Below are 56913 nucleotides of genomic sequence, written 5' to 3' on the forward strand. Positions count from 1 at the left end.
GCGGGCCTGTAAAACAAGAACCGCTTGGTCGCAGGCGCGCAGCCACTGCACCCTGTCCAAAGCAAGACCAGAACGAGCAGCCGATGTCTGACCTGATCGACGATCCCGCCCCCGGCCAGAACGCGCCGGAATTCACCGTCTCCGAGATCTCGGGCGAGGTGAAGCGCACGCTGGAAAGCACATTCGGGCGCATCCGGGTGCGCGGCGAGGTGGGGCGGGTCTTCAAGGCGCGCTCGGGGCATCTTTACTACGACGTCAAGGATGACCGCAGCGTGCTGGCCTGCACCACCTGGAAGGGGCAGGTCGCGGGTCTGTCGGTGGTCCCGGAAGAGGGGCTGGAGGTGGTGGTCACCGGGCGCCTTACCGCCTTTGGTGCGCAGTCCAAATACAACATGAACGTGGAAGAGGTTGCGGTCGCGGGTCAGGGCGCGCTGATGGCCTTGCTCGAAAAGCGCAAGAAACAGCTTGAGGCCGAAGGCCTGTTCGCGCCCGAACGCAAGAAACCGCTGCCCTATCTGCCGCAGATCATCGGGGTTGTGACCTCGCCCTCGGGTGCGGTGATCCGCGATATTCTGCACCGGCTGCGGGATCGGTTTCCGCGCAAGGTTTTGGTCTGGCCGGTTGCGGTTCAGGGTAGCAACTGCGCCCCCGAGGTGGCCCGCGCCATCGAAGGGTTCAACCGGCTCACACCGGGCGGTGCCCTGCCGCGCCCGGACCTGATCATCGTGGCACGGGGCGGCGGCTCGATCGAGGATCTTTGGGGCTTCAACGAGGAAAGTGTCGCTCGCGCTGCGGCAGCCTCGGATATCCCGCTGATTTCCGCCGTGGGACATGAGACGGATACGACACTGATCGATTTTGTCTCCGATCGGCGCGCACCAACGCCGACTGCGGCGGCGGAACTTGCCGTGCCGGTGCGGCTTGATCTTCTGGCCTGGAGCGAAAACCAGGGCGCGCGGCTGGCGCGAGCCGCCGGGCAGGCGGTGCAGCAGCGCCGCCAGCGGCTGAATGATCTGTCCCGGGCCTTGCCGCGTCCCGAAACGCTGCTGGAAACGCCGCGCCAGCGGCTGGATCAGGCCAGCGATGGCCTGCCACGGGCGCTGACCTCGGTGGTGCAGCGCCGCCGGGTGCAGTTGAGCGAGGCTTCAGCCGCCCTGCGCCCATCGACCCTGCGGCAATTGGTCGAGGGGCGAAAGGACCGCCTGCGCAACCTGTCGTCGCGGCTGACCCTGCGCCCCATCCAGCAGGATATGCAGCGCCAGAAAGAGCGTATCGCGCAATTGGGCCAGCGGCTTGATGCGGTGCAACGCCAGCGGCTGGAGCGCCAGCGCCAGCAGCTTTCGGCCGCCGGTCGGCAGCTGGAGATCCTCAGCTACAAGGCCACACTGGCGCGCGGCTATGCGGTGGTGCGCGCGGGGGATATGGTCGTGACCACCCGCTCTGCGGCGCAACAGGCCGGGCCGCTGCAGATCGAGTTCAGCGATGGCAGGCTGGATCTGGGCGCCGCATTAGCACCCGCAGCCGCGATGGGGGCCGCAGATCCCAAGCCCAAATCCAAACCTAGAACCAAGCCAAAGACCGGACTGGATGAGGGCGGGCAGGGGTCGCTGTTCTAAAGGGAGCAACGGCAGGGGCGATCAGACGCCCACGTCCGGGCCGTGGCAGATCATCTCTTCGCCAATATCCTCGGCCTCATAGAGTTCGGTGGCTTCGGGATCGTTCTGGAACCGCGCGCTCAGCCCGTTCGGGGTCATGGAAAAACGCCAGCACTGCGGATCATTGCGGTCTTCGTAGAGAAAACAGATCTGATCGGCCTGCTGATACCAGTAGCCCTCCTGGCAACGGCCATCCATGAAGGACCAGATCACCCGGCGGCCCGGCAGGTAGCGTTCGACCCCATAGGCGGTGCCGTCAAAGCCGTAGAACAGCGTCTTGCCCTTTGTGTAGCGGTCGAAGGCCTCCGCATCCAAGGGCTCCGCCGCTTCTCCGGCCAGGGGAAGCACCAAGAGGGCGCAGAGGGGAATCATCGACAGGATCCGCATGATTTAGAGTGTGCCAGACATCAGGCGCTCAGGCCAAGCCTTCCGGGCGATTGCGGTCAAGGTCGCGCAACTCCCGTGCCATGACGTGCCGCCACAGGGGCGGGATCAGCGCAATCGCTCCCATCACCGGCAGTGAATGGGGGAGTGTGGGCATCTGCGGCGTCAACTGCAGTTCCGGGAAACGGCGCGCGGGCGTCAGGTGGTGATCCGAATGGCGCGGTGCGTTCAGCATCATGGCCGAGGAATACCAATGCGGCGCGTTCCAGGAATGCTCTGGACCCACTGGCACGGGGCGGTTGTTCTTTTGCCTGTCGCGCACCAGCCCGTAGTGCTGCACGTAGTCAGCCAGGAAGATCTGCATCTGCGCATGCCCGGCGGCAAAGAGGAACGCAGCCAGCCCTCCGGCGCCCGCGACATGGCCGACGGCGATGATCAGAAAGGCGGCGACGGCGCCATAGGTCATGTAGGGATGGCTGAGCGCGGCGGCGGGCTTGGCCTTGCGCCGGTGCGCGGCGTTCTCTGCAGCCAGCCCCGCACGGAACGAGCCGAACCAGGCTCGCAGCAGGAACTTGTAGAACCCTTCACCCCGCCGGGCGGTGTTGGGATCCTGCGACGTCGCCACATGCACGTGATGTACCTTCAAATGCGCCGAGGCGTGGTGGCCGATCAGCATGCTGGAATAGAGCAGCACGCCCAGCCGTCTCAGCATCCGGTTCGGGCGGTGGATCAGCTCATGCGCGTTGGGATGCGAGATCTGCCCCATGAACAGCCCCTGCGCCAGGATCAGCGGAATCGCATTCCCCCAGCCGATGCGGGCTGCGGCGGTGGCCACCGGCAGCAACAGGGCGAAATGGGCCAGGGCCAGGGTGATCTGCAGAAGGTCGGCAGAACGGTCGGCTTTTCTTGGCTGTAGTTGCCGTCCCAAAGGGTCAAGCAGCAGCACCAGGAACGCGACCGAGACCAACGCCCCCCAGCTCCATATCTCGCCCCAAATGCAAGCCAGTCCGATCAGAACCGGAGGGAGCAGACTGGCGGTTGCGAACCAGAACATGAGGCGGTCTCCAATCGCGGCCCTTCGAAGACAGCGAGGTCACGGGCGCTGTCCGGTCAAAGGCGACTTTCCTTTGGTCACCTTTGACCGATGACCAGGGATCGGGCAAGCATGGTCGCAGGAGCAGTGGCCTGGAGGAGACAGATGGACGCAATGATACTGCTTGTGGCGGCGGGATGTGCCTTTGCCTATCTGTTCTTCACGGCGCGGCCCGAGGGGCTGTTGCGCTCTGTGCTGAAAACCGCATCGGTTGCCTTGCTGGCGCTGCTGGCGGTCCTGTCTGATGCGCCGCTGCTGCTGGGAATTGGTCTGCTGCTGTGTGCCATTGGGGACTATTGCCTGTCGCGCGAGGGCGAAGGCGCCTTCATGGCCGGTGTCGGTGCCTTTGCCGCGGGTCACCTGGCCTATGTGGGTCTGTTCCTGACCACGCCGGGCCGGGAATTCGCCCGCCTCGGCCAGATGCCGGGGCTGGGGGTCGTCTTGGGGCTGGCTGTTCTTGGCCTTGTCATGGTGCGGGTCCTGGCCCCGCGTGCGGGCGCGCTGAAGGGCGCGGTTCTGGCCTATATCCCGATCATCCTGTCGATGGGGGCTGCGGCGGCGACCCTGCCGATGGAGGGCGCGCTGGCCTGGGCGCTGCCTGCGGCCCTGGCCTTTATCGTTTCGGATGTGGTTCTGGCCTTCGAGAATTTCGTGTTGCCAGACGGGCATCCCTTGCGCCGGATCGCCCCCTATGCGGTCTGGCCGCTCTATTGGGGCGCGCAGATCGGGTTTTTCTTCGCCTTTTGGTGATTTCCCTGGCCTCATCCGCTTTGCAACCGGCGCCAATCCGCATTAGGTGAGAGGCAGATCTACTGCGGAGACACCGATGGCGTTTTTCTCAAAGCTCAAGGACCGGCTGTTCAAGTCCTCTTCGAAACTGGAGGACGGCCTGGATGCGATTGTCGCGGAAGGGGAAAAGGATGTGGCACCTGCGGAAGAGATCCGTCAGCCCGATCCCGCGCCGGAGCCTGTGAAAGCTGCGCCCCCTGTCGCTGAGATCTCCGAAAAAGAGACACCGGTGCCCGCGCCCGAACCGGCTGCGGTAGAGAAACCCGCCAAGGGGCCGGGTCTTCTGGGGCGTCTCATGGGACGGTCCAGCAGCGAGGCACCGCGCAGGGCTTTGGACGACGACATGCTGGAGCAGCTGGAAGAGCTGCTTATTGCCTCTGACATGGGGGTGGATACGGCCCTTCGGGTGACGGCCAATATGGCCGAGGGGCGGTTCGGCAAGCGCCTGTCCACCCAGGAAATCAAGGAGTTGCTGTCTGCCGAGATCGCGCGCGTGATGGAACCCGTCGCCAAACCGCTGCCGATCTATGCCAAGCGTCCGCAGGTTGTGCTGGTGGTTGGCGTCAATGGTTCCGGCAAGACCACAACCATCGGCAAGCTTGCCAGCCAGTTCAAGGCAGCCGGCAAGAACGTCGTGATCGCGGCAGGGGATACCTTCCGTGCAGCAGCGGTAGAGCAGCTGCAGGTCTGGGGGGATCGCGCGGGCGTACCGGTGCTGACCGCGCCGGAAGGTTCCGATCCGGCCAGCCTTGCCTTTGACGCCATGACCAAGGCTGAGGCAGACGGTGCGGATCTGTTGCTGATCGACACTGCCGGGCGCTTGCAGAACCGCTCGGACCTGATGGAAGAGCTGGCCAAGATCGTCCGCGTCATCCGCAAGAAGGACGACAGCGCGCCGCACAACACGCTCTTGGTGCTGGATGCCACCACCGGCCAGAACGCGCTGAGCCAAGTGGAGACTTTCCAGAAGCTGGCGGATGTGTCGGGCCTGGTGATGACGAAACTGGATGGCACCGCCAAGGGCGGTGTTCTGGTGGCGCTGGCGGATAAGTTCGGCCTGCCAATCCACGCCATCGGCGTCGGCGAGCAGATCGATGACCTTGCGCCTTTTGATCCCGAGGAATTCGCGGCGGCGCTGACCGGGTTGGACCGGTCTTGATCCCTCATTTCGCGTCTGGGTGGCGGCGATGAGCGATTGGCTGATCTCGCTGGAAGGCACTGAGGCGGGCCATCAGGCGGCGCTGGTGCTGGCGCTGATGGCGGCCTTCCTGCATGCGGTCTTTGGCGCGCTGCAAAAGGGGCGTCACGATCCCTGGCTGTCGCGCGGGGCGATCGATGCCTCCTATGCGCTGATGGCGGCGCCCTTTGCATTGTTCGTGGTGCCCTGGCCCGAGCCGCATATGTGGGCGATCTTTGCCGTGGTCTGGGTCATTCACGTGGCCTACAAGATCTTGCAGGCGCTGGCCTATACCAAGGGCAGCTACACGGTGGTCTACCCGGTGGTGCGCGGCACGGGGCCGCTGTTCACGGTGATCGGCGCCTACTACCTGTTTTCCGAGAGTTTCACGGCGGTGCAATGGCTGGGTGTTGCGGTCCTTCTGATGGGGATCTTTGGCCTTGCCGCCTATAATTACCGCTACCTGGAAACCAATCGCGATACCTTGATGGTGGCGCTGGGCCTGGCGGTGCTGACCGGCTTGTTCGTGGCGCTTTACACCACATATGACGCCTATGGCATTCGCGCGACGGCGGATCCCTTCACCTTTCTGGCGTGGTTCTTCATGATCGACGGGATCGTCATGCCGCCGGTGGCCTACCTGCGCTGGCGCAACATGGCGCATCGGCCCGCGCCGGGGCCTTTGCTGGTCAAGGGCGTCTTTGGCGGGCTGGTCGCCTTTGCCTCTTTTGGGGCGGTGATGCTGGCAACGCGGCTGGACAAGGTGGGTGAAGCGGCGGTGCTGCGGGAGACCTCGACCGTCTTTGCCGCGCTCATTGGCTGGCTGGTGCTGAAGGAAACCGTAGGCCCGCGGCGCATCGCGCTGATGGCGCTGATCGCGCTGGGCGCGGTGATCGTGGAAATGGGCGGCTGATCCGCCTGGAGACTGAAATAGGAGCGCCCATGGCAGGCAAGAAGATCAACCCGATGCTGAAGATGGTGCTGGAGTTCGGCCCCATCGTGGTGTTTTTCATCGGCTACCTGAAGCTGAAGGACGAGGTGTTCCTGCTGGCCGGGCAGGAGTACAAGGGGTTCATCCTTGTGACGGCGGTCTTCGTGCCCTTGATGATGCTCTCGACCGCGGCGCTGTGGCGTCTGACCGGGCATCTGTCGAAGATGCAGCTGGCGACGCTGGTGCTGGTGGTGCTGTTCGGTGGCCTGTCGGTCTGGTTCAACGACGAACGCTTCTTCAAGATGAAGCCGACGATGATCTACCTTCTGTTCGGCGGACTGCTGGCGGTGGGGCTGATGCGTGGGCAGAGCTGGCTGAAAGTGGTGATGGAAGAGGTCATGCCGATGGAAGAGGAAGGCTGGATGATCCTGACGCGGCGGATCTGTGCCTTTTTCCTGGGCCTTGCGGTCGCCAACGAGGTGATCTGGCGGTTCCTGTCGACGGATACCTGGGTCTATTTCAAGACCTTCGGCCTGCCGGTGGCGATGTTCCTGTTCTTCATGACGCAAGGCGCGGTGCTGCAGAAATACGGGATCGAAGAGGATGAAAACCCCGAGTCCTGAGGCAAATAGGGGCAGGGGCTCCCGCGCCTGTGCGGCTCATCCAAGATGAGCCGCAAACAGCCTTGGGCCAGACAGCGCGCAAGGCGCGCTGCGGATGAGCCCCATGGCGGCGTCAGTCTTGCAGCCCGAAGATGATTTCCTGTGCCTTGCTGTCCGAGCGATCTCCGCGCAGGTCGGCATGAAGGGCGCGACCCGCGACCACGCCGGACCGTTGCCAGAGGGTGTCGAGCCAGCGCGCCAGGTGTGGTTTGTCGGTCAGCACCTGCTCCTGTCCCTCCCACAGGGACGCCCAGGGCCAGATCGCCATATCGGCAATGGTGAACTCTGATCCGGCCACATATTCGTTTTCGGCCAGCTGCCGGTCCAGCACGCCGTACAGGCGGGAGACCTCGGACCGGTAGCGATCCTTGGCATAGGGCAGATCTTCGGGGGCGTATTTCAGGAAATGATGTGCCTGGCCCGCCATGGGTCCGACCCCGCCCATTTGCCACATCAGCCATTGATCCACCGCGATTCGCTCACGCTCACTGCTTCCATAGAAACGCCCGGTCTTGCGGGCGAGGTATTGCAAGATCGCGCCGCTTTCAAAGAGCGAGACCGGCGCGCCATCCGGCCCTGCGGGATCGATGATCGCGGGCATGCGGTTGTTGGGGGCGATCTTCAGAAAATCGGGCGCGAACTGATCGCCCTTGGAGATGTTGATCAGCCTGGTGCGATAGGGCAGGCCCATCTCCTCTAGCGCGATGGAGACCTTCCAGCCGTTTGGCGTGGGCCAGTAGTAGAGTTCGATGGGGTCCTGCACGTTTGTCCTCCGGGTCTGACTGTGGGCGAGTTGATCACAGGGCATAGGCCAAGAACAAGACAGCCTCTTCGCGCCGATGTGCACAAGCCTGTGAGGGGGGCTGGCCTGCCGCAGTTCTGGGGGACCCCAAGGCCGCCCTCACCCGTTTTGCATAAAATGCCGCGCGCCGACCACGTCAAGAGTTGCAAAACGGGCGTTCTGGGCGCTATGTGGACGGACAAGATTCGGCAGGAGCTATTCTGCCGCGTGGGCGATTTGTTACCGGATTGCGGACCACGTAAAACTCACCGCTAAAGAGGTCAGGATGTGAAGGAACCCCTTTCGCTTGGCCGAACGGGGTTTTTTTGTGCGCGAAGGCGCAGGAGTGAATGACATGAGTGACAAGACCGAGAAGGCGTGGAGCAGCCGCACGCAGCTGGTGCATGGCGGTACCAAGCGCAGCCAGTGGGGCGAGGTGAGCGAGGCGATCTTCCTTACCCAAGGGTTTGTCTATGACACGGCCGAGCAGGCCGAGGCGCGGTTCGTGGAAACCGGTCCGGATGAATTCATCTATGCCCGCTACGGCAACCCGACCGTGGCGATGTTCGAAGAGCGGATCGCTGCGTTGGAAGGGGCCGAGGACGCCTTTGCCACCGCATCGGGCATGGCGGCGGTCAATGGCGCGCTGACCTCGCTTCTGAAGGCGGGGGATCACGTGGTTTCGGCGCGGGCGCTGTTTGGCTCCTGTCTTTATATCCTGGAGAACATCCTGGCGCGGTACGGGGTCGAGGTGACATTCGTCGATGGCACCGATCTGGACCAGTGGCGCGCCGCGATGCGCCCCGACACCAAGGCGGTGTTCTTTGAAAGCATGTCGAACCCGACGCTGGAGGTGATCGACGTGGCTGCGGTCTCTGAGATCGCCCATGCGGTGGGCGCGACGGTGATCGTGGATAATGTCTTTTCAACGCCGGTTTTCTCCAACGCCATCGAACAGGGCGCCGATGTTGTCGTCTATTCGGCAACGAAACACATTGACGGGCAAGGCCGGGTGCTGGGCGGAGTGATCCTTGGCACGAAGGAGTTCATCCGCGGCACGGTGGAGCCTTACATGAAACACACCGGCGGCTCGCTGAGCCCGTTCAACGCCTGGACGCTGCTGAAGGGGCTGGAGACGATTTCGCTCAGGGTCAATGCCCAGGTTGAAAGCGCATTGCGCATCGCCGAAGCACTGAGCGGCCATGCGGCCTTGGCCCGTTTGATCTATCCCGGCCTCGTGACCCATCCCCAGAACCCGCTGGTGCAGCGGCAGTTGGGTGGCAAGGGCGGCACGGTTCTGTCGCTGGACCTCAAGGGCGGCAAGGAGGCGGCCTTTGCCTTCCTCAATGCGCTGACGATCCCGGTGATTTCCAACAATCTGGGCGATGCGAAATCCATTGCCACCCATCCTGCAACCACGACACACCAGCGCCTGCCCGATGATCAGAAGGTGGCGCTGGGAATCACGCCGGGTCTGGTGCGATTCTCGGTGGGGTTGGAGGATCCGGACGATCTGATCGCGGATCTGACCCGTGCATTGGAGAGTGCACAGGGGTGATCCGACAGGGCTGATCCAACGGCGCGGCATGGGCTCTGTCTTGGGGTCCATGCCTGCGATGGTCCTTTCCGGGACAGAGGCTGCCGGATTTGTCTGATCCGTTTTGTAATTTCCTGCGTATGACATTAAATTGGATCGTGCTGCCCCAGATGGGGCGGCAGCAGCGGAGGAAATGGTTCCATGAATATCCATACGCGCGACATGGATGAGGCTCCCGACCGGACCGAGGCGGAGGCGGCGCTGGAAACCCTGCGCCAATGGGCCAAGACCGTGACCGAGACGGAGATTGCCCAGTTGGATCCCGCGGTTGCCCGGCTGTTGCCGGAGCGCGCCGTTCAGAATTATCCCGACCTGTCGCGCCAGTACCCGCAGGATTTCCTGTCGGACGAGACCTACCGCGCCACGCTGCCCGATCTGCAGAATGGCCCATCCAGCCTGATCCGCGGCGCCAATGAGCAGATTCAGCATGTGGGGATTTCCAATTTCCGTCTGCCGATTCGCTTTCACACCCGCGACAATGGCGATCTGACGTTGGAGACCAGCGTCACCGGGACCGTCAGTCTGGAGGCCGACAAGAAGGGCATCAACATGTCCCGGATCATGCGGTCCTTCTACAAGCATGCGGAACGGACCTTCAGTTTCGAGGTGATCGAGGCCGCGCTGGAGGATTACCTGAGCGATCTTGAAAGCATGGATGCGCGCATCCAGATGCGGTTTTCCTTCCCGGTGAAGGTGGATAGCCTGCGCTCGGGCCTGTCGGGCTATCAGTATTACGATATCGCGCTGGAGCTGGTGGACCGCGGCGGGCAGCGCAACAAGATCGTGCATCTCGACTATGTCTATTCCTCCACCTGCCCCTGTTCGCTCGAGCTGTCCGAACATGCGCGCCAGGCACGCGGGCAGTTGGCGACACCGCACTCGCAGCGCTCGGTTGCGCGGATTTCCGTGCAGTTGGAGCCGGATGCGCCCTGCCTGTGGTTCGAAGACCTGATCGATCACTGCCGTCGCGCGGTGCCGACGGAAACGCAGGTGATGGTGAAACGCGAGGACGAACAGGCCTTCGCCGAGTTGAATGCGGCCAATCCGATCTTTGTCGAAGATGCCGCGCGCCTGTTCTGTGAAGCCCTGCAAAGCGATCCCCGCATTGGCGATTTCCGCGTGGTGGCCAGCCATCAGGAGAGCCTGCACAGCCATGATGCGGTCAGCGTGCTGACGCAGGGCTCCCTGTTTTCGCAAACCAGCCTTGATCCGCTGCTGTTTTCCACCCTGATCCACAAGGGGTAAGATCGGCCATCTACCCGGTTTCCGGGTTTTATGCTGCATTGCCGCATTATTTTGCTGCAATGCAGCTTTTTCATGTTAGGCTTCTTTCAAGTCCGGATCCCATGTGGCTGCGGAATTTCTGTGCCTGAGTGGTGTATCCGGATCTCTTTGACGGAAGGAGATCCTGATGTTTTTTTCGCCGATCCCGCAAACCCCGCCTGAAACACTTGCGCAATGGGTGGGCCAGGCGACTGGCGCTCAGATGAAATACCTACGGGCATGGGCTGCCCTGGCTGTACAGGCGCCGCTTGAACAGTTGCGGCTGACACAGGCCATGATCGAAAGCGGTCAGGTGGTTCTTGCCGGTCTGGCGCCGCAGGTCGCGGCAGCCCCCGAAGGGGCAGCGCCTACGCCGGAGGCACCCAAGGCAAAGCCAAGCCCGCGCAAGACATCGCCAAGACCGAAATCCGCAACAACTGCCAAAAAGGCCAGTCCCCGCAAACCGGCCCCTCGCAAGGCGACCCAGCGCAAAGCGGAAACCGTGAAGGCGGACAGTGCAGAGCCGGTGACGAAGCCACGCCGGACAACAGTGCGCAAGACAACAGCGCGAAAAGCTGCCGTGACACCCAAGGCTGCTGCTGTGGCAGCGGCTGACACGTAACCAGCCGAGGCACCAAAACCCGCCGCGCGCAGTTCCACTCCGCCTGCAAAAAACAGCGCTGCCAGCAAGACAACCGACGCAGCCGCGACACCGGCCACCTCTGCCGCATCCTCTCCAAAGGCGAAACGTGCCCCTTCCAAACCGCCAAGCCTGCCCGAAGCGCTGGCCGGGTCAGACAAACCCACAAAGGCCTAGGCGGAAGGCCCATTGATCCCAGGGCGCAGACAGGGGCGTTCCGCGCCGGTTTGACTTGACACTCCGGACGCGGGACGCCAACGCTGCCGCACATGTTGGATCTTCGCCCGGTTGCATATGTCATTGGCCTTCTGGTCGTCATTCTTGGCGCGATGATGGTCTTTCCGTTCCTGATCGATCTCTATGACGGTCAGGGGCAATGGCCGGTTTTTCTGGAAAGCGGCCTGTTCTGTATTCTGGTTGGTGGTCTGCTTGCGCTCAGCTGCGCGAATTCCGTGGCCGAGGGGCTGAGCATCCGCCAGACCTTCCTGCTGACCACCATGGTGTGGGCGGCGCTGCCGCTGTTCGGGGCGATCCCCTTGATGCTGGGGGCGACAGAGCTTGGCTTCACGGATGCGTTTTTCGAGGCCATGTCGGGGCTGACCACGACCGGATCCACGGTGATTTCCGGCCTGGACGATCTGCCCCGGGGCATTCTGCTCTGGCGTGGCATCCTGCAATGGCTGGGCGGCATCGGGATCATCGTGGTCGCCATGGTGTTCCTGCCCGAACTGCGGGTCGGTGGCATGCAGATCTTCCGATCCGAAGCCTTTGATACCATGGGAAAGATCCTGCCCCAGGCCCAGGCGATCGCAAAGCAGATCTCGCTGATCTACCTTGGTCTGACCGTGACGTGTATTGCTGTCTACATGGTTTTGGGCATGGGGTGGTTCGACGCGCTTGTCCACGCATTGACCACCATGTCCACGGGCGGCTTCTCCAACTATGATGCCTCCTTTGGGACCTTCTCTGGCCCGGCGGAATATGCGGCCTCCTTTTTCATGATCCTGGCGGCGCTGCCCTTCGTGCGCTACGTGCAGTTGATCAACGGGCACAGCGGGCCCCTGTTGCAGGACAGTCAGATCCGCGCCTTTCTCGGCACAATCTTGGTGCTGATCATCGTGACGGCCAATGTGCTGGTCTATGTGTTTCCGCATCACCCCGAACAGGCCTTTCGCGAAGCCCTGTTCAATATCACCTCGATCATCTCGGGCACCGGCTATGCCAGCGTGGACTACATGCAGTGGGGCAGCTTCCTGATCATGGTGTTCTTCTTCATCGGGTTGATCGGCGGCTGTGCTGGATCAACCGCCTGTTCGGTCAAGATCTTCCGGTACCAGATCCTGTTTGCCTCGATCCGGGTGCAGATCCAGCGCATCCGTTCCCCCAACGGCATCTTCATTCCCCGTTTCGAGGGGCGACCCGTCGGCCCGGATGTGCTGAGCTCGGTGATCTCCTTCTTCATGTTCTTCGTGGTGACGCTGGGGATCGTTGCCTGGGCCTTGGCGCTGACCGGGCTGGACTTCATCACCGCTCTGTCGGGGGCTGCCACTGCGGTGGCGAATGTTGGGCCTGGCCTGGGCGATATAATCGGCCCTGCGGGGAATTTCTCCACGCTCAACGATGCCGCCAAGTGGATCCTGAGCGGCGCCATGTTGATCGGCCGCCTGGAGCTGTTGGCGGTCTATGCCATCGTGACCATCAAGTTCTGGCGCAACTGAACAGGGGGGGCTGGCTGTTGACGGGTTCAGCGGCGCCTGCGACGGTTTGGCCCTTGTATCGTTACAATCCGCACACTTGCCCTGACCGGGCAGCTCCCCTATGAGGCAGTGATCGAAATCTGCGAGCGCACGGAGACGACTGCCCCATGCCCGTACTAGTAATGAAATTCGGCGGCACCTCGGTCGCCAACCTGGACCGGATCCGCCGCGCGGCCAAACGCGTTGGCGTCGAAGTGGCCAAGGGCTATGACGTGATTGTCATCGTCTCGGCCATGTCCGGCAAGACCAACGAGCTGGTGGGCTGGGTGAATGAGACCTCGCCGCTGTTTGACGCGCGCGAATATGATGCGGTGGTCTCCTCAGGGGAAAACGTGACCGCGGGCCTGATGGCGCTGACGCTGCAGGAAATGGATATCCCGGCGCGCAGCTGGCAGGGCTGGCAGGTGCCGCTGAAGACCACCAGCGCCCATAGTCAGGCGCGGATCGAGGAAATCCCGACCGACAATATCAACGCCAAGTTCGGCGAGGGCATGCGGGTCGCGGTTGTGGCCGGTTTCCAGGGCATCAGCCCCGAGGGACGCATCACCACCCTGGGCCGCGGCGGATCCGACACCACTGCCGTTGCCTTTGCCGCCGCATTCGACGCCGAGCGCTGCGATATCTACACCGATGTGGATGGGGTCTATACCACCGACCCGCGCATCTGCAGCAAGGCGCGCAAACTGGACAAGATCGCCTTTGAAGAGATGCTGGAGCTGGCCTCGCTGGGGGCGAAGGTCCTGCAGACCCGCTCGGTCGAGCTGGCGATGCGCTATCGGGTGCGCCTGAGGGTGCTATCAAGTTTTGAAGAGCAAAATGACAATGCCGGCACGCTGGTCTGTGCTGAGGAGGACATCATGGAATCCAATGTTGTGGCCGGTGTGGCCTATTCCCGCGACGAAGCGAAGCTGACCGTGCAATCGGTGGCCGACCGCCCCGGTATCGCCGCGACCATCTTCACCGCCCTGTCGGATGCAGGCGTGAACGTCGACATGATCGTGCAGGACATCTCGGACGAGGGCCGCACCGATATGACCTTCTCCTGCCCCACCGATCAGGTGGCGCGCGCCGAACAGGCCATGCAGGAGGCCAAGGGAAAGGGCGAGCTGAACTTCGCCGAACTGGTGGCCGACAAGGATGTGGCCAAGGTCTCCGTGGTGGGCATCGGCATGCGCTCGCAGTCGGGCGTGGCGGCCAAGATGTTCAAGGTGCTCTCGGATGAGGGGATCAACATCAAGGTCATTACAACCTCAGAGATCAAGATTTCCGTGTTGATCGATCGGAAATACATGGAACTTGCCGTGCAAGCACTGCATGATGCCTTTGAATTGGATAAAGCAGCCTGATCGCACCCGGGCTGTCTGACACAAGAAACGCGTGAACAGGGCCCATGGTCGACAGTACTGAATCAGAAAGCCGCAGGCTGCTTGGCCGCCTGCGCGAGGCGATGGCCGGGGATGCCCCCGGTCAGGCCCGTCTGGACAAGATCACCCATCTGATCGCAGACAGCATGGGGACCGAGGTCTGTTCGGTCTACCTGTTCCGCGATGATGAGACGCTGGAGCTCTGCGCCACCGAAGGGCTGAACGTCGAATCGGTGCACCAGACCCGCATGCGCATCGGCGAAGGTCTGGTTGGGCGCGTTGCCAAATACGGCAAGGTGGTGAATACCCCCGATGCTCCCAATGCCAAGGGGTTCCGCTATATGCCGGAAACCGGAGAGGAGCGCTATTCCTCCTTCCTGGGTATTCCGATCCAGCGCCTGGGCGAGATGATGGGGGTTCTGGTCGTCCAGTCCAAGGAGGCCCGGGAATTCTCCTCTGATGCGGTCTACGCGCTGGAGGTGGTGGCCATGGTCATCGCCGAGATGACCGAGCTTGGCGCCTTTGTCGGGGAGGGGGCCGCGCTGTCGCCACTGCACCAGCAACCGGTCTTGCTGCATGCCACAGCCGCCCAGGAAGGCGCCGCAGAGGGCCATGTCTGGCTGCATGAACCCCGTGTCGTGGTCACCAACCCGATCGCCGAAGATCCGCACCGCGAGCTGCAGCGCCTGACCGAGGCGGTGGAAGAGCTGCGCGTCGGCGTCGACAAAATGCTGAAGATCTCGGAAAACGGCGACAAGGACCAGCTGCAGGTTCTGGAAACCTACCGCATGTTTGCCAATTCCAAGGGCTGGATGCGGCGCATGGAGGAAGACATCTCGCGCGGGCTGAGCGCCGAGGCCGCCGTGGAGAAAGAGCAATCCCAGGCGCGTGCGCGCATGTCGCAGGTGCAGGACGCCTACCTGCGCGAGCGCCTGAGCGATCTGGACGATCTCTCCAACCGGCTGCTTCGGATCCTGACCGGGCAGGGGGCGGAGACCGGCGCTGAGCTGCCGGAGAACCCGATCCTGATTGCCCGCAATATCGGCCCGGCAGAGCTGCTGGAATATGGCCGCTCGCTGCGCGGGATCGTGCTGGAAGAAGGCTCTGTCGGCTCTCATGCGGCGATCGTTGCGCGGGCGCTGGCGATCCCCCTGGTGGTCAACGCAAAACGCATCACCACCGAGGCGCTGAACGGAGACCATATCATGGTCGATGGCGACCAGGGTATCGTGCACCTGCGTCCCGATGAAACCGTTGTCAGCGCCTTCCGCGACAAGATCGCGATGCAGGCCGATGCGCAGGAGCGCTATGCCTCGATCCGCGAGAAACCCGCGATCACCCGTGACAACGCCCGGATCAACCTGTTGATGAATGCCGGGCTGATGGCGGACCTGCCATCGCTGGAGGGATCCGGCGCCGAAGGGGTTGGGCTGTTCCGAACCGAGCTTCAGTTTCTCGTCCGCAATCAGATGCCGAAACGCTCTGAACTGGTGACGCTGTATCAGCGGGTTCTGGATGCCTCTCATGGCAAGCGGGTTGTGTTCCGGACGCTTGATATCGGCTCGGACAAGGTTCTGCCCTATATGAAGCCGACGGATGAACCGAACCCGGCCTTGGGCTGGCGGGCCATTCGCGTCGGCTTGGACAAGCCCGGTATCATGCGCATGCAGTTGCAGGCGCTGATGCGTGCAGCCAATGGGCGGCCTTTGTCGATCATGTTCCCGTTCGTCGCTCAGTTCGAAGAGTATCGGGCCGCACGCCTGGAGGTCGACAAGACGCTGGAGCGTGAGCGTATCCTGGGCCATCCCCTGCCGGAACGGCTTGAGGTCGGTGCCATGCTGGAAACACCCTCTTTGGCATTTGCGCCCCATAAGTTCTTTGACGAGGTGGATTTTCTGTCGATTGGCGGCAACGATCTGAAGCAGTTCTTCTTTGCCGCCGACCGTGAGAATGAGCGCGTTCGTAAGCGTTATGATACGCTCAACGTGAGCTTCCTGACCTTCATCGAACAGATCGTGGAGCGCTGCGTGCGCTCTGGAACGCCGCTGAGCTTCTGTGGCGAAGATGCAGGGCGCCCCATCGAGGCGGTCTGCCTGGCGGCCACGGGAATTCGCACGCTCTCCATGCGACCTGCTTCAATTGGGCCCGTTAAGTCTTTGTTAATGCGGGTTGATCTGTCTGAGGTGCGAAAGCTGATATTGGATTGCCGCCATCGCGGCGACCAGTCGGTCAGACCTGCGATCATGCGATATCTAAGAGAGATCTGAGCCGCCGCAGAGCTTGCACGGGCGCATTTGGCTGCGACAGGCCTGGTGTAAACGCAGGCTTGGTTCCACCACTACGGACCGGGTTTCACTCACATGGGTGTGACGGTTGTCCATCACCGCCAGAGATGCTCTCGGCGGAGTTCATTTTGCCATCAGATCCTTGGAAACCATCGGCAGTCCGCGTTTTTGGGTGAGATTCGCCAATACACCAGGTCCATACACAAGCTAGGGGTGCTTGCTAACCTCGCTGGGGGCGTTTTTGTTATTCTCCATATTCGATGCAATTAGCATCATTTAGTAAAAATATTTAGGAGTAATTTACAAAATCGAACACTGGCGTCATGTAGCCCCCATAATTCACAAGTTATCCCTTACGTTATCCACAGGATTGACCCCGCATTTTGCCAACGTCTTCTCGGCCGTGGCGTGGTCAGTACCGAGGCATGTAACTCTTGCCGCGATTTCTGGATCAGGCTTCGGCGGCAGGGCAAGATGCGCCGGGGTTTGTTCGATCTTTATCCACACCTTATCCACATCATGAATGCGGCTTTACCATTTGATAATGCAGGAAATACCCTCTTCCGCACTGCAATAGTACGGTCCGGTGTGTGGACTGTTGAAGCCTCTATTTTAGGGGAAATTGGTTGCCAAATGGTTACCGTGAGGATGCTGATTAAATTTCAAGCATGAAATTTTAAGCTTGAAGTGTTTTCAGTCTCCCTTATCCTGATCTCCAATAGCAAACTGTTGCGGAGGGTCGGATCATGAAGGTTGCCTGCTTGGGAGGTGGTCCTGCGGGACTGTATTTTGCAATCTCGATGAAGCTGCGTCAGCCGGATGCGGAAGTCACGGTCTTTGAACGCAACAAGGCCGATGACACCTTCGGCTGGGGGGTGGTCCTGTCCGATGATGCCCTTGAAAACCTGACAGAGAACGATCCCGAGAGCGCGGCTGAGATCCGCCGGAACTTTGCCTACTGGGACGATATTGCAGTTGTTCACAAGGGCACCCGCACGGTGTCGGGCGGACATGGGTTTGCCGGTATCGGGCGCAAGAGAATGCTCCTGATCCTGCAGGAGCGGGCGCGGGCGCTGGGGGTGGATCTGCGGTTCGAAACCGAAGTTGGCCCCGCCGCCGACTATCAGAAGGACTACGATCTGGTGGTGGGCTGCGATGGGCTGAACTCCAGTGTTCGCAATGAGTTCGCCGAACACTTTAAGCCAAATATCGATGTGCGGCCCTGCAAGTTCATCTGGCTGGGCACCCATCAGAAGTTCGATGATGCCTTCACCTTTGTCTTTGAGAAGACACAACACGGATGGGTCTGGATCCATGCCTATCAGTTCGATGACGATACCGCGACGGTGATCGTGGAGTGTTCTGCCGAGACCTGGGAAAACTGGGGCTTCGAGGGGATGAGCAAGGAAGAGATCATCCGCACCTGCGAGGAGATATTTGCCGATCACCTGGGCGGTCACAGCCTGATGTCCAATGCGGATCACCTGCGCGGTTCGGCGGTCTGGATCAACTTCCCACGGGTGCTATGCGAGAAATGGCACCATGAAAACGTGGTGCTCTTGGGGGATGCCTCGGCAACGGCGCATTTCTCGATCGGCTCGGGCTCTCGGCTGGCCTTTGACAGCGCCATCGCCCTGGCGGAACTGCTGACCACCGAAACCTCGATGGAGCGCGCCTTTGAACGTTACCAGGAGGAGCGGCGCCTTGATGTGCTGCGCCTGCAATCGGCGGCGCGCAACTCGCTGGAGTGGTTCGAAGAGGTCGAGCGTTATCTGGATATGGATCCGGTCCAGTTCAACTATTCCCTGCTGACCCGCTCGCAGCGGATTTCCCATGAAAACCTGCGCCTGCGGGATCCGGATTGGCTGCAATCGGCGGAAAAATGGTTCCAGGGTCACGCTGGCCTCTCCGCAGATGCCCCGGTGCGGGCGCCGATGTTCGCCCCCTACCGTTTGCGCGAAATGACGCTCAGCAATCGCATCGTTGTCTCTCCGATGGCGCAGTACAAGGCCCAGGATGGCTGCCCCAATGATTGGCACCTGATCCACTATGGCGAACGTGCCAAGGGCGGTGCGGGGCTGGTATACACCGAAATGACCTGCGTCAGCGCCGAAGGGCGGATCACGCCGGGCTGTCCGGGCTTGTACGCGCCCGAGCATGAGGCCGCCTGGAAGCGGCTCACCGACTTCGTGCATGGCGAAACAGAGGCCAAGATCTGCTGCCAGATCGGGCATTCGGGGCGCAAGGGCTCTACCCAGGTCGGCTGGGAGGAGATGGATGCCCCGCTGCCCGACGGAAACTGGGATCTGGTGTCAGCCTCTGCCTTGCCATGGTCGCCGAACAACGCGACACCGCGTGAAATCACCCGAGCCGAGATGGAAGCGATCAAGGCCGAATTCGTGGTCGCTGCCGAGATGGCGGATCGGGCCGGGTTCGACATGATCGAACTTCACGCAGCCCATGGCTATCTGATCTCCTCTTTCATCTCACCCAAATCGAATGTGCGTCAGGATGAATTTGGCGGCACGCTGGAAAACCGCTTGCGCTATCCGATAGAGGTTTTTGCTGCCATGCGGGCAGTTTGGCCTGCTCAAAAACCGATGTCCGTGCGCATCTCGGCCAATGACTGGGTTGGCGACGAAGGCGTGACCCCCGAAGAGGCGGTTCAGATTGCCAAGGCGTTCTCAGACGCGGGCGCCGATATCATCGATGTTTCGGCGGGGCAAACCTCGATCGAGGCAAAACCGGTCTATGGTCGCATGTTCCAGACGCCGTTTTCGGATCGCATCCGCAACGAGGCGGGCATTGCCACCATGGCCGTCGGCAATATCTACGAGGCGGATCACGCCAATTCGATCCTGATGGCAGGGCGCGCTGATCTGATCTGCGTCGGGCGTCCGCATCTGGCCGATCCCTATTGGACCCTGCATGAGGCGACCAAGATCGGCGACCGTCAGGGTCTCTGGCCGCTGCCCTATGAGGCCGGTCGCGATCAGGCCTGGCGCCTTGCGGACCGCGATGCAGAGGTGATCCGGGCATGAGTGTTGCGGGCAAACATGTGGTGATCAGCGGTGGTGGATCTGGCGTCGGAGCCGAACTGGCGGCGCGATTTGCCCGTGAGGGCGCCCGCGTCACCATTCTGGGTCGCCGTATGGCGCCGCTGGAGCAGGTGGCGTCCGACGTTTCAGCCTTGCCGCTTGCCTGTGATGTGACTGATCATGCTGCGGTCGCGCTGGCCCTCGAGGAGGCCGTGTCAAAGAATGGCCCCGTTGCCATCGCCCTTGCCAATGCGGGGGCGGCCCCTTCAAAACCGTTCGACCGGATGACGGCCGCGGATTTCGGGGATGCGCTCTCGGTCAATCTGGCCGGGGTCTTCAACCTGTGGCAGGCGGCTCTGCCGGGGATGAAGCAGGTGGGATGGGGGCGGATGATTGCCATCGCCTCGACCGCGGGTCTGAAAGGATATCCATATGTGTCAGGCTATTGCGCGGCAAAACATGGGGTGCTGGGGCTGACGCGCGCACTGGCGGTAGAGCTGGCCCGCACCGGCATTACCGTGAATGCGATCTGTCCGGGTTTCATTGAAACCCCGCTTTTGCAAAGATCGGTGGATAATATCGTCGCCAAGACCGGCATGACGGCTGAACAGGCGGAGAAGTCCTTGCGCTCTGGCAATCCGCAGGGGCGGTTCATCCAGCCTGCCGAGGTTGCCGAGGCCGCGCTTTGGCTCTCTAGCGAAGGGGCTGCATCCGTCAACGGTTCGGCCCTGCCCATTACCGGAGGAGAGATCTGACCCGTGCCTGAGACTTCAAAAGACAGATTGCGGCTATGGTTACGGGTGCTGAAGGCAACCCGTGCCGTGGAAAGCGAAATCCGCGAGAACCTGCGTCGGGACTTTGCAACCACGCTGCCGCGCTTTGATGTGATGGCGGCATTGGTCCAGCACGAGGAGGGGCTGAAGATGAGCCAGCTCTCGGGCGTGCTGAAGGTCTCCAATGGCAATGTCACCGGCATCATCGAACGGCTGGTCGAGGATGGTCACGTCCAGCGCGCACCGGTGCCGGGGGATCGCCGGGCGAGCCTTGTGCGGATGACCGATCAGGGGCGCGCAGAGTTTGCGCGCCAGGCGACCGCCCATGAAGGCTGGATCGACCAGATGTTTGCGGATGTCTCCCCGGATGCCGCCCAAGCCATGGCAGAGGCGCTGGATGCGGTGGCTCGCCGACTGGAAAACAAGGAAAAGAACGGATGATTTCAACGGATACCAAACATTTCCTGTGCAGCGTCGAGGATGGCATCGCGACGGTGTCGCTCGACCGCCCCGAACGCAAGAACCCGCTGACCTTTGACAGCTATGCCGAGCTGCGCGACTGGTTCCGCGCCCTGCACTATGACGATGATATCAAGGCGGTGGTCTTCGCCTCCAATGGTGGCAACTTCAGCTCCGGCGGCGATGTTCATGATATTATTGGTCCTTTAACCAAGATGAACATGAAAGAGCTGCTGGCCTTTACCCGCATGACCGGGGATCTGGTGAAGGCGATTGTGAACTGCGGCAAACCGGTGATTGCCGCCATCGATGGGATCTGCGTGGGCGCGGGGGCGATCATCGCCATGGCCTCGGATCTGAGGATCGCAACGCCTGAAGCGAAGACCGCCTTCCTGTTCACCCGCGTCGGCCTTGCTGGCTGCGATATGGGCGCCTGCGCCATCCTGCCCCGGATCATCGGGCAGGGGCGTGCGGCGGAACTTCTCTACACCGGTCGCTCCATGAGCGCCGAAGAGGGCGCCGCCTGGGGGTTCCACAACAAGCTGGTTGCGGCGGATGAACTGGCGGCAGAGGCGCGCGCCTGGGCCACGCGCATCGCGGCGGGGCCGAATTTCGGGCACATGATGACCAAGACCATGCTGGCGCAGGAATGGTCGATGTCGATTGAGCAGGCGATCGAGGCCGAAGCCCAGGCGCAGGCGATCTGCATGCAGACAGCCGACTTTGAGCGCGCCTACCATGCCTTTGTAAACAAGGAAAAACCTGTCTTCGAAGGTGACTGAGACGACCCGCCCGCCAAGCCATCTTGGCGGGCGTTTTATCAAGAATGGGCTGCATAAGACAGCCAACAGGGAGTGCAACCATGGCGGATCAGACATTTCTGAACTGGCCCTTTTTCGAGGATCGCCACAGGCAGCTGGCCGCGGATCTTGAGGCCTGGGCCAAAGGAAACCTGGGCGGGATAGACCATTCCGACACCGACGCGGCCTGCCGGGCGCTGGTTTCGGCGCTGGGCCAGGGCGGCTGGGCGCGGTATTCCGGCGCTCAAGAGGGCGAGATCCTGGATGTTCGCAGCCTGTGCCTGATCCGAGAGACGCTGGCGCGTCACGATGGGCTTGCCGACTTTGCCTTTGCCATGCAAGGCCTTGGAACCGGGGCGATTTCTCTGTTTGGGAGTGCGGAACAGCAGGCGGAGTGGCTGCCATTGACGCGATCCGGGCAGGCGATTTCGGCTTTTGCCCTCACGGAACCGCAATCTGGTTCGGATGTGGCAAATTCCACCATGACAGCGACCCTGGATGGTGATGATTATGTATTAAATGGAGAAAAGACCTGGATCTCTAACGGTGGGATTGCGGACGTTTATACGCTGTTTGCCCGCACTGGAGAGGGGACAGGTGCCAAGGGGCTGTCGGCCTTTATCGTGCCTGCGGGTCTGCCGGGGTTTGAGGTGGTCGAACGCCAGCAGGTGATCGCCCCGCATCCGCTTGCGACGCTGCGCTTCACCGATTGCCGCATTCCAAAAAGCGCGATGATCGGCGCGCCGGGGCAGGGGTTCCGCATCGCCATGTCGGTGTTGGATGTGTTCCGCTCTACCGTGGCCGCCGCCGCGCTTGGCTTTGCCCGCCGCGCCCTGGACGAGGCCTTGGCGCGGGTGACCTCCCGTCAGGTGCAGGGGGCACCGTTGTTCGATCTGCAGATGGTGCAGGGGCATATCGCCGACATGGCGCTGGATGTGGATGCCGCCGCGCTGCTGGTCTACCGCGCCGCCTGGACCAAGGATTCCGGTGCCGCCCGCGTGACCCGCGAGGCTGCGATGGCGAAACTGTTCTCCACCGATCAGGCTCAGCAGGTCATCGACAGGGCGGTGCAGCTGCATGGCGGTGATGGTGTGCGACACGGTCAGAAGGTGGAGGAACTCTACCGTGATATCCGCGCCCTGCGCATCTACGAGGGCGCATCGGACGTGCAGCGGGTGGTGATTGCACGCCAGACCCTTGGCGCCTTTCAGGAGGGGAAGTGATCATGCTGGGACCGACGGCACATATCGATACTTTCACCCGGGACAACCTGCCGCCAGATGATCAGTGGCCCGAGTTCCTGCTGGATGGGTTCGACTACCCGGATCATCTGAACGCGGCGGTAGAGCTGACCGATGCCATGGTCGACAAGGGCTTTGGCGATCACACCGCCCTGATCGGCAACGGGCGGCGGCGCACGTACAAGGAGCTGTCGGACTGGACCAACCGTCTGGCCAATGTGCTGACCGAGGATCTGGGCGTCAAACCGGGCAACCGGGTGCTGATCCGCTCGGCCAACAACCCGGCCATGGTGGCCTGCTGGCTGGCGGCGACCAAGGCGGGTGCTGTGGTGGTCAACACCATGCCGATGCTGCGCGCGGGGGAATTGTCGGCCATCGTCGACAAGGCCGAGATCACCCATGCGCTCTGTGATACCCGACTGATGGATGAACTGGTCTCCTGCGCCAAGACCTCTGAGTTCCTGACCTCGGTGGTGGGCTTTGACGGCACTTCCAACCACGATGCGGAACTGGACCGGCTGGCGCTGGAAAAACCCGTCACCTATGAGGCGGTGAAGACGGGCCGCGATGATGTGGCTCTATTGGGCTTCACCTCCGGCACCACCGGATCGCCCAAGGCCACCATGCATTTCCACCGGGATCTTCTGATCATCGCCGACGGCTATGCCCGCGAAGTGCTGGACGTGCAGCCCGAGGATATCTTTGTCGGCTCGCCGCCCCTGGCTTTCACCTTTGGACTTGGGGGGCTTGCGATCTTCCCCTTGCGGTTTGGCGCTGCAGCAACCCTGCTGGAAAATGCATCGCCCCCGAACCTTATCGAGATCATCGAGAAGTATAAGGCCACCGTCTGCTTTACTGCGCCGACCGCCTATCGCGTGATGCTGCGCGCGATGGAGGAGGGGGCGGACCTCTCCTCTCTGCGTGCTGCCGTGTCCGCCGGGGAGACCCTGCCTGCGCCGGTCTACGAGGAATGGATGGCAAAGACCGGAAAGCCGATGCTGGATGGGATCGGTGCCACCGAGATGCTGCATATCTTCATCTCCAACCGCTTTGATGATCACAAACCGGCCTGCACCGGAAAACCCGTGTCGGGCTACCAGGTGCGGGTGCTGGACGTGGCGGGCATTGAGGCGCCGCGTGGGGAAATCGGCCGCCTTGCGGTCAAGGGGCCAACCGGGTGCCGCTACATGGCGGATGACCGCCAGGCGACCTATGTACAGGACGGCTGGAACGTCACCGGCGACAGTTTCATGATGGACGCGGAGGGCTACCTGCATTTTGCCGCCCGCAACGACGATATGATCATCTCCTCGGGCTACAATATCGCGGGCCCCGAGGTGGAGGCCGCGCTGCTGTCCCACGAGGCGGTGGCCGAATGCGCCGTCATCGGTGCTGCGGATGAGGCCCGCGGTCAGATCGTCGAGGCGCATGTGGTGCTGACGCCGGCGCATGTGCCGTCAGACGCGCTGGTCAAGCTGTTGCAAGACCATGTGAAATCCACCATCGCACCGTACAAGTACCCGCGCTCCGTGGTTTTCACCAAGGCCCTGCCCAAGACGGAAACCGGCAAGATCCAGCGGTTCCGCCTGAAGGCGTAGACCATTGGTGGTGCCTGTCTTTCACGGGCGGGCACCGAAGAAATCCTTGGCATGTTTGGACTTGTACTTGGTCATGAATCACGCTACGTCCTGCGCCACACCACAAAGACCTTGGTTCAAGGCAGAAGGCGAGTTGGCGGAGTGGTGACGCAGCGGATTGCAAATCCGTGTACACCGGTTCGATTCCGGTACTCGCCTCCACACCTCAATCAGAGATTCAGCCGATATGGCAGCCAATGGAGCGCCTGCGCGCGATCTCGGGCTGTTGTTGCACCGTACAGGTTACGCCGCGTGGAGGTGTTTCAGGTCGCGCTGTTTCAGCGGCAGGCGGGCCAGTTCGCCGTAGGTCCGCAGGACCTTGCGGCGCCCGGCCTTGGCCGTCATGCCTTGTGTTTTTGCCAATGCGGGAAACAGCTCGAACAGCTCGCGCATGTTGTCCGGAGATAGGCCGCGGATGGCCTCGGGGCCGGGCCAGAAGGTCTCGGTCGCGATGCCCTCGGCAAAGACGACCTCGTGGCGTTCGGTCATCAGGTGCACATAGGTGACCCCGCGGTGCGGCGAGACCAGTTGACGACAGTTGGGATCAAGGCCCGACAGCATCTTGGCCGAAACAAAGCTTTCCCCGAAGGCCACGTCGCGTTCAAAGGTGCTGCTGTTGACCAGCAGCCGGTGCTGAGGAGACAGCAACATGGGCCGCTTGGGCGCAAGCAGGCTGTGGGGGCGCAGGCGGTAGGGGCGCAAATGCGAGCGCCGGGCGAGTTCCTCCGGGCTGAGCGTGCGCTTGCCGACCCAGATCACCGGTTGCAACCCGTTGTCCGCCGTTTGCAGCATGTCGCCCACCTGGATCTGCCCGGCGGGTACAGTGCCGCGATCGGTCGTCAGCCGAACGTCGGGTGTGAAACAGGGAATGCCGGCCGAAAACAGCTGCGCGTGGGTGGTGATCTGCCCAGGTGCCACACCGGTGAGCACCAACTGTTCACCGCCGGGGAAGGACAGCAGCGCATTACCAAAGCCATCGTCGGAAACAGACACATCGCTGGTGCGGACGGCACCGCCGGGGCCGGAGCCTCCGGTCAGCTCGGACACATCAAGCTGGTCATTGTAGAATGTGTCGGCGTCATCGTCGCCAAGATCGAAGTCCTTGATGGTATCGACGCCGCCCGAGGCGGTCAGCACAACCTGGTCGTAGTCGGCGCCGGTATAGATCACATCATCTCCGGCGCCCATCCGGATGGTGTCATCCCCTGCGCCTGCGTTGATCTCGACACCGGCGCTATCGGCAGAGGCATCGACGACATCCGCCTGATCGGTCAGGTCGAGCGCTTCGATTTCCGAGAAGGTGATGGTATCCGCGCCATCGGTGATGGTGCCGGCCTCATCGCCCGTATAGGTGACAGAAACGCCGGTGGTTACGGCGGTCAGATCGACCTTGTCGAAGTCGATCCCGGCCTCGCCACCGGTCAGCGTGTCATTGCCGAAGCCATCCGACATCTGGAAGAGGTCCGCATCCGCCTCGCCGAACATCAGATCGTCGCCCGCGCCGCCGATCAGCAGGTCGTTGTGGTTGCCGCCGTAAAGCGTGTCATTGCCATCGCCGCCATCCAGCGTGTCGTTACCGTCGGTGGCCACGATGCTGTCGTTGCCGACGCCACCAACAAGGCTGTCGTCGCCAGCCGAGTTTCGCAGCGTATCGTCACCCTCGCCACCTAGTAGGGTGTCGTTGCCAATACCCGTGGTCAGATAGTCGTCGCCCGCGCCGCCTTCGATATAATCGTCGCCTTCGCCGCCCGCGATGGTATCGCCGCCGTCTCCCCCCATCATGGTGTCATTGCCGACGCCGCCATCCATGACGTCATCGCCGTCGCCGCCATCCAGACTATCGTTACCCTCTTCGCCGAACAGGGAGTCATTGCCGCCCTGGCCATAAACGACGTCATCGCCATCGCCGCCCAGGATCGTATCCGCGCCCTGTTCGATGACAGTCACGACAGCGTCGTCGATCAGATCGCCAGACAGTGTGAAACCGGACAGGCCGACGCGGGTCTGCAGGGTGAACTCGATAGAGGAGCGGTCTTCGAATTGGGCAGAGAACCAGGCATCCTGGTCCGTATACATGTTCGCTTCGGTGCCGGTGGCGGTGACCATGTTGCCATCGGTCGCGGTGTTCAGCGAAGAATCGGACGAGACCCCGAAGGAGGTGAAACTGTTGCCATCGACGATGACGGCTTCCGGGTCGCTGTGACCGCCGCTGCGGTTGTCATCGACGTCGTTGAAGGTGGCGGTGGAGTTCAGGTAGACGGGATCGCCGGTGGTAGGATCAAAGAACTCAAGCCGGAAGGTGGCGCGGTCCCCGGACTGGTCGCCATCCAGAAGGATCTCTGCCCCTTCAGCGTATCCGAATTCGACCAGAAGGTTGGGGTTGTCCTTTTCGACCAGGATCAGCCGCCCCCAGACGGTGCTGCCATCGGGTAGTGTGGCGACGTCGCGAAAGACAGCACTGTCCCCGGCAGAGCCGAGGAAACCATCGTGGGACACGCTTTCGATGTTGTTGATATCCAGGACCAGCGGGCTGGCATCGACGCCTTGATCAAAGCCGTCGCCCATGTCGCCATAGATGACATCATTCCCGGCACCGCCGTCGATGACATCATCACCTTCTTCACCAGCAACCGTGTCGTCACCGCGTGCGGCGTCGATCGTATCGTTGCCGGTGCTGCCGCCCAGAATGTCTGCTCGGTTGGTGCCGGTGAGGCTGGCAACAAGGTCATCTACCCACTCTGGTCGGGTCATGGCGTCATCTCGATCCTGATACTCGTTCGACGGCAGCCGGACGCGAAAGGGGAGAGCTTTGTGACCCGGAGTGCCGAACGTCAGGGGTATACCAATGGCTATAATGAAGAGTGAATCTTCGGTTGCCGTGGCAAATCGAGAAAAGAGAAATGTGATAAAAATTTAGGAATATTGATGGTTTACATGTGCCGCTCTGCGCTGGCGTGGCTTTGCCGGGCAGGATGTGCAGGATGAAGGGGGGCGAGCCTAGAGAGCCTGGTCGGTTCTGGAAATCGCTGCGGCGATCAGCTGTGCCGTTCCCGGCAATTGGCCAAGGACAGGCAGCACCTGCCCGGCAAAACCGGCGGCTGTCAGGGCGTCGGGGATGTCCTGGCGGACGTGATCGCCGCTTTGGGCAAAGAAGGGCAGGCACAGCGTATGGGCGGGCAGGCTGCGCGCGATCTCCTCGATCCCTGGAGCTTGTTCCACATAGGCCGGTTCGATCCTTGCGCCCGGCAATAGCGCGGCCAGACGCGCCGCGAATGTCTGGGCGGATTCGGCGGCCTTGGGGCCACGGGCAGAGCCATGCGCGGCCAGCAGTACCGTGGCATTGGCCTCGCTCCACCCGGTTTCCTGCTGCGCCTGCTGAATGGCCTGGGCGGCCAGGCGCGGCAGGTCGGGGTCAAGGCCAAAGGGGCAGGCCAGATGGTAGCTGCGTCCCTTCAGGCGTTCGGGCAGCACCTTGGCGGTGAACCATCCGCGGGCCATGAAGAAGGGATAGATCACGGCATCCTCTTCCATCACGCTCTCCAGCTTTCCGGAACTGGACAGCGTGGCCGATCGCACCTCCCAACCGAGCAGATGGCCGCTGACCTCCTGTGCCAGGGCGGCAAGCGCCCGTTCGGGCGGCTCGGGGGCGGAGGGTTGTCCGTGGGCGGTCAGGATCGCCGTTTTTCTGGCGGGCATGTGCTGTGGCTTTCAGGTCGGTACGGCAATTCGGGCGGCAAAGCGCGGGCGGGTCTCTGCGCCAGTCAAAGACGAAACAACAAGGATACGCAAGCCGGGCCGGATCGGATCAATGCCGACATGATATTCTCCGGAATTTCCTTTTTGCAGAACAGTTTTTGCCAAAGGTCCGGTTCAAGGCAGGGGCGTAAAAGAAGGTGGTTGACCTCGTCACCGGCTTCACCTAAATCACGCATCACCCCGGGCGGGTATGGTGAAATGGTATCATAAGAGCCTTCCAAGCTTAAGGTGCGGGTTCGATTCCCGCTACCCGCTCCAAAACCTCTTCCGCGATCAAGATGAGATGCTTTGCCATGGCTGTTTGCCGTGCTGACAGCCAGTCTTGTGGCCCGTTTTGGGCCTCTCTGGCGGGTGGTCCAGAACCGCCGCGGCATCGCTTCTAAATAACTGCGGCCAGATGCCCTCGGCCTCAATGCTTGACCTATGGGGCTGGCAAGGCCATGAACCACAATGGATCGTACGGCGGCGGGCCGCGCGAGGGGACATGCAATAAGGATCAGGAATGGCGCGCAGGACGGCAGCACCGAACGCAAACGAAGAGCGGCAGGGATCGCGCAAGATCGGCGTGCTGGCAGCGCTTTGGCCCTTCATGCGCCCCTATAGCGCCCTGATGTTCCTGGCCACCTGCGCCCTGGTTCTGACGGCGGGCGTGTCCCTCAGCCTGCCGCTGGCGGTGCGCCGGGTGGTGGACAACTTCCGCATCTCGGACAATGCGCTGCTGAACCAGTATTTCCTGGCTGCCTTGGGCATGGCCGCCCTGTTGGCCGTGGGCACCGGCCTGCGCTATGCGCTGGTCACGCGTCTGGGCGAGCGGGTCGTCTCGGACATCCGCAAGGCGGTCTTTGATCGCGTGATCGGGATGAGCCCCGAGTTCTACGAAAAGATCATGACCGGCGAGGTGCTGAGCCGGATCACCACCGACACCACGCTCATTCAATCGGTTCTGGGCTCCTCTGTTTCCATCGCCCTGCGCAACATGCTTCTGTTCGGGGGCGGGTTGATCCTGATGCTGTTGACCTCGGCCAAGCTGACGGGGCTGGTCCTGCTGATCGTGCCTGCCGTGATCGTGCCGATCCTGGTTCTGGGGCGGCGCCTGAGGGCAATCAGCCGCGAAAACCAGGACTGGATCGCGGCCTCCTCCGGCAATGCCGGTGAGGCGCTGGGCGCGGTGCAGACGGTGCAGGCCTTCACCCATGAGGACGCCAGCCGCCAGCAGTTCGCCCAGATGACCGAGACCGCCTATGACGTGTCGCAGAAACGGATCCGCACGCGGGCCTATCTGACGGTGATCGTCATCCTTCTGGTGTTTTCCGGCATTGTCGGGGTCTTGTGGATGGGTGCTGTCGATGTGCGGGCCGGCATCATGAGCGAGGGCACCCTGGTTCAATTCGTGATCTATTCGGTTCTGGTGGCGGGATCGGTTGCGGCCCTGTCCGAGATCTGGAGCGAGTTGCAGCGCGCCGCCGGTGCCACCGAACGTCTGGTCGAACTGTTGAACGCCAAGGATCCGGTGGTCGATCCCGCGGCTCCAAAGGCGCTGGCACAGCCCGTGCGCGGTGAGATCCGGTTCGAGAACGTGATGTTCCGCTATCCCGCGCGCCCCGATGTGCTGGCGCTGGATGATGTTTCCCTTGAGATCCAGCCGGGGGAAACCGTTGCCTTCGTCGGCCCCTCGGGCGCGGGCAAGACGACGATCATTCAGATGATCCAGCGCTTCTATGACCCGAACGCAGGCGCGGTGCGGCTGGACGGTATTGCGCTCAGCGATCTGCAGCGCGATGCCTTCCGCAAGCATATCGCCATGGTGCCGCAGGATGCGGTGATATTTGCAGCCTCGGCGCGTGAAAACATCCGCTTTGGCCGCCCCGATGCCACTGATGCCGAAGTTGAGGCCGCCGCCCAGGCCGCCGCCGCGCATGAGTTCATCTCGGCGCTGCCTGAGGGATACGACAGTTTTGTCGGGGAACGTGGTGTGATGCTGTCAGGTGGCCAGAAACAGCGCATTGCCATTGCCCGTGCAATCCTGCGCGATGCGCCGGTTCTGCTTCTGGACGAGGCGACATCGGCGCTGGATGCGGAAAGCGAACGCCTGGTGCAGGCCGCCGTCGATGAGCTGAGCCAGGGGCGCACAACGCTGATCGTGGCCCACCGCCTGGCGACGGTGAAAAAGGCCGACCGGATCGTGGTGATGGACCAGGGGCGCATCGTCGCCACCGGCACCCATGACGCGCTGGTGGCCGAGGGCGGGCTATATGCGCGTCTGGCTCGACTGCAGTTCACCGACGGGCTTGCCGCCGAGTAAACCTGCGGTCTGCACCCCGCTGGCACCCTCTGGCATGGCCGTCCTGCTGTCCAGCACCGCTTGGCCGCCAAATAAAGCTGTAAAAAAAGGCTGCTTGCCTTGACGTGACCCTTGCGACGCGCTTGCACCGCGCGGGTTTTCCAATCATTTTATGCGAAGGAGACAATCCCCCGAAAACGGGGGCAGGGGAGGTTATCAATGGCGTTTGCCACGTTGGAAGACACCAAGGCGATTGAAAATGAAATGCCGTGGGGTGAGCGGGATCTGCCCACCACCCTTTACGGGCTGTTGTCACGTACCGCGGGCAATTTCCCGAACAACAACGCGACAAGCTACCAGATCTTCTCAGGTCCCAATGACAAGGCCGAGACCCTGACCTGGAGCCAGCTCAAGGATCAGGTGACCCAGGCGGCCAATATGTTCCGCGAGTTGGGCGTCGGTGAGAAGGACGTGGTGGCCTATGTGCTGCCCAACTGTACCGAAACCCTGGTGACCATGCTGGCAGGTGCCGTGGCAGGGATCGTCAATCCGATCAACCCGCTGCTGGAGCCGGAACAGATCGCATCGATCCTGCGCGAAACCAATGCCAAGGTGGTGGTGACGCTGAAGCCCTTCCCGAAGACGGATGTGGCACAGAAGGTGGCCGAGGCGGTGCGCCACGCGCCCCATGTGAACACCATCCTGGAAGTGGATCTGAACCGCTATCTGACGCCGCCGAAATCCTGGATCGTGCCGCTGGTGCGCCCCAAGCTGGAAAACAAGGCGCAGCTGGCTCACGCCGATTACAAGAGCTTCACCAAGGAGCTGCGCAAACAGCCCACCACCCTGCAATTCGCCGACAGCACCGAAGACCGTGTGGCCTGCTATTTCCACACCGGTGGCACAACCGGCATGCCCAAGGTGGCCCAGCACACCTATTCCGGCATGATCTACAACGGCTGGATCGGGCACAGCCTGCTCTTCACCGAAGAGGACAACATCATGTGTCCTCTGCCGCTGTTTCACGTCTTTGCCTGCCATGTGATCGTCATGGCGGCTGTGGCCTCCGGGGCGCATGTGGTGTTCCCCACCCCGCAGGGCTATCGCGGCGACGGGGTGTTCGACAATTTCTGGAAGCTGGTGGAGCGCTGGAAGATTTCCTTCATCATCACCGTGCCCACGGCGATTTCCGCCAAGATGCAGCGCCCGGTGGATGCGGATATCTCGACCGTGAAGACAGCTTTCTCTGGCTCTGCCCCGCTGCCGGTGGAACTGTTCCGCCGCTTCGAGAAGGCGACCGGCATCAATATCGTTGAAGGCTACGGGTTGACCGAGGCGACCTGCCTTGTGTCCTGTAACCCGGTGGACGGGGAAAAGAAGATCGGCTCGATCGGTATTCCGTTTCCCTACACGGATGTGAAGATCATCAAGTCCACCCCCGACGGGCTGGTCGAATGTGCCACCGATGAGGTGGGCGAGATCTGCGTCTCCAACCCCGGCGTCTATGCGGGCAATACCTATACCGAAGCCGAGAAGAACGCCGATCTCTACTTCCACGACACCTATCTGCGCACCGGCGATCTGGGTCGTATCGATGCCGATGGCTATGTCTGGATCACGGGCCGGGCCAAGGATCTGATCATTCGCGGCGGTCACAATATCGACCCCGCCGAGATCGAAGAGGCGCTTCTGGGTCATGAGGCCGTGGCCTTTGCCGGGGCCATCGGCCAGCCGGATCTGCACGCGGGCGAGGTGCCTTGCGCCTTTGTCGAGCTGGTGGAGGGCGCCAGCGCCACCCCGGAGGAGTTGATGGACTATTGCAAGGTCCACATCCACGAACGGGCGGCGATCCCCAAACACATGACGGTGCTGGACGAGCTGCCCAAGACCGCCGTGGGCAAGGTCTTCAAGCCGGATCTGCGCAAGAACGCCATCACCCGCATCTACAACGAGGCGCTGCTGAAGGCCGGTCTTCCGACCCGTGTCGAGGCGGTGATCGACGACAAGAAACGCGGTCTTGTCGCCCAGGTCGAAGCCAACGGCGCCTCCGATGCCGAGATCGGACAGGTCCTGGGCGGTTTCACGCGTCCCTGGGAGCATCTGCCAAAGGCGCAGACTGCGGCCTGATTGACCGGCTGAGAGAGTTCGAAAAGCGTCCCCCAGGGCGCTTTTCTGCCGTTTTGGCATTCCCTTTGTGCCGACACGTGGCCTAGTCTCTGCGGATGCAGAACAGGAGGCGCCAACGTCATGGATTATGAACAGCTGATCGATGCGGAAACCTGGGCCTTCATCCGCAGAACCGCCGACCACTACCCGCCCGACACCGCCGAGCGGCCGGTGGCTGAACAGCGCGAGATCTACGATGCCATGGCCGAGAGCTTCCTGGCGCCGCGCCCCGATGTTGTGCAGGTCGAAGACTGCCAGGCAGGCAGCGTGCCGCTTCGCATCTATTGGGCCGGCGATCCGACCCGGACGGTCATGTATTGCCATGGGGGCGGTTTCGTCGTTGGCGGTCTGGAAAGTCACGATGACGTCTGCGCCGAACTCTGTGCGCTGACCGGGTACCGGGTGGTTGCGGTCGATTATCGCCTTGCGCCCGAACACCTGCATCCGGCGATGTTCGAGGATGCCTGGACAGCCTTTGAATGGATCCTGTCCGAATTCGAGGGGGGAATTGTCCTGGCGGGCGACAGCGCGGGGGCCAATCTCTGTGCCGCTGTTGCGCATCGCGCCCGTGGCACGACCGACCGTATCCTGGGGCAGGTGCTGATCTACGGTGCCTTTGGGGGCGACGTGAATTCAGGCTCTTACATCGAGCATGCCGAGGCTCCGATGCTGACGCGGGACGAGATCCTCTACTACCAGCGTATCCGCAGCGAGGGTGGGGACTTGCCTGTGGGCGACCCCACATTTGCGCCGCTGCATGACAGTGATTTCTCCGCTCTGCCACCGACGGTTCTGTTCACGGCCGATTGTGATCCGGTGCGGGATGACAGCCGGGCGTATCGCGATCGGATCCTGGCCGCCGGGGGCAAGGCGCATTGGGTCAACGAGGAAGGCCTGATCCATGGATACCTGCGCGCCCGCCATTCGGTAGAGCGCGCCCGCGCCAGTTTTGAGCGGATTTCGCTCGCGGTAGAGGCCCTGGGGCAAGAGATCTGGCCCTACGACTGAGAATGGCCAGAAGACCTGGTGTTGCGACTATGGCAGGCCGATGAGCTCAAGCCAGGAAGGATTTCGCCTTCATGGTCTCAGCGATGGGCGCTCCAAGACGAGACAGGATCGTCGGCGCGAGCTGTAGCTGGTCGATGAACGTGTCCTCGGACGGGCCTTCCGCCTCACCAAAGTAATAAAGCGCGGTTTCCTGCTGCAAGGGGCTGCGCCCGCCGTGGTGGCCGCGTTCGTCCTGGCCGTGGTCGGCGGTGACGATCACCTCATAGCCCATCTTGCGCCAGCGCGGGATGAAGGGGGCCAGCATCTCGTCCATCACGGCGCAGGCATGGTCCATCTCCTGGCAGTCATGGAAGAACCGGTGCCCCATGCTGTCGAGCGTGCAGGTGTGCAGCATCCCGTAGTTGAGATCGAACCGATGGGCGAGGTTGGTGAGCGTGCCAAAGAGATCCACATCCGAGGGTGTCATCTGGTTGATCAGCCCGTAGCCGGTCATGGTGTGAAACCGCCCGTGGTTGATGGTGTCGCTTTCGGGTTCGTCATATTCGATGTCGCGGACAAAATCGAACGGGTGGCGATTGAAGAACTCCGACCAGAAGCTGTGCGCCACCGCGCCGGTCACACCGCCGCCCGCGCGCACCTGGCTGAAGACATCCTTGTGCGTGAGACGAAAGACATTGCCATTGCCGGTGCAGCCATGTTCGGCCGGGGCAACGCCGGTGTGGATCGAGGCATAGCAACTGGCCGAGATCGACGGCAGCACCGCCCGGTGCTTCCAGACGCGGGCATCGCCGCTATCGACCCAGCCTTCCAGGTTGCCGAACAGACGGCGGAAATTGCGCCAGGGCACACCGTCCAGAATGATGAGAAGGAGTTTGCGGTCCATGTCTCGAATCCCTTTGCTTGGGCCTGCTGCATGCGGTCAGAGTTTCAGCAAAAAACTGGAATGACCATATGAAAACGGGCGGGAAGACCCCGCCCGCTTCCTCCGCGAGTGGTCAGGTTGATTATTCTGCGGGCATCGGGCTGGGCGCATCCTTTGCGGCGCCGAAATGTTGCCGGTTCAGGCGCAGGACCAGCAGGACCGTGATGGCCTGAACCGCCAGCGGCAGAAGGCAGACGATCCAGTAGGCAAGGTCGAACTTGGCGATGATACCGCTGCCCACCAGCCCCTTGTTGATGAAGAAATGCATCATCACGGTCAGGGCCACGCCGGGGCAGACCAGGGCATAGGAACCGGGAGAGGTTTTGCTGCCCAGCACAAAGTCGTCGAAATAGCGCTGCTTCAGGAGAACCAGGAAGCCCAGCATCAGGAACAGGACCTGAATGGTCAGCAGTTGCGCCAGGAAGGTCAGCGTCTCGGCCGGGTTGCCATGGACGTCAAAGCTGGTGTGCAGCCCGTGGTCCTGGCGCAGGAACAGGATGCCGAGCACTGTCAGCAGCGGCACGATGATCATCAGGGTGGGGCCGGATTCCCGGTGGGTGCCATGCATCAGCATCGAGGAGAACGCCGTCACCGAGGCATAGATCGCATAGACCAGGGCCGCGATGCCAAAGAAGGTCGACAGCACCAGCGCGGTGCCCACCACCGTGGTGGCCGCGCTCATCGCGGCAGGGGCGGCAAGGCCCACGCCGACCATCGACAGGGCAAAGGCGGGCAGGAGCTGGGCAAAGGAGTTATGCGCGGTCATGTCAAAGGCGCCGCCCTCGGTCAGCACGCGGCCCAGGAAGGCCCCGATCAGGCGGAAGGCCCAGATGCCGATCAGCACAAAGGCCACCATGGCGGCAGGAAAGAGAAACTCGACGATGCTCCAGAGGCCCGGCACGAAAACCAGCCCGAGGATGAAACCTACGTTGACGGTCATTGCTGTTGCCAGCGGGGCGGCCAGCAGGGTGCTTTCGGCATTGGTCTGGCGCAGTTGCGCATAGGCATCGGTCTTGCGGAAGGCCGCCAGCGCGGTGAAGTTCCAGATCAGCGATTTGATGTTGAGGTATGCGAAGACGGCAATGCCGATCCAGGCCACCAGGATCGCGGCCTTCATCGACACCGATCCGGTCAGAAAGGCCTTCAGGATGTCTTCAAACACCGGGACGGCCTGATCGGGGTGCGGCACCCAGAACATCAGGTACATGAAAAAGCTGACCGCAAGTCCACCCGCGCCAAGCGCGGCAAGGAAATAGGTCGGTGAGTAATTCTGTGAGGCGGTAGAGGAACGGGACATAACACCCTCCTTATATTCCAAATACAGAATATTTATTACATGCCAAAAATGGAATATAAAGGTGCAAAACGACGCAGGGCCCGCAAAATCTGCGGGCCCGGGTCAATCTATGGCGGGGATCGGTGACAGGCTCAGTTGCCGGCGCTTTCCATCTTGCGATTGGCGATGACCTCTTCCAGCCAGCCCAGACGCATTTCGGGAACCGACCCCAGCAGCAGATCGGTGTAATCGTCAAAGGGCGGCGACAGCACCTCTGACTTGCTGCCATAGCGCTGCACGCGGCCCTGGTACATCACCGCGATATTGTCAGAGATGGCCCGCACCGTGGCCAGATCGTGGGTGATGAACAGATAGGCGACGTTCTCGATCTTCTGGAGGTTCAGCAGCAGCTTCAGAATGCCATCGGCCACCAGCGGATCCAGCGCCGATGTCACCTCGTCGCAGATGATCATCTTCGGCTTTGCCGCCAGCGCGCGGGCAATGCAGACGCGTTGTTTCTGGCCACCCGACAGTTCTGCCGGATAACGATCGATGAACTCCTCGCCCAATTCGATCTCGTCCAGCAGCTCGATGATGCGCTTGCGTTTCTCGGCGCCCTTCATGTCGAAGTAGAACTCGAGCGGACGGCCGATGATGGTGCCAACTGTCTGGCGCGGGTTCATCGCCACATCGGCCATCTGGTAGATCATCTGCAATTCGCGCAAGTCGTCCCGCGTGCGGCTGGCCAGATCGGGCGAGAGCACGCGGCCCGCGAATTCGATCTCCCCCTCGCGTGGCGGCAGAAGGCCGGTGATCACGCGGGCGAGGGTGGACTTGCCGGAACCCGACTCCCCCACCACCGCCAGGGTCTGACCGGGGTAGAGATCGGCGTTCACATTGTGCAGCACGTCGAACTTGGTGCCCTTGTAGCGCGCGGTCACATTGCGGATGCTGAGGACGGGATCGCCTGCAGGGGCTTTCTCCTCATGTTCGATGGAGCGGACCGAGACCAGCGCCTTGGTGTAGTCTTCGCGCGGCGCATTGATGATCTGGTCCACATCGCCGTATTCCACCATGTCGCCGTGGCGCAGAACCATGATGTCATCGCTGACCTGGGCCACGACGGCCAGATCGTGGGTGATATAAAGCGCCGCCACACCGGTGTCGCGGATGGCTTCCTTGATCGCCTTCAGCACATCGATCTGCGTGGTTACATCCAGCGCCGTCGTGGGTTCGTCAAAGACCACCAGATCCGGCTCGGGGCACAGCGCAAGCGCGGTCATGCAGCGCTGCAACTGCCCGCCCGACACCTGATGCGGGTAGCGGTCGCCAATATTGTCCGGATCGGGCAGGCCGAGTTTGGCAAACAGCACCCGCGCCCGCGCCTCGGCGTCCTTCTTCGAGAACTTGCCATGCTCGACCGCGGCCTCGATCACCTGCTCCATGATCTTCTTGGCCGGGTTGAAGGAGGCCGCCGCGGATTGTGACACGTAAGTGACCTCACCGCCACGCAGGGCGCGCACATCCCGGACCGAGGTCTGCAGGATATCACGCCCGTTGATCCAGACCTCGCCGCCGGTGATCTTCACACCGCCCCGGCCATAGGCCATTGAGGCAAGACCAATAGTGGACTTGCCCGCACCGGATTCACCGATCAGGCCCAGCACCTTGCCCTTTTGCAGATCGAAACTGACCCCGTGCACGATTTCAATGTCGTGGGGGCGTTCGCCCGGCGGGTAGACCGTCGCGCCGATCTTGAGGTCGCGGACATTTACGAGGGGATCGCTCATCCGCGGCCTCCTTTCAGCGAAGTGGTTCGGTTCAACACCCAGTCGGCCACAAGGTTCACGGAAATCGCAAGTGTGGCGATGGCGAAGGCCGGTACCAGCGCGGCGGGAATGCCGTAGACGATACCGTCCTTGTTTTCCTTCACGATACCGCCCCAGTCGGCCTCGGGCGGTTGTACGCCAAGGCCAAGGAACGACAGGGTGGAGACAAAGAGAACCATGAAGATGAAGCGCAGGCCCATCTCGGCCACCAGCGGCGACAGGGCATTGGGCAGGATTTCCCGGAAGATGATCCAGGAGGTGCCTTCCCCGCGCAGACGGGCGGCTTCGACGTAGTCCATCACCTCGATATCCACGGCAACGGCGCGGGCCAGGCGATAGACGCGGGTGGAGTCGAGCAGCCCCATGACGATGATCAGCATCGGTACGGTCACCGGCGTGACCGACAGCACCACCAGGGCGAAGATCAGCGTCGGGATCGACATCACCAGATCGACAAAACGAGACAGGGACTGATCCACCCAGCCTCCGGTGACAGCGGCAAAAAAGCCCAGCACCGATCCAAGGGTGAAGGAGACCACCGTCGCCATGGTGGCGATGAAGATGGTGGTGCGCCCGCCGTAGATCATCCGGCTGAGCAGATCACGGCCGATGTTGTCGGTACCCAGCCAATATTGGGACTCGGTAAAGCCATCGGGGGCAATGCCCAGCATGATCTCGATGCGGGAGGGCTCCCAGACATCGCCGACCACCTCGGCCATGCCATAGGGGGCGATGAGCGGCGCAAAGATCGCCATCAGGAAATAGAGCGCCGTAAAGAACAGCCCGATGAGGGCGGAAATGGGGATATTCTTCATTTCGGATGCCTCAGACGCGGGTTGGACAGGATCGCGACGATATCGGCCACCATGTTGAGCCCGATATAGACAGCGGCGAAGATCAGACCGCAGGCCTGCACCACGGGCACATCCCGTTTGGAGACATGATCCACCAGATACTGCCCCATGCCGGGATAGACAAAGACCACCTCGATCACCACGACGCCGACCACCAGATAGGCAAGGTTCAGCATCACTACGTTGACGATGGGGGCGATGGCATTGGGGAAGGCATGGCGGAAGATCACCTGAAAGCCGTTCAGGCCTTTCAGCTCTGCCGTCTCGATATAGGCCGATTGCATCACGTTGAGGATCGCGGCGCGGGTCATGCGCATCATATGAGCCAGCACCACCAGGGTCAGCACCGCCACGGGCAGCGCGATGGCGCTCAGCTTGTCCCCCAGCGACATGCCGTCGTTGATCATCGCGACCGAGGGAAACCAGCGCAGCTTCACCGCGATCAGGTACATCAGCACATAGCCGATCAGGAATTCCGGGATCGAGATCGAGGCCAGGGTGACAGCCGAGATCATCTTGTCCGGCCAGCGGTCCTTGAAGCGTACCGCAAGAAGGCCAAGGAAGATCGCCAGCGGCACCGCGATAATGGCGGCCCAGAAGGCGAGGAAAAGCGTGTTGGACAGGCGTTTGCCGATGCTTTCGGCAATATCGGTGCCACTGGTCAGGGCGGTGCCCAGATCGCCGGTCAGAATGCCGCCGAGCCAGTTGAAATATCGCTGCATGGCCGGCTCGTTCAGGCCAAGTTCGGCGCGCAGGTTGGCCAGCGCCTCGGGCGTGGCCGACTGTCCCAGGATCGACTGCGCCACATCACCGGGCAGGATCATGGTGCCGGCAAAGATCAGCCCCGAGACCAGGAACAAGAGAAGAAGGCCCAGCGCGATGCGCTGGACCAACAGTTTTGCAATGAGGGGCATCTTATGCCTTCACCCACAGTCTGTGCGGGGCGTAGCCGTTCATCAGGGCAAAGCCGTTGACGTTCTCGAGCCAGCCCGTGATCCGGTCCGAGGTGGCATCGACGAAGTCGTTGAACATCGGGCAGATCAAGCCGCCTTCATCGCGCAGGATGGTCGACATATCCGCATACATCTGGGTCCGCTTGCCGGTGTCCAGCTCGGCCCGCGCCGCCAGCAGCATCTGGTCGAACTGCTCGTTGTTGAAGCGGGTGTCGTTCCAGTCGGCGGTCGAGAGGTACGCGGTGGTGAACATCTGGTCCTGGGTCGGACGGCCGCCCCAGTAGCTGGTGCAGAAGGGCTGCTTGTTCCAGACCTCGGACCAGTAACCGTCATTCGGCTCGCGCTTGACGTTGAGGTTGATGCCCGCGCCCGCGCAGGACTGCTGGAACAGGGCTGCCGCATCCGGTGCACCGGGGAAGGAGTTATCCGAGGTGCGCAGCAGGATCTCGCCGTCATGGCCCGATTTCTTCAGGTGGAACATGGCCTTGTCCGGGTCATATTCGCGCTGTTCGAATTCGGTATAGAGCGGGTAGGAGGCGTTGATCGGGGTGTCGTTGCCGACCGAGCCGAAGCCGTTCAGGATCTTGTCGACCATTTCCTGACGGTTGATGCCGTATTTCAGCGCCATCCGCACGTCGTTGTTGTCAAACGGTGCGGTGTTGCAGTGCATGATGAACACATAGTGGCCGGGGCCGCTGGTGGAATGCACGTTGATGCCCGGCGCGCGGCCGACCAGTTTCGCGGTGCGCGGCGGCACGCGGTCGATCATGTCCACCTGACCGGATTGCAGTGCGGCCACGCGGGCGGTGTTGTCGTTGATCACCACATATTCGATGGTGTCGGCATTGCCCAGGTCACCCCAGTAGTTGGGGTTCTTCTCGGCCACGAAGCGCACGCCCATGTCGGCTTCTTTCAGCACGTAAGGCCCGGTGCCGATTGCCGCCGAAGGATCGTCCTTGCCGCCACCGGGCTGGACGATCAGGTGGTAGTCGGCCATCAGGTAGGGCAGGTCGGCGTTGGGGGTGTCCAGCTCGATGATGACGCTGTCACCCTCGGTGGAGATGTTCTTGATGCCGCGCATGATCCCCAGCGCGCCGGACTTGGTGTCTTCGCCCGAATGGCGATCCAGCGACTGCGCCACGTCTTCGGCGGTGACGGATTTGCCGTTGGAGAAGGTGATGCCCTGGCGCACCTTGAAGGTCCAGACGCGCGCATCGGCCGAGGCGGAGTAGCTTTCGGCCACCTTGCCTTCGATGCCGCCATCGTCGGTCAGTTCGACCAGCGGTTCACCCCAGAGACGGATCACCGACAGGGCCACCTGGTTGGTCGCCAGCGCCGGATCCAGGCTGTCGGTGGTGCTGCCGCCCTGCAGGCCGACCCGGATGGTGCCGCCTTTTTGCGGACCCGCTGCCATCACCTTGGTGGACAGCAGCGAATTTGCGGCGGCGGCGGTGAGGCCCAATGCGGCGGCGCGGCCCATGAATTCACGGCGGCTCATCATGCCGGTGGCGGCCTGACGTGCCAGATAATGCAGTTGATCTTTCATAGATATCTCCCAGTTGAATGTGCCGCTTCGCGCAGCTTATTTCTTGATTGGTTATTCAAGATTTGCGCATTTGCAGCGACCTCGCAAGCATTATTCCCCGTGCCGTTACGGTGCGCCCTTTCATCAGCGCAGGCAGGGCCGGGGACAACGGGTCGCCTTTTGGCAGTGATATGCCGCATTTTTGTGAAAGAAAACCGTTGGCTGAGGGAAAGTGATCAAAAACGACATTTTGGTGCCGTTTTTGCGCGAGGCGACAAGCGATGTGGATAAGGGGGCGCAAGCTGCCTGAGCCAGAAAATTGCGCAGAATCGCTCGCCGAAACCGGCGGCAGCAGCCGCAGAATCTGCGCTCACCAGTCGGCGGTGTCCATCCAGATCGTGACCGGGCCATCGTTCAGCAGGCGCACTTTCATATCGGCTCCAAACCTGCCGGTTTCCACCGGCAGGCCAAGCTCGGTCAGGGCTCTGGAGAAATGCTGATAAAGCCGCGTGCCGGTCTCGGGATCGGCAGCGGTAGAGAAACCGGGACGGTTGCCGCGCCGCGTGTCGGCGGCCAGGGTGAATTGGCTGACCACCAGAACCGCGCCGCCGATGTCGCCAACCGCGCGGTTCATCTTGCCCGCCTCATCCTGGAAAATGCGCAGTTTCGAGACCTTGGCGGCCATCCGCTCGGCCTCGGCCACCCCGTCGCCCTGCATGGCGCAGACCAGGACCAGAAGGCCGCTGTCGATCGCTCCGATCACCGTGTCGTCGACGGTGACCGAGGCTTCGGAAACGCGTTGAATGAGGGCTCGCATCGGGGGCCTTTCGTCGCTTTTGCGTGGGGGGATATCAGCCGCGCCAGGTTGCAAAGTCATCCAGCGGCGCGCGGCTGGTGCGAAAGCCGTTGGCGGGGTGCGACGTGTCGGCATAGCCAAAGCTGATGGCGCAGAGGATCAGCCGGTCTTCGGGGATCTCCAGCATCTCGTGCAGCATCGGCGCATAGGAGGCAACAGCAGCCTGTGCCACGGTGGCGACTCCGGCCGCCTGTGCCGCTAGCGTGAAGGCCGAGACAAAACCGCCGCAATCCATCGCGCCATAGGGTCCCAGCTCCGCCGGGGAGGAGAGGATCGCGCAATGAGGCGCCCCGAACAGGTTGAAATTCTCCATCATCTGCCGCGCAGATCCGGCCCGGTCACCCTTGGCGACGCCGACCGCCTCATATAGTGTCCAGCCACATTCGCGCCGCCGGGCCTGGTATTCATTCGAATAGCCAGCGGGAAAGGCCAGGTCGGGGGCGTGTCCCCCAGCCATCGCGGCTTCAGTCAGGGCCTGGCGCAAGCGGTCGGTCTCTTCGCCGCGGGTCACGGTCACCTTCCAGGGCTGGGCATTGCACCAGGAGGGGACCTTCTGTGCCGCGCGCAGGATCCCTTCGATCACCCCACGCTCTACCTCTGTTTGGAGGAAGGCCCGGCAGCTGTGCCGTTCTTTCAAAAGGGCGTCCAGGGCCTCAAGGTCGGGCAGTGTCGTCATTCTGGGGTCTCCTCCGCATTGCGCGGCGCCACAATGGCCACGGGGGGCAGGGGCCGCAAGTCCCGATTTGAGTTGGATCAAACTGCTCGGCGCAGGGTTGCGTTACCATCCGCTCATCTCAATCAGGAGGAAGATCAATGGTGGAAAAGACCGAACAGTCGGGGTTTTGGCCCTCGCTCTATGATCCCTTTCGCGCTCTTGGTTCGCGGGTTGCGGATTGGCTGAATCCGGCAACCGAAGCCTCGGCTGGCGACACGGCCTATGACATCACGATGGAATTGCCCGGCGTCACCGATGACGATGTGGAACTGACCGTGGACAACGGCGTCCTGACCATCAGCGGCGAGAAGAAGACCGCAACCGAGAAGAAGGGCGATACCTGGTATTTCAGCGAACGCCAGTACGGCGCCTTCCGCCGCGCTTTCCGTCTGCCCGAGGATGCCGATGGCGCTGCGGCCAGCGCCCGGATGGAGGACGGCGTGCTGCATATCAGCGTGCCCAAGAAGGCCCTGGAAAAGCCCGAGACCGCAAAGAAGATTGAAATCTCCAAGGGCTGATCAGCCTTGGCGGGGTGTGCCCCAAGCCTCTATCGGCGGGGCTTGGGGGGCGACCTATTGATTACCGAAGTATATCGCCACGCCGACCAGGATCAGGGCGACGGCAACAGCGGCCGCGATTTTCCACGCGGAATAGGGTCGTTCGCCCTGCACGCGGCCCGATTGCCCGTTGACCACGAACCGATAGGTCTTGCCCCGGTATTTATAGGCCGCCAGCCAGACCGGCAGCAGGATGTGCTTGAAGGTGACGTCCGAGACCTCGGTATCGATATGGGAAATGCGCTGGCGGTCGCCGCCGATGTCAAAGCGCACATCCCGTTCGATCACCCGGTCCATATGGGCGCGCGCCTCGTCGAATCCCTCTTGAAGGGAGACCGCATAGGCTTCGGCCCTGAAGCCCGCCAGATATTGTGGCTGATAGGGTTCCAGGGCTGACAGGTCCCAGGGCTCCAGAGCGTCGGTATAGCGTTTGGGCAGGCTGCGGGAGGCCAGCACCAGCACATCGTCGAAAAACCGCTTGACCCGGCCCGAGACCGGTCTCCAGCGCACCTTGGCCACCTGTTTCGCCTGGGGTTTGCCGTCGACCATGACGGTTTCCGTCACATAGTAGACCGTGCCCCGTTCCCCCCGATAGGCGCTCTGGGTATCGGCGTCATAGGTCCAGAAGGGGACATAGATCCCCTCCATCTTGCGGCCCTTGCGCGCGTAGTCCTGCAGCCCGTTCGGCGCGAACCACAGGCGGCCGAGCCAGTCGGTCATTGCCTTGTGAGCGCTGCGCTCCTCCAGGGCAAAGGGCAGCACGCCCTTTGGTTTGATGTGACGGCTCTCGCCGGTGTCCGTCACTACCGGGGTGGCACAGAAGGGGCATTCGCGGGCATGGGTGGTGGGGTCGAATTCCACCTCGGCGGCGCAGTTGGGGCATTTGGAGACGCGGGTGATCTCCATATCCGCTTCGGGCAGCTGACGATCCAGGGCGGCGCGAAAGTCCAGCTCGCGCAAGGCCCCGCCGCGCCAGGGACCGCCCGCGATTTTCTCCACATGTCCGCAATGGCTGCAGGTCAGCGTGGCGGTCTTGGGATCAAACCGGTAGTCGGCGCCGCACTGTTCGCAGGGAAATCGGTGGGTTTCATGCGGGGCGGCGGGCGGCGGGCTGTCACTGGTCGGCGGGGGAGGCGGGGAAGATGGCATGAGACTCTCTCGGACTGTCACTGAACACGATTGCGAATATGGCGTATCACTTTGATATTTATGCGCTATGTTGTCTTTTTGCCTGATTTTTCTGGCGCGGATTAGCAGCTGCTTAACCCGGAAAAGGTTAGAGCGGGAAAGGATTTATGAGGAGTATTACCATGTCATCAGAAACCACCCGCAAAGAGATCTCCGAAGCGATCAAGGCGCATGGCACCTGGAAGCTGCGATTGCGCACGGCCTCTGCCGGTGGTCCGCTTGAGGCGTCTTCGCGGGACATTTGCCGAGATGACAAGTGCAAGTTTGGCCAATGGCTCCATGCGCCTGGCACCAGATCGGGCCTGTCGGGCGATGCGAATTACGAGCGCACCAAGAAACTGCACGCCGAGTTCCACCAAGCTGCCGGTGCCATCGCGCAGAAGATCGAGCGTGGCGACCTGGACGCTGCCAAGCGGGACCTGCAGCCCGGCACGCCCTTTGAGCTCAAGACCAAGGAACTGACCACCCACATGATGGCCTGGCGCATGGGCTTGTAACCCAAGCGCCGCTCCGGTTGCGGGCAGGCCCGGTAGAGTGGTCCCTGCATCCATGTCAAGCGCCGGGCGGTGGCGGCGGGGGCGGGGGCAGAATGGTGAAGAGCTGCGCCAGTTCCGCCACATCCCCGGCCCGTTGCCAGCCGTCCTGACCAGGGGTCCAGACGTAGGTATCCCGTTTCAGCTGCCCCTCCTGGGCCATGCGTCCCAAACGTGCCTTGGAGAAGGGGCCGATTGTCGCGCCATTTTCGGCGATGTGCCAGACATGTTCCACCGGCGGGGGCGGCGGCGCCATCGGCGCGGGTTGGGGCTGTGGCTGTCCGGCAGCGGGCGCGGGGCGGGCGCCCCAGGGGCCAGATCCGCCACCCGAGCTGCCCTGTGTCATGGCGTTGCCCATCTGCTGGGCCATCGCCATGCCCATTCCCATCCCCAAACCTGCGCCCATGCCGCTGTTGGGGGTGCGGGCGGCGGCGTCCATCGCCTCGGCGGCGGCAAACTGCGTGTAGCGGCCCAGATCGCCGACGATCCCCATCTGGGTGCGCCGGTCCATCGCCTGTTCTACCGCAGGCGGCAGGGAGATGTTCTCGATATAGAGTTCCGGGATCGACAGACCGTATTCCGCCACCGTGGCCGAAATCTCGGCCGCGACCAGCTTGCCCAGATCGGCGGTATTGGCGGCCATGTCCAGCACCGGAATGCCCGAGCCCGCCACCACGCGGCTGAACTCCTGCACGATGATGTTGCGGATCTGGAAGCTGATCTCATCCATGGTGAATTCGCCATCGGTGCCGACGATCTCGGTCAGGAAGCGCGCGGGATCGACCACCCGCACCGAATAGCTGCCAAAGGCGCGCAGGCGCACCGGGCCGAATTCAGGATCGCGGCAGATGATCGGGTTCTTGGTGCCCCACTTCAGATCATTGAAACGCGTGGTGCTGACAAAATAGATCTCGGACTTGAAGGGCGATTGGAACCCGTGGTCCCAGTGCTGCAGCGTTGTCATCACCGGCATGTTGTTGGTCTCAAGCATGTAAAGACCGGGGGTGAAGACATCCGCCAGCTGTCCTTCGTGGACAAAGACCGCCGCCTGTCCTTCACGCACCGTCAGCTTGGCGCCGTATTTGATCTCGTGGCCTTCGCGTTCGAAACGCCAGACCATGGTGTCGCGGGTATCATCCACCCAGTGGATGACGTCGATGAATTCTCCGGTCAGAAAGTCGAAAATACCCATCTGTCAGGTCCTCTTCTTGGGGATATGCGGGGCAGGGCAATATGCGGGGCGGGTGGGCACAGGCGTCATAGCTCCTGCCCCATCCGTTCTCGGGCGATGATGCGGGTGATCGGGCGGGCCTCTTCGGCGCTCATCCCGGTTTCCAGCCGTGGATCATAAAGCATCTGCAGCAGCTTTTCATCGTGGCTGGTGAGAAAGGCGAATTCGTCGTCGTCGTTGAAGATCGAGGGGCGCGCCTTGGGGCTGTCATTCAAAAGGCCCAGGCCCTGGGCGATTTCCTCGTGGATGCAGCTGTCGCGCACCAGATCCGGGTGTTCGGCGCGAATGAGCGCGACGCCGCGAATATAGTCAAAGGGGCTGCTTTGAGCGCCCCCCGCAAGAACGAAACAATAATGGGTGCGCGGCGGATCCACGAAGAGCTGGAAATCGCTTTGGCTGATATTGGGCAAGATTGCACGCAGCCGTTTTGCCACGAAGGCGCTGTCGTCCTTACCTGCAAAGATGACGTGGAAATTGCCGCGCCGGGGCACGGCCATGATCGGATGCGCGGTGATGCGTCCCAGCCGCGCGGCATAGCCTGCGACCTTCTCGCTGTCGCGGCGGCGCTGGCTTTCGGGCACCGATGGGCCGAACTCGGCCTGGATGCGCACCGGTCCCGACCAGCGCGACAGCCCGCCGGTGGCGCCGCCACCGCGTCCGGCGTATTCGTTAAAAAACGAGATCGCTTCGAAATTCGCCGCCAGGTCTTCGGCATCATAGGGGGTGTCGGGGCCGCCCCCGTCGGTGCGCAGCAAGCCGCGGGTCAGAAGATCGCGCTGGAGCACGCGGTAGTATTGCCGCAGCTCAGCACTGGCCGCCGAGGGGGCGGCTGGAATGGACAGGGCCGCCGGACGGGGTTGCGGCATCCGGGACTCCCCCCGTCCCGCAGGCATGCACCCGCTTAGGACGCCCAGCCCCAGGCCAAGTCCCAGGGCCATCGGGATCACGGGTTTCAGAACCGCTGCAAGGCGCCTGCCACGGGGCCAGGCACGACCTATGCGGGGCGCGCCCCGGGTATGCGTCTTCGTCCAGATCATCCGATCAGGACGGAACCGCAGTGCCCGCGTTGTCGCCGATTCCATCGCGCCGCGCCTTGGCGGCGGCCAGGGTGTCGCGCAGTTCGGCTTCCATCTTCTTCAACTCGCCTTCGGCGGCGGCACGCTTGGCCTTGCCTTCATCGGCGATCTGCAGGCTTTCCTGAATGGTGCCGATCAGATCCGCATTGGCCTGTTTCACCGCCTCGATGTCAAAGACGCCGCGCTCCATCTCCTGGCGGATCATCTTGTTGCTTTCGCGCAGGTTGGCGGCATTCGAGGTGAGCAGCTCATTGGTCAGGTCATTGGCATCGCGCACGGCGGCGGCGGCCTCGGCCGAGCGCTGGATGGTCACGGCCTGGGCCAGCTGCGTTTCCCAAAGCGGCACGGTGTTGACCAGGGTCGAGTTGATCTTGGTGACCAGCGATTTGTCGTTCTCCTGCACCAGCCGGATCGAGGGCAGCGACTGCATGGTGACCTGGCGCGTCAGTTTCAGATCGTGCACCCGGCGTTCCAGATCGTCGCGGGCGGCACGCAGATCGCGCAGCTCCTGTGCGCGGATCACCTGATCCGCCTCGGCGGCGGCCTGTACATTGGCCTCCAGGGCGGGGATGTCATTGCTGTCGAGATCCGCCAGCTTGGCCTCTCCGGCGGCGATGTAAAGCGCCAGCTCGTCATAGAAATCGAGCGTCTTCTCATAGAGCATATCGAGCGATTTGATGTCCTTCAAAAGCGTATGCTCATGCCCCAGAAGATCATCGGTGATCTTGTCGATCTGGGCCTGGATCGTCTCGTAGCGGGCGGTGAACTTGGCAAAGGGCGCGGCGCGCCCCAGAAGCCGTTCCCAGAAGGTGGGCTTTCGGCGCACATCCAGTTCCGAGACGGAAAAGCCGCGAATGGTGGTGACGATATTGCGCAAAGAGTCGCCCGCAGGCCCCACATCCTTGTTGCGCACATCCGCCAGCATGGCCTGGCTGATGGTCTGCAATTCCGCCTGCGCGCCCGAGCCGAAGCCGATGATCGAATTGCTGTCGCTCATGTCGATCTCGCCCATGCGGCTGCGGATCGCCTCGCTGGTGGGGGCGTCGGCCTGATCCAGGGCCAGAACCTCGGCCTGGGGCGCGGCCAGCTCGACCGCGGTGACTTCCGAGACCAGGGCTTCGGCCTCAATTGCTTTTTTCTGAATGGTCTCGGACATGAATGTCGTTCCTCAAGTCAAGGTCTCAATTGCGGTCCAGACGGACCCCTTCGCGCTGCAAGCGGTCGCGCAGCACGTCGATTTCGATGGTCAGGTCGCTGCGGTCTTCGAGCAGCATCTTCTGGGTGCGCGCCGCGAAATTCTGTTCCAGATCGTCCAGCAGGGCAAGATAATCATCGCGGGCATGGGCATCCTGGCTGCGGGCGTAGATATCGGCGAATTTGATGGTCGCATCGCGGGCGCCCTGCAGGTAGACGGTCAGATACTTGCGTGCGCCACTCAGGTCGCGGGGATCTTCCTCGATGGTGCGAAACATGTCGCGGGCGACGCTCTGGAACCGCTCTACGCGGGTCTCAAGCTTTCGGTCCTGCGCGCGCAGGATCGCATCGCGCATGGCGCCAAGGTAGCTTTCGGCCTCGTCCACGGCGCGGGCAACGCGGCTTTGCTGGAAATCGTCGACGCCTTCAACACCCTTGTCCTGCAAGGGGTCGATCCCGAAGGCGGCCAGATGCAACCCGGTGGCAGCCAATCCATATGTGGCGGCGATCACCAGGCCCGGCTCGGCCTTCCAGGCCGCAAGCGCGGCCCCGGCGCCGGTCAGGATGGAGGCCAGGATTTTCCGCGGCAGGGCGGGTTTGCGGGCGACCTTGCGCGCGGCATAGGCGGCCTCGGCACGCAGGCCTTCGCGCAACAGGAAAGCCCCCCCGGTCCAGAGCGCGGCGGCAATGCCACCCAGGGCCAGCCCGGTGGCGCCATCATCGACCGACATGATCAGCAGGATGGCGCCGGGCACGAACATGGTATTGGCGCGTGCGCCCACCGGATCGACCCGTGCCCCGCGAAAGGAGTTCGTCTCTTGCGTCGCCTGCGCGCCTGAGCTGCCGTTTGCCTGCTGCCCGTCTGCGCCGTCAGGGCTGTATTTGCCGCCATACCGTTGTGCCATGGGTCAGCCTCCCACAATCCATCCGGTGGTCAGCCCGAACATCAGGATCATCAGGGCTGCAAAGGCGACTTTCTGCACGCGGGCTCTCCCTGGGCAAGTGTTACATCCCTGAAATCTAAGAGATCACGGGGCCGCTTACTAGGGGGAAGTCTGGTCCATTGTCCTCAGCGACGGGGATTCTTGCCGATTGGGTGTTTGCCGGGCTTTTGGGGGGCGGCGCGCTTGCCGCGCGGCTTGTCCGCGCTGCCAGGGGCGGTGGCTGCCTTTGCGGCAGGCTTGCCGCCGGGGCGCGGGCCACGGGTGGGCTTGCGCCGTTTGGGGGCCTCGGCGGTGTCGTCCTGCTCCAACCCCAGCTGGTCGCGGATCACGCGCGGGCGCAGCTCCTCCACCTCGCCAGGCTTGAGACTGCCAAGCTGGAAGGGACCGTAGGACAGGCGAAGCAGGCGGTTCACCGAGAACCCGATATCCTCCATCGCGCGGCGGATCTCCCGGTTCTTGCCCTCGCGCAGACCCACGGTCAGCCAGGCGTTGGCACCCTGCTGGCGGTCCAGGTTGACGATCATCGGCTGGAACTTCTCGCCCTCGATCACCAGCCCTCTGCGCAGCGGTTCGAAATCGCTGTCCTGCGGGCGCCCGTTGATGCGGACCCGGTAGCGGCGCAGCCAGCCGGTGGCGGGCAGTTCCAGCTTGCGCTTGATGCCGCCATCATTGGTGAGCAGCAGCAGACCTTCGGAGTTGAGGTCAAGCCGCCCCACGGTCATCACCCGCGGCAGATCCTCGGGCAGTTCGTCAAAGATGGTCTTGCGGCCCCGTTCGTCGCTGGTGGTGGTCACCAGACCCGCCGGTTTGTAATAGAGCCACAGGCGCGGGGCCTCTGCCTCGGGCAGGGGCTGGCCGTCGACCAGGATCCGATCCTTGCCCGTGACGTTCAGCGCCGGGCTGTCGATCACCTTGCCATTCACCGCGATGCGCCCCTCGGCGATCATCCGCTCGGCCTCGCGACGCGAGGCAATGCCTGCGCGCGACAGCACCTTGGCAATGCGGTCGCCCTCGGGGCTGGCCGTGTGATCCGCCTTCGCGGCCTTTGCAGCAGGGCGCGGCTTGGGCGCGGATTTGGGGCGATTGGGGCGCTTGGGGGATGCGGGTGTTTTGCTCATGCCTTCGCCATAGAGCATTCCGATGGCTTGCGAAAGCACCCATTCTGCGGCAGGGAGGGGCATGGTGTTTCGCTCCCATATGTCCATCGCCCTGGAGGAGGCCCGCGCCGCTGCCCGGCGCGGCGAGGTGCCGGTGGGTGCGGTGCTGATCGCCCCGGACGGAACCGTGGCGGCACGCGCCGGCAACCGGACACGCGAGTTTTCCGACCCCACTGCCCATGCCGAGATCCTGGCCATCCGGGCTGCCTGTGCCGCGCGCGGATCGGAGCGGCTGGCGGGGTTTGATCTTTATGTGACGCTGGAGCCCTGCGCCATGTGTGCCGCTGCCACCGCCGCGGCCCGGATCGCGCGGGTGTACTACGGCGCCTCCGATCCCAAGTCGGGCGGGGTGGCTCATGGCGCTTGCGTCTTTTCGCATCCGCAGGCGCACCATGCGCCCGAGGTCTATGAGGGCATTGCCGAAGCGGAAAGCGCGGCGCTGCTCAAGGATTTCTTTGGCGCCCGGCGGAAAGCGGACTGAATGACCGGGGCAACGGAGCCTCCCGCGCAGCTCCTGGCGCAGTTTGAGGTGTCAGATCCGGTGCCCCTTGCGCAGACCGCAATCGCAAACCTCTGGACCGTGACGCGCGCCGATGGCCAACCCGCGGTCCTGAAGGTCTATGGGGCAGGCGGCATGGGTAGCGAGGCGCAGGGCTTCCGGTTCCTAGCGGCGGCTTGCCCGGATCACGCCGCCCAGGTCTATGCCACGCGACCGGATGCAGCCCTGATCGAATGGCTGGAAGGCCCGTCCTTGGGCGATATGGCGCGTGCAGGGCATGATTTGCAAGCGGCGCAAGAGTTGCTCCGCGTTGCCTCGGGCCTGCATCGGGGGGCGGCTCAGCCGACTGAGGGATACCCTTTGCTCACCGATCGGTTCGCAGCGCTGTTCGATCTGGGGCTGGCGGAGGATTGCGACCCGCAGCTGCGCGCGGCAATGGCCAGGGCGCGGTCGATGGCGCGGGAATTGCTGTCCTCTCAGGTGGACCTGCGCCCGCTGCATGGAGATCTGCATCACGACAATATCCGCAAGGCCAGGCGGGGCTATTGTGCCTTTGATGCCAAGGGGCTGGTCGGGGAGCGCAGCTATGAGCTGGCCAATGCCTTTCGCCATCCCAAGGGCTGCGAGGATCTGATCCGCGAACCAAGGCGCATCCTGGCGCTGGCGGATTTGTGGTCGGCGGGCTTTGGTGTCGATCGCCTGCGTCTGTTGCAATGGGTCGCCGCCAAATGCGCGCTGTCGATCGCCTGGCGCAGCCAGGGGCGGTTGTCCCGTGACCCCGAACTGCCGCTGCTGACCACGCTTCTGTCCTGTACGGAGATTATCGATGAATAAGACCGTGACCAGTGAAGATGGGCTGACCCGCTGCGCCTGGAGCGCCTCTGCGCCAGAATTTGATGCCTATCATGATGCCGAGTGGGGCTACCCCGTTGGTGACGACATCCGGCTGTTTGAAAAGATTTGCCTTGAAAGCTTCCAGTCGGGTCTCAGCTGGCGCACCATCCTGGCCAAGCGGGAGAATTTCCGCGCTGCCTTTTGCGGATTTGATTGGGACAAGGTTGCCGCCTTTACCGAACAGGACGTGGAGCGGCTGCTGCAGGATGCGGGCATCATCCGTCACCGCGGCAAGATCGAAGCGGTGATCAACAATGCCCGGCGCGCACAGGAACTGGTGGAGGAAGCCGGATCGCTGGCGGCGTTTTTCTGGAGCTATGAGCCGGATCCCGAAACCCTGCCCGAGCCGCAGACCCAATCGACCAGTCCTGCGTCCGTCGCTCTGTCCAAGGCGCTGAAGAAACGCGGCTGGAAATTTGTCGGCCCCACCACCGTCTTTGCCTTCATGCAGGCGATGGGGCTGATCAATGACCACGCACAGGGCTGCCATTGCAGGCAAAAGGCCGCCCGTGCGCGGGCGCAGTTTCAAAAGCCGGTCTAGACCTCGATCGCCGTCATCACCTCGGGTTCGATCACATCGACGCCCGGCAGCCCCGCGACCAGATCCTCGGCGGATTGCTCCAATAGCGGAAAGGTCTTGTAGTGGCAGGGGATCACCGTCTTGAAGTCGAAATAGCGCTTGGCCGCATAGGCTGCCTGCTTCATGTCCATGGTGAAATGACCGCCTGCGCACAGGATGCCGACATCGGGTTTGAAGTAATCCCCGATCCAGTCCATGTCGGCCATGATCGCGGTATCGCCCGAGATATAGACTGTCTTGCCCTCGGCCTGCAGCACATATCCCACTTCCGACCCACCGGTGCGCGGCCCTTCGGGCGTTGCAAAGGTGGAACTGTGGGACGCAGGCACCATCGAAAGCGTCACACCGCCCAGATCGACAGTACCGCCCTTGTTGAAGCCGATGGTCTCTACCCCTTCGGTTTCGCCCCAGAAGCCCATCAGATCGTATTGACCTGCGACCGGGATGTTCAGCTTCTTGGCGAGGGGCAGAACATCGACCACATGGTCGAAATGCACATGGGTCAGGATGATATGGGTGGCGCCCGCGATGGCGGCGTCGTGCTGGTCTTCGGGAAGGCTCGGGTTGCCGGTCAGCCAGGGATCCAGCAGCAGCACCTTGTCCCCGGTTTCAAAACGGAAGCTGCCGTGGCCCAGCCAGATGATTTTCATGTCAAATCTCCCTAAATGTCCGGGCAAAGACTAGCATCGGCCAGGCATTTGACCAGAGCAAATCACCGGCAAGGCAATTGGGGTGCTGTCCGGCTCGGATGATGTCGGGTGGTTCAGTATGTCGACCAGTCAAGATCCGCCCGATCAAGCTCTACATCCCGCAGAACGGCAAAGGTAAGCTCTCCAAAGCTCAGGATGCTGTCGCCATTTCTGTGCGCGATCTGAAGGCGCCCGGGAAACGTATGGGTGTCCAGGCTGATGCTGTCGATACCGGCTTCAAAATCCAGAATGATATCCGGACGGGATCCCGCGCCGATTTCAAATTCGAATGCATCGGCCCCGCTGCCTCCGGTCAGGCGATCCCGATCCAGCCCGCCGACCAGCGTGTCATCTCCGGCGCCACCATCAAGCCTGTCGCGAAACCCGTTGCGCAGCCCCAGGCCGTAGCGGTCCCCCACCAGGCGATCATCGCCCAGCCCGCCGCGCAGAACATCGCTGCCGTGCCCGCCATTCAGCGTATCATCGCCACCGCGCCCGAAAAGGCGGTCGGCCCCGGCGTTCCCGGCAAGGAGGTCATCGTTGTGGTGTCCGCGCAGGGTGTCGTTGCCTTGGCCGCCATAAAGCCAGGCGGCCAGGGGAGAGGCCGCCGTCAAACGATCTGCGCCGCCATTGCCGAAGACCTGGCTCAATCCGCTGTCAAACAATGTGTCATCCTGGGTGCGTAGCGTGATGACCTCGCCGTGCCTGCCCGCAACCAGTGCAACATGGTGGGTCAAGACACCGTCTGTGCTGAGGCCGGCGATCGCAGCCGGGTCACTGATGACCTCCTGGGTGGCGAAAACGTCAAGCTCGGAATAGCTGGCGGGCCCGATTTCAAACCGTTCAACCGACGGGACGCCAGCCGCCTCCTGGGGAATGAACAGGCGGGTCTGGCCGTATTCGCGCACTTCCAGCCCGCCGTCCACCTCGCGTATCTGAAGAGACACCGGAGCGATATACCAGCTGAAGACCAATGTATCGGTGCCGCCGCTGTCGTGCCATTCGGAAGGGTCATATGGCAGGTCTTGGAAGAGAAATCTGTCGTCCCCTGGCCCCGTGGTAAAGATCATAGGTCCAATCCTTTTTACAATGAAACGCTCAAAACAGGATGATTAAACCACCTGACCTGTGGATTCGCACCAGAAATCCGGCAGAAGGGCACCCTCAGTCTTGCGGTGGCGGCGGTGCGACGGTAAATGCCGAGGCAGACGAGATGAGGGTTTCCATGTCGATTGACCAAAGCACCGCCGCCAAGGTGGCCAAACTGGCCCGGATCAAGGTCGAAGAGGACGCGCTGCCTGCGCTGGCAGACGAGTTCAACACCATCCTGGGTTTCATCGAACAGCTGAACGAAGTGGATGTGGAAGGGGTCGAGCCGATGACCTCGGTCACGCCACAGCGTCTGAAGCGGCGCGAGGATGTGGTGAACGACGGCAATCAGCAGGACAAGGTTCTGTCCAATGCGCCCGACGCCCGCGAGGGTTTCTTTGCGGTCCCCAAGGTGGTGGAGTAAGACATGAGCGATCTGAACAAACTGGGCCTGGCCGAGGCCCGCGATGCCCTGCGCAAGGGTGACACCACCTCTGTCGAGCTGACCGAAGCCTGCCTCAAGGCCATCGACGCAGCCGATGCGCTGAACGCTTTTGTGCACAAGACCCCCGAGATCGCGCTGGAGCGCGCCAAGGCGGCGGATACCCGCATCAAGGCTGGCGATGCGCCGTCGATGTGCGGCCTGCCGGTGGGGATCAAGGATCTCTTCTGCACCAAGGGCGTCGATAGCCAGGCGGCATCGAACATCCTGAAAGGCTTCAAGCCGGAATATGAATCCACCGTCTCGCAGAAGCTGGTGGATGCGGGGTCCGTGATGCTGGGCAAGCTGAACATGGACGAATTCGCCATGGGCTCGTCCAACGAGACCTCCGCCTATGGCGATGTGGTCAGCCCGTGGCGGCGTGACGGCAGCGATGCAAAGCTGACCCCGGGTGGATCCTCGGGCGGCTCGGCTGCGGCTGTTGCGGCGGACCTCTGCCTTGCGGCAACCGGCACCGACACCGGCGGCTCGATCCGCCAGCCTGCGGCCTTTACCGGCACCGTGGGCATCAAGCCCACCTACGGGCGCTGCTCGCGCTGGGGCATCGTGGCCTTTGCCTCATCGCTGGATCAGGCCGGGCCGATGACCAAATCGGTGCGCGATGCGGCGATCATGCTCGAAGCCATGGCAGGGCATGACCCCAAGGACAGCACCAGCGCCGATCTGGCCGTGCCGGATTTCGAGGCCATGCTTACTGGTGACATCAAGGGCAAGAAGATCGGTATCCCGAAAGAATACCGCATGGAGGGCATGCCCGCCGAGATCGAAAATCTCTGGGCCGATGGCACCGCCATGCTGAAGGACGCAGGCGCCGAGATCGTCGATATCTCGCTGCCGCACACCAAATACGCGCTGCCCGCCTATTACGTGATTGCCCCGGCAGAGGCCTCCTCGAACCTCGCGCGCTATGACGGGGTGCGCTACGGCCACCGCGCCACGCTGGAGGCGGGGGATGGCATCACCGAGATGTACGAGAAGACCCGCGCCCAGGGCTTCGGCCACGAGGTGCAGCGCCGCGTGATGGTCGGCACCTATGTGCTGTCGGCAGGCTTCTATGACGCCTATTACAACCGCGCCCGTCGCGTCCGCACCCTGATCAAGAAGGACTTCGAGGATGTCTTTGCCGCAGGCGTGGACGCGATCCTGACCCCGGCGACGCCCTCGGCGGCCTTTGGCCTGGGCGAGATGACCGATGCGGATCCGGTGCAGATGTACCTCAACGACGTCTTTACCGTCACCGTGAACCTGGCGGGCCTGCCGGGGATCTCGGTTCCCGCCGGTCTGGACGCGCAAGGGCTGCCGCTCGGTCTGCAGTTGATCGGCCGTCCCTGGGAAGAGGGCGATCTGCTGAACACCGCCTATGCGCTGGAGCAGGCCGCCGGGTTTGTGGCAAAGCCGGGCAAATGGTGGTAAGCTGAGCGCAAACAAGAGCAGCTTACAGTTGACCATAAACAGGTGATCCCGATGCGTGTCTTCGTCTCTCTCGCCTTTGCGGGCAGTTTTCTGGCCCTTGCAGCCTGTACGCCGCCGGTGCCGGACAGCGCCGCCGGCGTTGGGATTGACAATGACCCCTTCGCGGCACCGCCCGATTTTGGCACCACGATCAACGGCGATGCGCTGATCCCGCCCGTCCGGGTGTCCGGCCAGCCGCTGGACGCAACCGGATCGTCGCTGCCGCCTGCGCCACGCAGTGCCGGGTCCGTCTCCGGAGCCGGGCTTCTTGCCGACAGGTCTTCCGGCGCCGATATCGCGCGGGAAACCGCTGCGGCCCTCAGCGCGGCGCAGAGCAACTCGGGGCAGGTGCCGCTGGAGGCCAGCCCTTCGAACCCGGCGCCGCAAATCGTCGGCAATCCGGGGCTGTCCGATGAGAACAGTTTTGATGCGGTCTCTTCCCGTCAGACCATCGAAAGCGATGCGGAGCGGCTGAAGCAGCAGCGGGCGCAGTATCAAGTGGTGCAGCCCACGGCCTTGCCCAGCGTGGCGCCGGGCCAGCGCGATCCCAATATCGTGCAATATGCGCTCAGCACCTCCAACCCGCCGGGCAACCGAATCTACAGCCGCTCGGGCATCAACCTGAAATCCCGCTCGGCGCGCAATTGCGCAGGCTATGCCTCGCCGGAACTGGCGCAGATCGCCTTTTTGGAAGCGGGTGGTCCGAAACGCGACCGCCAAGCGCTGGATCCCGATGGCGACGGCTATGCCTGTGGCTGGGATCCGTCCCCCTATCGCCTGGTCCTGCGCGACGGTTCCTGATGGCCGGGCGCACCCCAGATGCCATCTGGCAGCCCAGCCCCAATTTCACCGCCCGTCGGG

Annotated in this window: 50 protein-coding genes, 2 tRNA genes and 1 riboswitch (1 of these 53 only partly in view); of the genes, 31 read left to right on the forward strand and 21 right to left on the reverse strand. The window is 62.5% G+C overall.

What is annotated here, in order from left to right:
• Nucleotides 1–83: 83 nt before the first annotated feature.
• On the forward strand, nt 84–1616 hold the full coding sequence (gene xseA / locus PXK07_RS01950) for an exodeoxyribonuclease VII large subunit (RefSeq protein WP_274846506.1): 1533 nt from the start codon (nt 84–86) through the stop codon (nt 1614–1616).
• A gap of 21 nt (nt 1617–1637) precedes the next feature.
• On the opposite strand, the gene PXK07_RS01955 is transcribed toward xseA, so the two are convergent.
• Nucleotides 1638–2027: a hypothetical protein gene (locus PXK07_RS01955; protein WP_274846507.1), complete on the reverse strand. Its 390-nt coding sequence runs from the start codon at nt 2025–2027 to the stop codon at nt 1638–1640.
• Between the two features lie 43 nt (nt 2028–2070).
• Nucleotides 2071–3093 carry an alkane 1-monooxygenase gene (locus tag PXK07_RS01960; RefSeq protein ID WP_274846508.1) on the reverse strand — a complete coding sequence of 341 codons (1023 nt, stop codon included), beginning with the start codon at nt 3091–3093 and terminating at the stop codon, nt 2071–2073.
• A gap of 144 nt (nt 3094–3237) precedes the next feature.
• Here PXK07_RS01960 and PXK07_RS01965 point away from each other — a divergent pair, with 144 nt between their 5' ends.
• The 4 genes from PXK07_RS01965 (at nt 3238) to PXK07_RS01980 (ending at nt 6652) form a co-directional block, all read left to right on the forward strand.
• A complete protein-coding gene (locus tag PXK07_RS01965) occupies nt 3238–3882 on the forward strand; it encodes a lysoplasmalogenase (RefSeq protein ID WP_274846509.1) in 645 nt (214 codons plus the stop codon).
• A gap of 76 nt (nt 3883–3958) precedes the next feature.
• Nucleotides 3959–5080 (forward strand): signal recognition particle-docking protein FtsY, encoded by a 1122-nt coding sequence (ftsY, locus tag PXK07_RS01970; protein WP_274846510.1) that lies wholly within the window; start codon nt 3959–3961, stop codon nt 5078–5080.
• A 28-nt stretch (nt 5081–5108) separates the two neighbouring features.
• Nucleotides 5109–6011, forward strand: coding sequence for a DMT family transporter (locus PXK07_RS01975; protein ID WP_274846511.1), 903 nt, complete (start codon nt 5109–5111; stop codon nt 6009–6011).
• A gap of 29 nt (nt 6012–6040) precedes the next feature.
• Nucleotides 6041–6652 (forward strand): inner membrane-spanning protein YciB, encoded by a 612-nt coding sequence (locus tag PXK07_RS01980; RefSeq protein WP_274846512.1) that lies wholly within the window; start codon nt 6041–6043, stop codon nt 6650–6652.
• 112 nt (nt 6653–6764) lie between these two features.
• Here the strand turns inward: PXK07_RS01980 and PXK07_RS01985 are convergent, their stop codons facing one another.
• Complete coding sequence (locus PXK07_RS01985; protein ID WP_274846513.1) at nt 6765–7454, reverse strand: glutathione S-transferase N-terminal domain-containing protein; 690 nt, start codon at nt 7452–7454, stop codon at nt 6765–6767.
• Between the two features lie 236 nt (nt 7455–7690).
• A riboswitch (SAM riboswitch) is annotated at nt 7691–7769 on the forward strand.
• 58 nt (nt 7770–7827) lie between these two features.
• Here PXK07_RS01985 and metZ point away from each other — a divergent pair.
• The 13 genes from metZ (at nt 7828) to PXK07_RS02050 (ending at nt 24488) form a co-directional block, all read left to right on the forward strand.
• Nucleotides 7828–9030, forward strand: a complete 1203-nt coding sequence (gene metZ / locus PXK07_RS01990; RefSeq protein WP_274846514.1) for an O-succinylhomoserine sulfhydrylase — start codon at nt 7828–7830, stop codon at nt 9028–9030.
• A gap of 180 nt (nt 9031–9210) precedes the next feature.
• The gene (gene folE2, locus PXK07_RS01995) at nt 9211–10314 is read left to right on the forward strand and encodes a GTP cyclohydrolase FolE2 (protein ID WP_274846515.1); all 1104 of its coding nucleotides are present in this window, start codon (nt 9211–9213) and stop codon (nt 10312–10314) included.
• A 166-nt stretch (nt 10315–10480) separates the two neighbouring features.
• Nucleotides 10481–10954: a hypothetical protein gene (locus PXK07_RS02000; RefSeq protein WP_274846516.1), complete on the forward strand. Its 474-nt coding sequence runs from the start codon at nt 10481–10483 to the stop codon at nt 10952–10954.
• Between the two features lie 287 nt (nt 10955–11241).
• On the forward strand, nt 11242–12690 hold the full coding sequence (locus PXK07_RS02005; protein ID WP_274846517.1) for a TrkH family potassium uptake protein: 1449 nt from the start codon (nt 11242–11244) through the stop codon (nt 12688–12690).
• 146 nt (nt 12691–12836) lie between these two features.
• Entirely contained in the window at nt 12837–14075 is a 1239-nt protein-coding gene (locus tag PXK07_RS02010; protein WP_274846518.1) for an aspartate kinase, read from the forward strand.
• Between the two features lie 44 nt (nt 14076–14119).
• Nucleotides 14120–16360, forward strand: coding sequence for a phosphoenolpyruvate--protein phosphotransferase (gene ptsP, locus PXK07_RS02015; protein WP_274846519.1), 2241 nt, complete (start codon nt 14120–14122; stop codon nt 16358–16360).
• A 764-nt stretch (nt 16361–17124) separates the two neighbouring features.
• Complete coding sequence (locus PXK07_RS02020) at nt 17125–19419, forward strand: bifunctional salicylyl-CoA 5-hydroxylase/oxidoreductase (protein WP_274846520.1); 2295 nt, start codon at nt 17125–17127, stop codon at nt 19417–19419.
• Nucleotides 19416–20171, forward strand: a complete 756-nt coding sequence (locus PXK07_RS02025; RefSeq protein ID WP_274846521.1) for an SDR family NAD(P)-dependent oxidoreductase — start codon at nt 19416–19418, stop codon at nt 20169–20171. The genes PXK07_RS02020 and PXK07_RS02025 overlap by 4 nt, the downstream gene beginning before the upstream one ends.
• Nucleotides 20172–20174: 3 nt before the next feature.
• On the forward strand, nt 20175–20630 hold the full coding sequence (locus PXK07_RS02030) for a MarR family winged helix-turn-helix transcriptional regulator (protein ID WP_274846522.1): 456 nt from the start codon (nt 20175–20177) through the stop codon (nt 20628–20630).
• On the forward strand, nt 20627–21430 hold the full coding sequence (locus PXK07_RS02035) for an enoyl-CoA hydratase family protein (RefSeq protein ID WP_274846523.1): 804 nt from the start codon (nt 20627–20629) through the stop codon (nt 21428–21430). Before PXK07_RS02030 ends, PXK07_RS02035 begins: the two co-directional genes overlap by 4 nt.
• Nucleotides 21431–21510: 80 nt before the next feature.
• The gene (locus PXK07_RS02040) at nt 21511–22671 is read left to right on the forward strand and encodes an acyl-CoA dehydrogenase family protein (protein WP_274846524.1); all 1161 of its coding nucleotides are present in this window, start codon (nt 21511–21513) and stop codon (nt 22669–22671) included.
• 2 nt (nt 22672–22673) lie between these two features.
• Complete coding sequence (locus tag PXK07_RS02045; protein WP_274846525.1) at nt 22674–24287, forward strand: AMP-binding protein; 1614 nt, start codon at nt 22674–22676, stop codon at nt 24285–24287.
• Nucleotides 24288–24414: 127 nt separating this feature from the next.
• Nucleotides 24415–24488, forward strand: a tRNA-Cys gene (locus tag PXK07_RS02050).
• 81 nt (nt 24489–24569) lie between these two features.
• On the opposite strand, the gene PXK07_RS02055 is transcribed toward PXK07_RS02050, so the two are convergent.
• Together PXK07_RS02055 and PXK07_RS02060 are read right to left on the reverse strand one after the other, a co-directional pair.
• Nucleotides 24570–27077 carry a Hint domain-containing protein gene (locus PXK07_RS02055; RefSeq protein WP_274846526.1) on the reverse strand — a complete coding sequence of 836 codons (2508 nt, stop codon included), beginning with the start codon at nt 27075–27077 and terminating at the stop codon, nt 24570–24572.
• Between the two features lie 246 nt (nt 27078–27323).
• Entirely contained in the window at nt 27324–28022 is a 699-nt protein-coding gene (locus PXK07_RS02060) for a CbiX/SirB N-terminal domain-containing protein (protein WP_274846527.1), read from the reverse strand.
• A gap of 244 nt (nt 28023–28266) precedes the next feature.
• On the opposite strand from PXK07_RS02060, the gene PXK07_RS02065 reads away from it, so the two are divergent.
• The 4 genes from PXK07_RS02065 to PXK07_RS02080 all read left to right on the forward strand — a co-directional run bounded on the left by PXK07_RS02065 (nt 28267) and on the right by PXK07_RS02080 (nt 33537).
• Nucleotides 28267–28340, forward strand: a tRNA-Gly gene (locus PXK07_RS02065).
• Nucleotides 28341–28584: 244 nt separating this feature from the next.
• Nucleotides 28585–30384, forward strand: a complete 1800-nt coding sequence (locus PXK07_RS02070; RefSeq protein ID WP_274846528.1) for an ABC transporter transmembrane domain-containing protein — start codon at nt 28585–28587, stop codon at nt 30382–30384.
• 198 nt (nt 30385–30582) lie between these two features.
• A complete protein-coding gene (locus tag PXK07_RS02075; RefSeq protein ID WP_274846529.1) occupies nt 30583–32490 on the forward strand; it encodes an acyl-CoA synthetase in 1908 nt (635 codons plus the stop codon).
• Nucleotides 32491–32610: 120 nt separating this feature from the next.
• The gene (locus PXK07_RS02080; RefSeq protein ID WP_274846530.1) at nt 32611–33537 is read left to right on the forward strand and encodes an alpha/beta hydrolase; all 927 of its coding nucleotides are present in this window, start codon (nt 32611–32613) and stop codon (nt 33535–33537) included.
• Nucleotides 33538–33583: 46 nt separating this feature from the next.
• On the opposite strand, the gene PXK07_RS02085 is transcribed toward PXK07_RS02080, so the two are convergent.
• The 8 genes from PXK07_RS02085 to PXK07_RS02120 all read right to left on the reverse strand — a co-directional run bounded on the left by PXK07_RS02085 (nt 33584) and on the right by PXK07_RS02120 (nt 42428).
• A complete protein-coding gene (locus PXK07_RS02085) occupies nt 33584–34420 on the reverse strand; it encodes an alkaline phosphatase family protein (protein WP_274846531.1) in 837 nt (278 codons plus the stop codon).
• 121 nt (nt 34421–34541) lie between these two features.
• Nucleotides 34542–35756, reverse strand: coding sequence for a TsoY family (seleno)protein (locus tag PXK07_RS02090; RefSeq protein WP_274846532.1), 1215 nt, complete (start codon nt 35754–35756; stop codon nt 34542–34544).
• Nucleotides 35757–35887: 131 nt separating this feature from the next.
• A complete protein-coding gene (locus PXK07_RS02095; protein WP_274846533.1) occupies nt 35888–37525 on the reverse strand; it encodes an ABC transporter ATP-binding protein in 1638 nt (545 codons plus the stop codon).
• Nucleotides 37522–38379: an ABC transporter permease gene (locus PXK07_RS02100; protein WP_274846534.1), complete on the reverse strand. Its 858-nt coding sequence runs from the start codon at nt 38377–38379 to the stop codon at nt 37522–37524. Before PXK07_RS02100 ends, PXK07_RS02095 begins: the two co-directional genes overlap by 4 nt.
• Nucleotides 38376–39332, reverse strand: a complete 957-nt coding sequence (locus PXK07_RS02105; RefSeq protein WP_274846535.1) for an ABC transporter permease — start codon at nt 39330–39332, stop codon at nt 38376–38378. Before PXK07_RS02105 ends, PXK07_RS02100 begins: the two co-directional genes overlap by 4 nt.
• Nucleotide 39333: 1 nt before the next feature.
• Entirely contained in the window at nt 39334–40917 is a 1584-nt protein-coding gene (locus PXK07_RS02110; protein WP_274846536.1) for an ABC transporter substrate-binding protein, read from the reverse strand.
• A 349-nt stretch (nt 40918–41266) separates the two neighbouring features.
• On the reverse strand, nt 41267–41713 hold the full coding sequence (gene dtd / locus PXK07_RS02115) for a D-aminoacyl-tRNA deacylase (RefSeq protein WP_274846537.1): 447 nt from the start codon (nt 41711–41713) through the stop codon (nt 41267–41269).
• A gap of 34 nt (nt 41714–41747) precedes the next feature.
• Nucleotides 41748–42428: a nitroreductase gene (locus PXK07_RS02120; RefSeq protein WP_274846538.1), complete on the reverse strand. Its 681-nt coding sequence runs from the start codon at nt 42426–42428 to the stop codon at nt 41748–41750.
• A gap of 137 nt (nt 42429–42565) precedes the next feature.
• Here PXK07_RS02120 and PXK07_RS02125 point away from each other — a divergent pair, with 137 nt between their 5' ends.
• Nucleotides 42566–42985 (forward strand): Hsp20/alpha crystallin family protein, encoded by a 420-nt coding sequence (locus tag PXK07_RS02125; protein ID WP_274846539.1) that lies wholly within the window; start codon nt 42566–42568, stop codon nt 42983–42985.
• Nucleotides 42986–43039: 54 nt separating this feature from the next.
• Here the strand turns inward: PXK07_RS02125 and PXK07_RS02130 are convergent, their stop codons facing one another.
• Complete coding sequence (locus PXK07_RS02130; protein WP_274846540.1) at nt 43040–44173, reverse strand: primosomal protein N' (replication factor Y) - superfamily II helicase; 1134 nt, start codon at nt 44171–44173, stop codon at nt 43040–43042.
• Nucleotides 44174–44334: 161 nt separating this feature from the next.
• On the opposite strand from PXK07_RS02130, the gene PXK07_RS02135 reads away from it, so the two are divergent.
• Nucleotides 44335–44709: a CZB domain-containing protein gene (locus tag PXK07_RS02135; protein ID WP_274846541.1), complete on the forward strand. Its 375-nt coding sequence runs from the start codon at nt 44335–44337 to the stop codon at nt 44707–44709.
• Between the two features lie 55 nt (nt 44710–44764).
• Here the strand turns inward: PXK07_RS02135 and PXK07_RS02140 are convergent, their stop codons facing one another.
• The 5 genes from PXK07_RS02140 to PXK07_RS02160 form a co-directional block, all read right to left on the reverse strand.
• The gene (locus PXK07_RS02140; RefSeq protein ID WP_274846542.1) at nt 44765–45937 is read right to left on the reverse strand and encodes an SPFH domain-containing protein; all 1173 of its coding nucleotides are present in this window, start codon (nt 45935–45937) and stop codon (nt 44765–44767) included.
• A gap of 65 nt (nt 45938–46002) precedes the next feature.
• Nucleotides 46003–46842: a DUF2927 domain-containing protein gene (locus PXK07_RS02145; RefSeq protein ID WP_274846543.1), complete on the reverse strand. Its 840-nt coding sequence runs from the start codon at nt 46840–46842 to the stop codon at nt 46003–46005.
• Nucleotides 46843–47017: 175 nt separating this feature from the next.
• Complete coding sequence (locus tag PXK07_RS02150; RefSeq protein ID WP_274846544.1) at nt 47018–48208, reverse strand: toxic anion resistance protein; 1191 nt, start codon at nt 48206–48208, stop codon at nt 47018–47020.
• Nucleotides 48209–48233: 25 nt separating this feature from the next.
• Nucleotides 48234–49151 carry a 5-bromo-4-chloroindolyl phosphate hydrolysis family protein gene (locus tag PXK07_RS02155; RefSeq protein ID WP_274846545.1) on the reverse strand — a complete coding sequence of 306 codons (918 nt, stop codon included), beginning with the start codon at nt 49149–49151 and terminating at the stop codon, nt 48234–48236.
• Nucleotides 49152–49315: 164 nt separating this feature from the next.
• Nucleotides 49316–50308 (reverse strand): pseudouridine synthase, encoded by a 993-nt coding sequence (locus PXK07_RS02160; RefSeq protein ID WP_446728346.1) that lies wholly within the window; start codon nt 50306–50308, stop codon nt 49316–49318.
• Between the two features lie 61 nt (nt 50309–50369).
• Between PXK07_RS02160 and PXK07_RS02165 the strand changes: the two genes are divergently transcribed.
• The 3 genes from PXK07_RS02165 to PXK07_RS02175 are packed head-to-tail and all read left to right on the forward strand — an operon-like array spanning nt 50370 to nt 52281.
• Complete coding sequence (locus PXK07_RS02165; RefSeq protein WP_274846547.1) at nt 50370–50828, forward strand: nucleoside deaminase; 459 nt, start codon at nt 50370–50372, stop codon at nt 50826–50828.
• Nucleotides 50829–51680 carry an aminoglycoside phosphotransferase family protein gene (locus PXK07_RS02170; RefSeq protein WP_274846548.1) on the forward strand — a complete coding sequence of 284 codons (852 nt, stop codon included), beginning with the start codon at nt 50829–50831 and terminating at the stop codon, nt 51678–51680.
• Nucleotides 51673–52281, forward strand: coding sequence for a DNA-3-methyladenine glycosylase I (locus PXK07_RS02175; protein ID WP_274846549.1), 609 nt, complete (start codon nt 51673–51675; stop codon nt 52279–52281). The genes PXK07_RS02170 and PXK07_RS02175 overlap by 8 nt, the downstream gene beginning before the upstream one ends.
• Here the strand turns inward: PXK07_RS02175 and PXK07_RS02180 are convergent.
• Both PXK07_RS02180 and PXK07_RS02185 read right to left on the reverse strand, forming a co-directional pair.
• The gene (locus tag PXK07_RS02180; RefSeq protein WP_274846550.1) at nt 52278–52970 is read right to left on the reverse strand and encodes a metal-dependent hydrolase; all 693 of its coding nucleotides are present in this window, start codon (nt 52968–52970) and stop codon (nt 52278–52280) included. The genes PXK07_RS02175 and PXK07_RS02180 overlap by 4 nt on opposite strands.
• 113 nt (nt 52971–53083) lie before the next feature.
• A complete protein-coding gene (locus PXK07_RS02185) occupies nt 53084–54079 on the reverse strand; it encodes a calcium-binding protein (protein WP_274846551.1) in 996 nt (331 codons plus the stop codon).
• Nucleotides 54080–54234: 155 nt separating this feature from the next.
• Here PXK07_RS02185 and gatC point away from each other — a divergent pair, with 155 nt between their 5' ends.
• The 4 genes in view from gatC to PXK07_RS02205 are tightly spaced (at most 51 nt apart) and all read left to right on the forward strand, a layout consistent with a single transcriptional unit that may run on beyond the window.
• Entirely contained in the window at nt 54235–54522 is a 288-nt protein-coding gene (gene gatC / locus PXK07_RS02190; RefSeq protein WP_274846552.1) for an Asp-tRNA(Asn)/Glu-tRNA(Gln) amidotransferase subunit GatC, read from the forward strand.
• Between the two features lie 3 nt (nt 54523–54525).
• Nucleotides 54526–56013 carry an Asp-tRNA(Asn)/Glu-tRNA(Gln) amidotransferase subunit GatA gene (gene gatA, locus PXK07_RS02195; protein WP_274846553.1) on the forward strand — a complete coding sequence of 496 codons (1488 nt, stop codon included), beginning with the start codon at nt 54526–54528 and terminating at the stop codon, nt 56011–56013.
• A gap of 51 nt (nt 56014–56064) precedes the next feature.
• Complete coding sequence (locus tag PXK07_RS02200) at nt 56065–56853, forward strand: hypothetical protein (protein ID WP_274846554.1); 789 nt, start codon at nt 56065–56067, stop codon at nt 56851–56853.
• Nucleotides 56853–56913: the beginning of an N-acetylmuramoyl-L-alanine amidase gene (locus PXK07_RS02205; RefSeq protein WP_274846555.1), read on the forward strand. 638 nt of this gene lie beyond the right edge of the window; 61 of the gene's 699 nt are visible here — the first part of the coding sequence; it begins with the start codon at nt 56853–56855; its stop codon lies beyond the right edge, outside the window. The genes PXK07_RS02200 and PXK07_RS02205 overlap by 1 nt, the downstream gene beginning before the upstream one ends.

Origin of the sequence: Phaeobacter sp. QD34_24 (genome assembly GCF_028890115.1) — a bacterium.
Taxonomy (GTDB): domain Bacteria; phylum Pseudomonadota; class Alphaproteobacteria; order Rhodobacterales; family Rhodobacteraceae; genus Phycobacter.

Bases quoted from the DNA above. Each gene is read 5' to 3' on its own strand.
- xseA (WP_274846506.1), top strand. From the start codon at position 84: ATGTCTGACCTGATCGACGATCCCGCCCCCGGCCAGAACGCGCCGGAA.
- PXK07_RS01955 (WP_274846507.1), bottom strand. From the start codon at position 2,027: ATGATTCCCCTCTGCGCCCTCTTGGTGCTTCCCCTGGCCGGAGAAGCG.
- PXK07_RS01960 (WP_274846508.1), bottom strand. From the start codon at position 3,093: ATGTTCTGGTTCGCAACCGCCAGTCTGCTCCCTCCGGTTCTGATCGGA.
- PXK07_RS01965 (WP_274846509.1), top strand. From the start codon at position 3,238: ATGGACGCAATGATACTGCTTGTGGCGGCGGGATGTGCCTTTGCCTAT.
- ftsY (WP_274846510.1), top strand. From the start codon at position 3,959: ATGGCGTTTTTCTCAAAGCTCAAGGACCGGCTGTTCAAGTCCTCTTCG.
- PXK07_RS01975 (WP_274846511.1), top strand. From the start codon at position 5,109: ATGAGCGATTGGCTGATCTCGCTGGAAGGCACTGAGGCGGGCCATCAG.
- PXK07_RS01980 (WP_274846512.1), top strand. From the start codon at position 6,041: ATGGCAGGCAAGAAGATCAACCCGATGCTGAAGATGGTGCTGGAGTTC.
- metZ (WP_274846514.1), top strand. From the start codon at position 7,828: ATGAGTGACAAGACCGAGAAGGCGTGGAGCAGCCGCACGCAGCTGGTG.
- folE2 (WP_274846515.1), top strand. From the start codon at position 9,211: ATGAATATCCATACGCGCGACATGGATGAGGCTCCCGACCGGACCGAG.
- PXK07_RS02000 (WP_274846516.1), top strand. From the start codon at position 10,481: ATGTTTTTTTCGCCGATCCCGCAAACCCCGCCTGAAACACTTGCGCAA.
- PXK07_RS02005 (WP_274846517.1), top strand. From the start codon at position 11,242: ATGTTGGATCTTCGCCCGGTTGCATATGTCATTGGCCTTCTGGTCGTC.
- PXK07_RS02010 (WP_274846518.1), top strand. From the start codon at position 12,837: ATGCCCGTACTAGTAATGAAATTCGGCGGCACCTCGGTCGCCAACCTG.
- ptsP (WP_274846519.1), top strand. From the start codon at position 14,120: ATGGTCGACAGTACTGAATCAGAAAGCCGCAGGCTGCTTGGCCGCCTG.
- PXK07_RS02020 (WP_274846520.1), top strand. From the start codon at position 17,125: ATGAAGGTTGCCTGCTTGGGAGGTGGTCCTGCGGGACTGTATTTTGCA.
- PXK07_RS02025 (WP_274846521.1), top strand. From the start codon at position 19,416: ATGAGTGTTGCGGGCAAACATGTGGTGATCAGCGGTGGTGGATCTGGC.
- PXK07_RS02035 (WP_274846523.1), top strand. From the start codon at position 20,627: ATGATTTCAACGGATACCAAACATTTCCTGTGCAGCGTCGAGGATGGC.
- PXK07_RS02040 (WP_274846524.1), top strand. From the start codon at position 21,511: ATGGCGGATCAGACATTTCTGAACTGGCCCTTTTTCGAGGATCGCCAC.
- PXK07_RS02045 (WP_274846525.1), top strand. From the start codon at position 22,674: ATGCTGGGACCGACGGCACATATCGATACTTTCACCCGGGACAACCTG.
- PXK07_RS02055 (WP_274846526.1), bottom strand. From the start codon at position 27,077: ATGACCCGACCAGAGTGGGTAGATGACCTTGTTGCCAGCCTCACCGGC.
- PXK07_RS02060 (WP_274846527.1), bottom strand. From the start codon at position 28,022: ATGCCCGCCAGAAAAACGGCGATCCTGACCGCCCACGGACAACCCTCC.
- PXK07_RS02070 (WP_274846528.1), top strand. From the start codon at position 28,585: ATGGCGCGCAGGACGGCAGCACCGAACGCAAACGAAGAGCGGCAGGGA.
- PXK07_RS02075 (WP_274846529.1), top strand. From the start codon at position 30,583: ATGGCGTTTGCCACGTTGGAAGACACCAAGGCGATTGAAAATGAAATG.
- PXK07_RS02080 (WP_274846530.1), top strand. From the start codon at position 32,611: ATGGATTATGAACAGCTGATCGATGCGGAAACCTGGGCCTTCATCCGC.
- PXK07_RS02085 (WP_274846531.1), bottom strand. From the start codon at position 34,420: ATGGACCGCAAACTCCTTCTCATCATTCTGGACGGTGTGCCCTGGCGC.
- PXK07_RS02090 (WP_274846532.1), bottom strand. From the start codon at position 35,756: ATGTCCCGTTCCTCTACCGCCTCACAGAATTACTCACCGACCTATTTC.
- PXK07_RS02095 (WP_274846533.1), bottom strand. From the start codon at position 37,525: ATGAGCGATCCCCTCGTAAATGTCCGCGACCTCAAGATCGGCGCGACG.
- PXK07_RS02100 (WP_274846534.1), bottom strand. From the start codon at position 38,379: ATGAAGAATATCCCCATTTCCGCCCTCATCGGGCTGTTCTTTACGGCG.
- PXK07_RS02105 (WP_274846535.1), bottom strand. From the start codon at position 39,332: ATGCCCCTCATTGCAAAACTGTTGGTCCAGCGCATCGCGCTGGGCCTT.
- PXK07_RS02110 (WP_274846536.1), bottom strand. From the start codon at position 40,917: ATGAAAGATCAACTGCATTATCTGGCACGTCAGGCCGCCACCGGCATG.
- dtd (WP_274846537.1), bottom strand. From the start codon at position 41,713: ATGCGAGCCCTCATTCAACGCGTTTCCGAAGCCTCGGTCACCGTCGAC.
- PXK07_RS02120 (WP_274846538.1), bottom strand. From the start codon at position 42,428: ATGACGACACTGCCCGACCTTGAGGCCCTGGACGCCCTTTTGAAAGAA.
- PXK07_RS02125 (WP_274846539.1), top strand. From the start codon at position 42,566: ATGGTGGAAAAGACCGAACAGTCGGGGTTTTGGCCCTCGCTCTATGAT.
- PXK07_RS02130 (WP_274846540.1), bottom strand. From the start codon at position 44,173: ATGCCATCTTCCCCGCCTCCCCCGCCGACCAGTGACAGCCCGCCGCCC.
- PXK07_RS02135 (WP_274846541.1), top strand. From the start codon at position 44,335: ATGTCATCAGAAACCACCCGCAAAGAGATCTCCGAAGCGATCAAGGCG.
- PXK07_RS02140 (WP_274846542.1), bottom strand. From the start codon at position 45,937: ATGGGTATTTTCGACTTTCTGACCGGAGAATTCATCGACGTCATCCAC.
- PXK07_RS02145 (WP_274846543.1), bottom strand. From the start codon at position 46,842: ATGCCGCAACCCCGTCCGGCGGCCCTGTCCATTCCAGCCGCCCCCTCG.
- PXK07_RS02150 (WP_274846544.1), bottom strand. From the start codon at position 48,208: ATGTCCGAGACCATTCAGAAAAAAGCAATTGAGGCCGAAGCCCTGGTC.
- PXK07_RS02155 (WP_274846545.1), bottom strand. From the start codon at position 49,151: ATGGCACAACGGTATGGCGGCAAATACAGCCCTGACGGCGCAGACGGG.
- PXK07_RS02160 (WP_446728346.1), bottom strand. From the start codon at position 50,308: ATGAGCAAAACACCCGCATCCCCCAAGCGCCCCAATCGCCCCAAATCC.
- PXK07_RS02165 (WP_274846547.1), top strand. From the start codon at position 50,370: ATGGTGTTTCGCTCCCATATGTCCATCGCCCTGGAGGAGGCCCGCGCC.
- PXK07_RS02170 (WP_274846548.1), top strand. From the start codon at position 50,829: ATGACCGGGGCAACGGAGCCTCCCGCGCAGCTCCTGGCGCAGTTTGAG.
- PXK07_RS02175 (WP_274846549.1), top strand. From the start codon at position 51,673: ATGAATAAGACCGTGACCAGTGAAGATGGGCTGACCCGCTGCGCCTGG.
- PXK07_RS02180 (WP_274846550.1), bottom strand. From the start codon at position 52,970: ATGAAAATCATCTGGCTGGGCCACGGCAGCTTCCGTTTTGAAACCGGG.
- PXK07_RS02185 (WP_274846551.1), bottom strand. From the start codon at position 54,079: ATGATCTTTACCACGGGGCCAGGGGACGACAGATTTCTCTTCCAAGAC.
- gatC (WP_274846552.1), top strand. From the start codon at position 54,235: ATGTCGATTGACCAAAGCACCGCCGCCAAGGTGGCCAAACTGGCCCGG.
- gatA (WP_274846553.1), top strand. From the start codon at position 54,526: ATGAGCGATCTGAACAAACTGGGCCTGGCCGAGGCCCGCGATGCCCTG.
- PXK07_RS02200 (WP_274846554.1), top strand. From the start codon at position 56,065: ATGCGTGTCTTCGTCTCTCTCGCCTTTGCGGGCAGTTTTCTGGCCCTT.